Here is a 45,989-nt window from a genome sequence, read left to right as displayed (position 1 = left end):
CGTTTTTAGAAGCAGAACACATAGAAGCCTCCTGTCTTTAGGTGATACATATAGCTATATCCCTAAAACAGGAGGCTTCCCTTTTTCATCCCATTACAAAGTTCGGGATGACTCATGTTTATCATCCCCCTACCCCCCTCCAAAGGGGGACACTCTGTTCATGTAATTTTTAATAAATATTTACAGAAAAAAGTCCCCCTTTGAAGGTAGGGGGTAGGGGGATGACAATCATTGTCAGAATTTTTAACTGCAAAACATCGGCTGAGAATTATAACTCAGTGTCTACACAAATCTCATCAACTCCCTAATCCTTTTAAAACAAAATCTCTATATTAGTAACCATTACCACAACACCCGGAAGCAAACATGTACTTAAGCCTTTTCGATATCATTATTCTTTTCGGCGCGCTGCAGGGGCTTATACTTGGTTTGGTGCTGCTGTTCTCGAAACCTGAAGAACGCTTAGCCGGGAAAAAGAACTACCTGGCCCTGTTGGTGCTTATACTTGCCTACAACGGCCTGGAAACTTTCAGCTGGAGCTCCGACACAACCACGTTCAATTACTTTTTCAGCCTCTTCCCGAATGTGCTGATCTTTGCGCTGGGTCCATGCCTATACCTGTATATCAGGTCGTTCAGGCACCCCGAAGGCTTTGGCAAACGTACTTTCTTCAAGCATTTCGGGGTAGTGGGACTGCAGTTTGTGGTGCGCCTTTTTATACTTCTGGTAGCCATACTTAACCAGCGGGGTGCCGTGCTGGGCCTCTGGAGTGCCGACCTGGACATGTGGCACAACACCTTGTCGGACAACCTGGCTGTGGTTGTGTTTTGCTTTTACCTGCTGCTGGCCGGTCGCGAAATATGGCTGCACCACCAGAACCCCGAAGAGCAGGTGCCTGTGAAATGGCTGCGTATTTTATACTTTTTTACCCTGGTGTGGGGTTTAGCATGGGTAATAACCTCAGTGTATCCGGTTATTTTTAAAGCCAACCAAAGCAGCTACTACTACCCTATCGAGGTGCTACAGGTTTTGTTTATTTACTGGCTGGGCATAACTGGTTTTTACCGCATTAAAGTGGTGCAGGTAGAGGCTCAGAAAAAGTCCGGATCATACTTCGAAAGCATAGACGACCACCTGGTTACAAAATGTGAGCAGGCGCTAAAGCTGGCTATGGAAACCGACAGGCTATACTTAGACCCGGAACTTAGCGTCAACAAACTGGCCGAGCACATCAACGTTCATCCTAAAACTATTTCGGCTGTGCTTAACCAGCATCTGCAAAAAGGCTTCAGCGAGTATGTAAATGATTACAGAATAGCCGAAGTAAAGCGCCGCCTTGCCCGCCACGAAACCAGGAACATGACCATAGCCGGCATTGCCCTCGATTCAGGCTTTAACTCCATGGCCACTTTCCAGCGGGTTTTCAAGGCATCCGAGAACATGACACCCAAAGAGTACGTGGCACTGGTAACAGACAACAGCTCACAGAAGGCCTGATGGATTATACTTTTCTGCTCTGTAGTTGAAACCATAGTGCATCGGCATACTTTAATACCTAACTTGCAGCTTAAATTCACATTGCATCCACATGAAAGATTACAAGAAATACTACATCGTGCCGGCTTCTCCTGAGGAAGTATACGTTGCCCTGACCAACCCAAATACCATACAGTTGTGGTCTGGGGAAAAAGCAGTGATGACAACGGAGCCAGGCTCGGAGTTTGAGTTGTTTGAGGGCAGCATTGTTGGCAAGAACCTGGAGTTTGAGGAAGGCAAAAAGATCGTGCAGCAGTGGTATTTCGGCGATCAGGAAGAACCATCCATCGTTACTATTAAACTGCATCCGCATAAGTATGGCACCTCCGTAGAGCTTCGCCACAGCAACATCCCAGACGAGGCCTACGAGGATATTACTGAAGGTTGGGACGAGGCGTATTTTGGTTCTATTATAGATTTTTACGAAGACTAGGTTTTTAGTTATTCGTTGTTTGTTATTGGTTATTCGTATATCGTATTTGGAAATGTAGAGACGCAAAATATTGCGTCTTGTCAGCCACAGAGCGTTGATGTTCGTTATTCATTGTCGGTTATTCGTAGGGATGCAACAATCCTACCATTCAACAACCAACAACCAACAACCAACAATCAGCAATTAACAATCAGCACTCTCTCCTGTTCAGGTAGTCCAGTACCTCCCCTACTTTTGCCAGGTCGCCTAAGGCGCCATACTTACGAATGCGCTCCATCTCCCCGGCAATCAGTTCGGCGCGTGTGCCGTGCACCTTGCCCTGCGAGTGTGTTACCTCTTCGCACCACGATAGGTTTCTGCCAGGGTAACTGTATACTTTAAGCTCCGGATAATGCTCGTGCACAGCCGTTACTGCCGTCATGAAAGCGCGTGGCTGCTGAAAGGGGGAGGCTGCAACTATTATACTTTTGTAACCTACTTTTTTGGCATGCTTTACAGCATTTTGCGCCTCTACGCGAGTGTTTAAGCTGGTGGTGCCTGCGGCAACGGGCACTGGCTCAATTTCGGTGTCTGCAACGCCTAGCTTTTCAAGTTCTTTTCGCCATTCTTCAAAACCGGGGTAGCCGCTCATGGCATGTGTCTGCAGGAACATTACCTTTTTTACCACCTGGTTGCTCAGCAAGTATACAGCCGAGGCGAAAACAGATTGTTGGTTATCCTCAGTTTGCCCGAAAAGGAAAACAGCATCGACAGGTGTCGGTGGCAGCGTGTCGCAAAGTGTACGAATTATCAGTTCTTCAAGCATAGGCCATGTATACGGTAGCGTGGCGGGTAAGTGTTCGCCTGGAAAGTATGGGAACTCTAATCTGAAAAATAATAAATTGCAGAGACAAAACGCATACTTTACATCAGCATGAAAGCAGCCATACTTACCACTTTATTTATACTTTTTGGCATGACAGCATACAGCCAGCAAACCGAAGCCATACTTGCACCAGTAAAGCAACAATTAGAGGCCTATAACAGCCGCGACATTGAGAAGTTTTCCAGTGCCTTTAGCGAAGACGTGAAAGTATACCGGCAACCGGGAGTACTCACCTATCAGGGCCGCGATGAACTAAAGAAGCGCTACGGTGCCATGTTTGCCGCCACTCCCGACCTGCATTGCGAGATCGTGAACCGCATTGTGGCCGGCGAAGTGGTTATAGACCATGAGAAAGTGCAGCGCACCAAAGGCCAACCCCGTACCAATGCCATCGCCGTATACAGGATAAAGGACGGGCTTATCTCCGAGGTTACCTTTATACCCCCTGCCGGCAATTAGGCAGGTATAGTTAAATTGAGATAATTAAGCTTTACCTTTGCATTTATGGCAGAAACACAGAAAAACAATCCGCTACATGGCGTAACCCTACAGATGATGCTGGAGCATTTGGTGGAGTTTTACGGTTGGGAGCATCTAAGCCACAAGATCAATATCAACTGCTTTAAGAATAACCCAAGTATAAAATCCAGCCTTACCTTCCTGCGCAAAACGCCGTGGGCACGCGAGAAAGTTGAGCAGCTATACTTGTACTCACTCCGTTTCAGTTGATCTTGACCTTACCACGTTTATTTATCTCATTTTGCTTACCCCAATTTAACATAACATACCAACTGAAAGATTTTTTTCATTATTATAGTTATACCTTTCAGTGCCGTGCGCTAAACTGCCTTAACTTCAGGTTTATACTCCATCGGTTTCATATGCGACCTGGATCTTCTAAGCTGATTTGCCAGGCAGAACCTCTGACTCAGCAATAATCTAAGTTTGCACTTAGCCTCGTTGCTTACACTACTTCTTGATAACCTTACCGGATCCTGAAATGCTGCTGCTCACAGTCGGGTTTCCGGTATAATACACACTACCGCTGCCCGAAATTTGTACTGTAAGGGTGTTCTCAGCATTTACCTCAGCCACCCCGGAGCCTGACAGATTAACTGTAGCGTTTTTTGCCAGCAGCGAAAATGCCTGTGCCCTGCCTGAGCTCGATATATTTATACTATGCTGCTCTGCCTCGCCCTTCAACGTAATCTCGCCTGAGCCAATCACTCGTGTTATAACCTGTGATGCTTTCACCCCCATGTCTATTTTCCCTGATCCGTTGAGGGTAACAGGCAAGGCAGTAACTGTAAATGTATTCTGCGTTGATACTTTACTGGAGCCATTCATGTAAACTTCCTGCAAAGCAGGCATGGTAATAAATACCTCCACATCTTTGCTTCTTCTTATGCACTCCTTGTGCTCGATCTTCCAGGTATTGTTATTTACTGTGGTATTCAGTTGGCCCAGAATATTAGGTTCGCCTTTTACCTCTACTTGCTGCACCGGCCCTTGGGTCAGGTATACTTTAAAAGAGCCGTTTACTTCAATTTTGGAAAACGGATCGAGTTGTAAAGAACGGTTTTCTATTGCACCTTCTCCTTTAATACATGTCGAATCGCTGCAGCTGCCAAGCGCAATGGCTAATACCAATAAGATCAGGGCTAAGCGATAAGCCCTGTAATTGTACACATAATCTTTTTTCATAGTTGATAGAGTTGATCAGGAATAATAAAGAGAAGATACCTGAAACAACAGAATGGTTGCAGGCATGTATAAATTTATCGTAAACGCACACTGGGTGCGTGCCAGCTGTTGCTATCAGGAGTTAGCCCCCAATATAAGTATGGCTAAGCAATCGTAATTTTGCCGTTTTCCAGTTGTTTTATACTTCCCTGGTCCAGCAACTTCCGTAGCAGTTCCACTAAGCTTTCCTGTTGTTTTGGCTCAAACTCCTGCACTAGTTCTTTGGGTAGGTATGGCTTTACCTGCAGCAGTTTCAGCACCTTAACTTTCAGCTGAATTTGCTCCTGCCAATCCCGCTCTTTTTTGCGTTCGGCAAGGCAGTGGTCGCAAATACGGCAATCGGTATCACTTATCTCCCCGAAATACTCCAGCAATAGTTGCGTTCGGCAACGGTCAGTTGTTTCCACATAATGCGCCATCTCTTTTGCCTGCACCAGGGCACGGTCACGCAGGTGCTTTAGCTTTGCTGTGTCCAGTACCAGACTAGCCGCATCCTGTCTGGGCTTGGTGAAGACCAGTTGCGGTGCATCGTGCTGGGGCTCATAAACGACCAGCTTTAGCTTGTGCATGTACTCCAGCTTTTTGCGCAGTTCCTGCTCCGGCATATTCAGCTGCCTGGCAAGTCTGGGTTCCGATATCTTTACAAAATTGGCAAAGGCCTCGCCGCCATACGTCCGAAGTATGGCTTGTATGAGTTTGTCAAGGGCCGGGTTCGCCATCTGAAACTCGTAAAGGGCAACATTCTCCACGGCAAAGTATAAACGCGAGGGCATGTAGTAGCTTTCGTTCAGTTGTAAATAGCCTTCGCTTTCCAGGCGCTTAACCGTGTGATGCACCTGCAAGGCCTGCAGTTTATACTGCTTCGCAAAATCAGCCAGGTCAAAATCGAAACTGCTCATTAAACCGCTTCCTACGGCAAGTTGATAGTAATTGGCAAGGCACTGGTATACTTTCCGGATGAAATCCACGGGGGGGTGCGCATCTTCTACTTTTTGCAGTAATTCGCTGGTATCGTTGGGGCCATAAAGTATAGTGGCATAGGCATACTTTTCATCACGTCCGGCACGGCCTGCCTCCTGGTAGTAGGCCTCTAAACTCTCCGGCAGATCGAGGTGCACCACCAACCGTACATCTGGTTTGTCGATACCCATGCCGAAGGCGTTTGTCGCTACCATTACACGAACCTTATCTTCAATCCAGAGCTGCTGCACCTGGCTGCGTTCTTCAAACTTTAATCCGGCATGGTAGGCCGCAGCAGATATCCTGCGGCTTTTCAGAAACTTTGCCAGCTCAACTGTTTGCCTGCGACTGCGCACATACACAATGCTTTGCCCCTGCATGCGCTGCAGTATCTCCAGCAAACGACCTACTTTGTCTTCGGTATAGAGGCAGGAATAGGAAAGATTAGCCCGTGCAAAGCTCTTCTGGAAGACATGCTGCTTCGGAAAATTAAGTTTTTCCTGGATATCGGCTTTCACCACATCGGTGGCGGTGGCGGTAAGTGCGATAACCGGAACACCAGGCAGTGTATCTCTGAGTGCGGCAAGCTGCAAGTATGGAGGCCTGAAATCGTAGCCCCACTGCGAAATACAGTGTGCCTCATCCACGGCCAGCAGACTTACATTCATCTTTTTCACCCGCTCCTGAAACAGCTCGGTCAGCAGGCGCTCCGGCGACAAGTATAAAAACTTAACCCCACCATACACGCAGTTGTCCAGCGCAATGTCTATCTCGCGGCGGTTCATACCGGAGTAGATGGCCACGGCCGAAACGCCGCGTCGCTTCAATTGCTCCACCTGGTCCTTCATCAGGGCAATTAGCGGGGTAATTACCAGGCAAATACCATCCAGCGCCAGGGCAGGCACCTGAAAACAGATAGACTTTCCACCACCAGTCGGTAACAAGGCAAGTGTGTCCTGCCTGTCTAAAACCGAACGGATGATATCCTCCTGCAAAGGCCTGAACTGCTCATAGCCCCAGTAGGTTTTCAGGATGTGATGGATGTCTTGCAAGGTGTAGTGTGCTTTTACACAGCGAAGATAAAGTATAGCTTACAGAAGTCAGAATTATTTGAGTGCATGTTGAGGAAAATGGCTGGTATATTCTTTAACCTTTCCACATGAACCTAAGGTGAATAAGACCTATCATAAATTCGGGAACAATCGTCATCCCCCTACCCCTCCCGAATTCAATTGTTTACCTTAAAATTTACTAAACCTGTATCTTTTACAGCAGCCAAACAAAAAGCCTCCACCTTAAAAAGGCGGAGGCTTCAATCACTGGAAAAATTACATTGTTTACGCTGCTGCCGACTGACCGTCTTCACGTTCCTCGATCACCTTTTTCAGCTTATCGATGGCCTGCGAAGCACGTTCCTCGTCAAAGCGATTGATATTCAACAGCATCTTCGTTTTCTCCTGACGCGTAATGGTCGGGTTGTTCAGCAAGCGGATGATCTCCTCTTTTTGCTTTGCCGATGCATAGCGCACACTGTTGTTTTCCTCCTCAGTCTGCGCAGTTTCCTTAGCCGCTGATGAAGAAGATTTCATGGTAGCTTTCTTTTCGGTTGGCACAGCTGGCTTAGCAACTGGCTCGTTTCCACCATAGTCCATTTCTTCGGAAGGAGTTGGCTCATAACCTGCAGCGCGAATTACCCATGCCAGAATATTACGGTAAGCTTTACCTATAGCCCTTGTCTGGGCCATACTTGCAATGGCAAACTCCTGGTAGTACTTCTTGCCTTGCTCTTTGTTAGAGCAGATCGCAAAACCCGCACCTACCACCTGCTGGCTGCGCAGATCAAGCAGGTTAACCTTTGCCTGGTATTTGATCTCATCATCCGAGCTGATGTTGATCACGTGCTCTACCACTGGCAGAATACCCAAACGCGATCCGGCGTATTGCCATCCCTCCACGTTCACGTATTCTTTGCCTTGTATATTCTGGAACAAACGGTTCTCTTTAATAAACTTTGCCAGGTCAACAGCCAAATGAAGCGTCTCATCAGACTTGGCTATATCATAGCTCTCGATCTTTGCTTTCTTCTGCACCTTCGTCTCTTTAACTGGTTGATTCATATCTTATTAGCTTTCATGTTTTTGTACATCTATTAAACACAGCGGATGTATAAATAGTGCAAAAAAACAGAAAAAATAACCAATTTAAGTAATTGATTATCAGTTACTTATAAAATATTTTCAAACACTATGTTTTACACCTTTCCTGTGCGGCTTTAGCTAAAAATTGAGCAAAGGGTAAAGTATAGTTACGAAGAGAAAAAGAATGAGTTGAAGAGATGAGGAGTAAGAGAGTTTAGGAGTTAGAGAGTTTGGGAGTTGGAGAGTTGAGGGGTTAAAAAGTAAAGAGGACCTCGCAGCGTCCGAAGGTCCTGCGAGCGTCTTATTTGCAACAATGGTGAATGAGTAAATGAGTGGATGAGTGAATATTAACTCCTAAACTCTCCAACTCCTAAACTCACTAACTCTCATACTCATTTACTTCGTTCACGATCTGGCCGTCTTTCATTACCAGTGTTCTGTCGGCCATACTTGCCAGCTGTTCGTTGTGGGTTACGATCACGAAGGTCTGGTTAAACTCGTTGCGTAGCCTGAAGAAAATATCGTGCAGTTCCTGGGCGTTTTTGGAATCGAGGTTGCCGCTTGGTTCGTCGGCGAAGATGATCTTTGGGGAGTTTATAAGGGCTCTTGCTACCGCAGTACGTTGCTGCTCACCACCCGACATCTCGGATGGTTTGTGGTGCAGGCGGTGCGACAAGCCAAGCATGGTCAGGAGTTCCTCGGCCTGCTGCTTTACCTCCTTTTCGGAACGGCCGGCAAGAAAACCGGGCAGGCTGGCATTTTCTAGTGCAGTGAATTCGGGAAGCAGGTTGTGAAACTGAAAAATAAAACCAATATGCCTGTTACGGAAGCGAGCCATTTCAGCGGCATTCATTCGGGCAATGTTGCGGCCCTCAAATACCACCTCGCCTTCGTCGGCTACATCCAGTGTACCCAAAATGTGCAACAGCGTGCTTTTGCCAGCACCCGAGGCACCTACGATAGACACAATCTCACCTGTCCCTATTTCCAGATCAATCCCCTTCAAAACCTGAAGAGCGCCATACTTTTTGTGGATATTTGTTACCTGCAGCACTTTGTTATAGTTTGGTTAGCTCTGCGTCGCCGCTATTATTCTGCCAAATCTACAAAATTATTACTTAATCATACTTTACAACAGTACTTGGCTTTCTTGTGACTACGCCAGTAGCCAGCCTCATTCATTTGTTGTCAGCTCCTGCTGGTGGCCATGTTCAAGTACATCTTTCACGAATAACTCTTTTACCAGCACCATGAGTACGGCCAGTAACGGAGCCGCCAATAGCAAGCCAATTGCCCCATGCAGTATACCCAGCAACACCTGAAAGAACAACAAGAGCGCGGGAGGCAGGTCAACTGTCTTCTGAAAAATAAGCGGGGTGATCACATAGCTTTCTATCAGTTGTATACCCCCATATAGGAGCATCGCATAAAGCGCCATCTGCGGACTAACCGTTAAACCTACCATTGCTGCCGGAATGGCTGCGATCCAGGGGCCGATGTTAGGTATAAATGCGAACAGGAATGCGATGAGCGCAAGCGCAAGTGCGAGCGGCATACCTATTAAGCTATACCCGATAGCAGTGCTCACACCCACAATGGTCATCGCGATCAGCATGGCCATCAGCCATAACTTTAGCGTGTGGTAACATTTACCCAATACCTCTGTTACCCTGCTTCTGTGCCTTACCGGAAACAGCTTGGAGAACCCTATCGTGTAGAGGGAGGGGTTTGCAGCCAGGAAAATTGCTGTGATCAACACGATCAGAATATCGGCCAGCGCACTCAGGGTTTTACTGAAGATGGAGGAAATCCGGGAGAAGATGGAGTCCTGCCCAGCCATTGCCTCATTAAAACTGTCGGGCACTTTCTCTATCAGTTGCTGCCCAAATCCCAGCTTGTTGAGCCAGCCCTGTACTTTATCAATTGCCTCTGGCAAGGTAGTCTGCATTTCCTGTGACTGCTTGCTTATGGTTGGTGCCACCAGTACTACAGCCCCGATAAGTAACCCGAATACCAGGAAAATAGAAAGGAATAATGCCAATCCGTGTTTCAAGCCAAACTTTTTCTCAAACCACTCGGCTATACCGGCAAACAGCACCCCTATAAGAATACCCGCAAACACTAACAGGAAGAAATACCCATGCTTGCCCAACATATAGAAAGCGGATACCACCAGCAATACAATAAAAGCTGCCACTGCCACCCGTTTTGCAAAAGAATAAATACCTATCATACTCAATATAAATACCTGAATATACCTTCATACTTGTATTGTACAATTCTCGTTGCATAGGCGCAGCATCCCCCCACCCTATACCCATAGCTTTGCATCTGCTTAATATTTTAAAAAAGCTTTACTTGAATTTAAGGCGATAAAGGCGTACTTTCGTGCGTCCATAAAAACTGAAAGCATGAACATACACGAATATCAGGCTAAAGACATTTTAAAAAGCTACGGCGTACGCATACAAGAGGGCATCGTGGCCGAAACTCCAGATCAGGCGGTAAAAGCTGCCATGAAACTGACTGAAGAAACCGGTACTGGCTGGCATGTGATCAAAGCACAGATTCATGCAGGTGGCCGTGGTAAAGGCGGTGGAGTGAAACTGGCTAAAAGCCTGGAGCAAGTAAAAGAAATTGCAGACCAGATCTTAGGCATGACACTGGTAACGCACCAGACAGGCCCAGAGGGTAAGCTGGTACAGAAAGTACTTGTTGCCCAGGATGTATACTATCCAGGCGAGTCTGATCCGAAAGAGTTTTACCTGAGCATCCTGTTGGACCGTGCGAAGGGCCAAAACGTGATCATGGCATCTACTGAAGGTGGTATGGACATCGAGGAGGTGGCTGAGAAAACCCCTGAGAAGATCATCAAAGAGTGGATCGACCCGGCTGTTGGCCTGCGTCCTTTCCAGGCAAATAAAATTGCTTTCGCATTCGGCTTACAGGGCGAGGCTTTCAAGGAAATGGTGAAATTCATCACCAACCTTTACAAGGCTTATGTTGATACCGACTCTTCTATGTTCGAGATCAACCCTGTTCTGAAAACATCAGATAACAAAATATTGGCAGTAGACGCTAAGGTGGACCTGGACGACAACGCCCTGTTCCGTCATAAAGACCTGGCTGCCCTGCGTGATACTTCAGAGGAAGATCCGTTGGAGGTTGAGGCAAGCGCATCTAACCTGAACTATGTGAAGCTTGACGGTAACGTAGGCTGTATGGTAAACGGTGCTGGTCTGGCTATGGCTACTATGGATATCATCAAACTTTCTGGCGGCGAGCCTGCTAACTTCCTTGACGTAGGTGGTGGAGCAAACGCGCAGACAGTTGAGGCTGGTTTCCGTATTATCCTGAAAGACCCGAACGTGAAGGCTATCCTGATCAACATCTTCGGCGGTATCGTACGTTGCGACCGTGTTGCTAACGGTGTTGTGGAGGCTTACAAAAACATCGGCGACATCAAGGTTCCGATCATCGTACGTCTGCAGGGAACAAACGCCGAAGAAGGTGCCCGCATCATCGACGAGTCTGGCCTGAAAGTATACTCTGCAGTAGCCCTTAAAGAAGCTGCTGAGAAAGTAGAGCAAGTACTGGCTGAAGTAGGAGCTTAGTTTCCTAAGTATAAAAACAGAAAGGGCTGCCAGTTACGGCAGCCCTTTCTGTTTTTATACTTAGGAAGTTTGAGAGTTAATGAGTTTTGGAGTTGGAGAGGTAAATAACTCAATTTACGTGACTCTTATTTTAAAACTGGATTTACTCATCCCTAAGCCCTCCAAGGCTACTATTAATACACTATTTTACATTCACTGTTATTCCTGCATGCCGCGAGTTTTCAACTCGTGGTAGATAGATATCCTATACTTGTGTCCTAAGCGTAGCTCAAGAGGGGGAAATTATATATACGAGTAAAATTCCCCTCCTCTGGCCTGGCCAAAACGAGAGGTTTGAGCTAGCGAGCGCAGCTCTTTAGGGGTGTGTTGCACATATCAGTAATCAAACTGTTGTTGTATCCCGCAACTCGAGTTATTTACCTCTCCAACTCCAAAACGCCCAAACTCAAACCACTTCTAATTCTACTTCTACATTCCCCTGCACACCTACGGAGTAAGGACAGATCTGGTGCGCCTCATCCACCATCTGTTTAGCTTTATCCTTATCTAGTCCCTTCAGGTCAACGGTCAGTTTAACACCTAACCCATACTTTCCGCTTTCATGCCTGAGCAGATCTACGTGTGCTTTAACGGTTGATGAAGGGTCGAGGCGCTCGTGGTGTTTACCGGCCACTACCAACAAGGCACTTTGAAAACAGGCAGCATAGCCGGCAGCGAACAGCTGCTCTGGGTTCGACTTCCCTTTCTCCCCTCCTAAGCCTTCCGGTAAAGAGAGTGGCATATCCAATACACCATCCGAAGATGTTACATGACCACGGCGGCCTCCGGTGGCAGTTACCTCTGCCGTATACAATTTTTCCATAGTATGATCTGACACTTTTTATACTTTAATTTAGGTATAGTTAACAGAAACTACTATAATTATGTTTTGCATTTCAGCCCAACACAAGCATACCTTAATTTTACCAAGCTTTCCTATACTTTTTTTAATGGATTGTTTCCTTTTATCAGCATACTTTCTATTTTTGCACACATTCTGCACCCGTAGTTCAACTGGATAGAATATCGGATTTCGGCTCCGAGGGTTAGGGGTTCGAATCCTCTCGGGTGCACAAGTACAAAAGCCATACTTTGCAGTATGGCTTTTGTTTTTTCTCGCTGCATCACACTCTTATCCTACATTAAATTCGCAAGTAAAGCTATTCTTTAGGGAGTTCGATGTAAAAAATTGTTCCCTTATTCTCTTCGCTTTCGAACCAGATGCGGCCTTTATGCCACTCCACGATGGTTTTGATCAGAGACATGCCCAGACCGGTAGAGGGCTCACCGCGCAAGCCGGTTCTTCTGGCCTTCGTAAATTTATCGAAAAGCTGATGCTGCAGATGCTTCGGAATCCCTACCCCATCATCACGGATGCTGATCAACACCGTGTCCTCTTTCTCCTGTACATCCGTTGCAATATGGCCATTGTCGTGGGTAAACTTAATGGCATTCGATATCAGGTTATTTAACACCTGCATAAACTTACTCAGGTCTACTTTGGCAAAGATCTCATTGCTTGTGCAGGTAAGCGTAAAATTTTTGTCTATATGATCTTCTCCCTCCTTGTACTGTGCTATCAGCTCGCTGATCTTTTCAGCAATGTTCACGCGCCTTCTAACTAACTCAACTGCTGCCGATTCCAGAAACTCCTGTTGCACGAAATCTCTTATCATGCGTATGCTCCTGGCGCTACTCTCGTTAATAACCTTTATCACCTTCTCCACTTCATGATTCTTGTAACGCCTCGTGCTTTCCGACAGCTCTTCTGCCAAAGCCTGAATCAATGAAAGTGGGCCGGCCAGGTCATGTGAAAGTATCTCCAACACAGAGTTTTTTTTGGCAGCAAACTTCTCAAGGTTCCGGATATTTTCTTTGATAGAAGTAATATCATCCATGATACCTCCCACGTACTGCTTCCCATCATCATCTGCGAGTAAATGCGGTGTAAACAGTAGCCAGTGCACCGAGTTATCAGGGTGTATTATCCTGAACTCAATATCCTGCTTGGCTTCCCCTTCCACGAACTCATGGTATTCCTTTATAAGATATTCTTTATCCAGGGGATGAATGCTTTCAAAAAGGATAGCGGGAGTGCTGGTTATACTTACAGTGTCAAGTTTCCACACCTGCCCACACATGTCGTTCAAGAAAACAAACTGCTTGTTAGCTATATCCCATACAAAAACAACTTTATGAGATGCGCTGAAGAGTTTATGAAACAGTTCATATGGTGCTATAGCCTGCATGGTGGGGAAGTGTAGTCTGCATAGATTTACTCAAGAAATGCGCCTTATGTTGTGCAGATCGGCAAACCACACGAAATAGATTGATGCGTATACTACTTAATTATAGAGATTCACCCAAACAGGAGGTGTTTAGAGCCGAAGCAGGATGTTATTAGCCTGGATTTAGCCTCAGATATTTTGTATTTTGAATACAGTAATTAACTTTGGCGGTACAATTCGGGGTGTAGCGTAGCCTGGTATCGCGCCAGCATGGGGTGCTGGAGGTCGTGGGTTCGAATCCCGCCACTCCGACTGCAAACAGGTCCTGTTTTTAACAGGACTTTTTTTATTGCTGAAGCCTATTTGTATGTATACACTTGCTTGTTGGCCTTTTTCCGGCGCTTGTTAAGCCAGATCAAAATGCCACTTACCCAAAGTATGGCCGGCAACAAGCCAAGTATAAACCACAGCACCCTGGTAAGCATTCCCCCAACCTCACCAAAGTGGATCGGAAGAAACCAGTTGCGTGTAAGCTGGCTGCCTGCAGGCGCAGTTAAAGGCTCGTATACATACAGTGGCTGTGCCGTGTACTGGTCAAGGTATACTTGTGGGCGGTATTCAGGCCCGCCATCTATTTCGCTGGAATTGGTAAGAGAGAAGTATACAACCTCCAGGCTGTCTTTTGGCATTGTCAGGTTGCGCTTAACATACCCCTGCCGTTCGTACATCTCCATCTTTTCCAGCACCTGGTAAATTGATACAGGTGCCTTGCCAGTCTTGTAAACAGAGGTGAGTTCTTTAGGGTTGGGTGTATCTGCTTTTGTGCCTGTTATAGTATTGGCAACTACCTGCACCCGATCCGGGAAGGCAAAGTATAAACCAGTAACGGCAGCTAATAAAAGCGGCAGGCTAAAGTAGAACCCCAGCACATTGTGTATATCAAAATTGCGGCGCTTAAACGATGCTTCTTTTTTAAAGGTGAGGCCGGCTTTCAGCTTTTTCTTTTTGCGTGGCAGCCACAAGTATAAACCCGACGACAAAAGCACCAGCGCCAGAAGCAGACTACATATACCGGTTATGGTAGAGCCTATCTCTCCTAGTGTTAGTTGCCTGTGTATTTCCAGTACAGTATCAAGCGCACCGCGGCGCTTTTCCATCTCGCCAAGGTACAGCCCCGTATTTCCATCAAAAAACAGCCACTCCTTCTTCCCTTTCACCTTAAAGGCATAGTTATCCAGTTCGCGCAACGGAAACATCACATTTGTAATCGGTGCACCGAACTGTTTCTCAGCGAGCCTGATAACTTTTTCGGCCGGCTCCAGGGGCTGGTCAGGGGCTGAGCTGACATACAGGCTGCTGTACAAAAAGCGGGTAAGCTCCGGCTGAAAAGTATAAACAGACCCCGTAAGCCCCACCACAGCAAGCACAGCCCCTGTGCTAAGGCCTATCCATAAGTGTAGCCGGAGAATGAGTTTACGCATGTTGCTTAAGTTAAAACTTGTAAGAGAGGTTGCTATACTTGCGCACCGCTGAGTGACAAATGCCAGACGCCTTTATTTAGAATTATTCTACTTAACAGCAAATGTACTCAGCCTGCACCTATTTGCCATGAGCATTCTAAAATATTTGCGCCGCACCGCACATGTAAACCCTGCTTTGCATAAATCCTTTTCAGGCATTTAACTGTATCTAAAGTATGATTTGCCAGTTAAAACCTTGTTAAATTAAAGCAGAACATACACGATGAACACCTATAATTTAAACCCGGAGCACATGAGGGCGCCTGATAACCTGACCAGGGAGGAGATCCAGAAAAGCCTGGAAGAGTTGGACAGCAAGATAAAGACATTGCGAGGCCGTGTAAATGCCACTACCGCCGACTCAAACCACACTTACCATGAGCACATTGCCGCCCTGGAACGGAAGCGTGAACTGATCGCGGAAAAGCTGAACGATAAAGAGGACACCCAAATCAAATGGCAGCACCTTAAAAATGGCCTGGACGACCTGAAAAATGACATGAACCAGTACTTCAGCTAACAAAAAAAAACGCCGTTGGTCAGTCACCAACGGCGTTTTTCTATACTTTATACTTTATACTTTATACTTATCCCATCACAGGCTCACGGAAACCTACCCAGGTAAAGCGCTTGATCACAAACTCAGGGTTAGTGAAAGACGCATTGCCGGCAGGGTTACCGCCCGTTACGTGGAAATCAGAGAAGCCAGCGTTCTGGTTCACATAGATGCCCCCGGTCAGGTTAAAGGATACCGGCGTACCGGCCAGGCTCATCTCATCCATGATCTTCTCCTTCACTTCTTGGTCTGTGGTATAAGCTCCGCAGGAGATTGCACCATAGTTCATCGCCATTTCCTTAGCCAGTTCAATAGACTGGTCTGTGTCTTTAGTTTTGATGATCAGCACGATAGGGCCAAACAGTTCACGGCTAAAGCTTTCTTTTTCGGTAGCGTCCACTTCGTATACCACTGGTGTGCAGGTACGCGCATTGGCAAACATCGGGTTCTGGAAATCACAGGTGCTCAGCACTTCCTTACCTTTAATAGAGGCTGCATCCTTCACACGCTCTGTGGTGGCTGGGTTCTGAATGGCTCCTAAAATATGTGGTGCCGCCTTCGGATTGTTTACCAGGCCGGTAATTGCGTCTGTGATCTTCTGTACTACTTCATCAAATGGCACTGTTTCGCCGCCTGCTTTAATGCCACCTTCCGGTACATAGAAGTTCTGAGGCGCCGTACACATCTGGCCGGAGTATAAGCTTACCGAGAAGGCAAGATTCTGCGCCACTTTATCCAGGTCATCCACAGAGTCAAGTATGATGGAGTTAACACCTGTCTTCTCCGTGAACACAGTCTTACCTTTCAGGCTTTCAACATAGTTGCCAAACTCGGTACCACCGGTATAATCGATCAGTTTAACTTTCGGATTTTCGGCCAGATCTTTCGTGATCAGGCGGTCATCGGCGTCAACGGCAAGCTGGCAGATGTTCGGGTTAAGTCCGTTTTCCTGCAATACCTTCTGTACCTCGGCCACCACAATAGCAATAGGAAGAACCGCTTTCGGATGTGGCTTCACGATAACAGGGTTACCTGTAACAAGGCTGGCATACATGCCCGGCACGGTGTTCCAGGTCGGGAAGGTAGAGCAACCAATCACCAGCGCCACGCCTTTCGGTACGGCTTTCCACGTCTTGTTCAGTTTCAGGTTATACTTGCCCATAGGCTTCTCCCACTCCGTAGCCTCCGGAAAACGGGTCTGCTCCTCCAGGCCGGCTGCAACTGCCTCCAGCGCTCTGTCTGCGGCATGCGGGCCAGATGCCTGGAACGACATCATGTAAGCCTGACCTGTAGTGTGCATAGTGGCATAAGCGATCTCGAAGAAGCGGTCTTTCATGCGCTCCAGCGACTCCACAAGTATAGCCGCGCGGTCGGCTGGTTTTACCTTGCGCCACTGGTGGTACGCCTCTTCGGCTCTGCTTACCAGCGTCTCAGGCTCAAAGTATGGGTATTTGATATTAAGCGATTGCTGTTCGTAAGGTGACTCTTCCTGGCCAACCCACTGTGCCGGCTCTTGCTGCAGCAACTCATCAAACTTATTGTTCAGGTGCGATTTATACTTGTCGCGGCCTTCCTTGTCTGCGTTCTCTCCATAAACATCAGGGGAAGGGTTTTCAGGGTAATGTGCGTAAAATTTGCGTTCGTGTAATGCCTTTATAGCCGTATTTAAGGCGTCTTGGTGCTTGTTTAGCAGATCCAGTTTCATAGTTTAAATATTATATATAATTATTTTACTATATTTTTCGACTTTATTCTGGAAAGTTACGTAAAAATATTTAATGGTACGGTGGGCCGTGAGAATTTCATCTTTATCTTTGAACTTTAAATAGCCCAATTCTGCCAACGCGCGAGTCTATCTAAATTTTTACAAGAAACTCTAAAGCCCTTGATGAAATGTCTACAGATTGCCCGGTGCTGAGGCGGCTAACTACCGTTGCCTTATCATTCCTAATAATTGCCTCCATCAACTTTCAGGTAAGTGCGCAGCGGCAGCCAGTCGGCGCCGACACCAAGCCTTACACGTTGGTTTACAAACTTAAACAGCAACCTGAGGGTGTGCGTGTTTCGGATGCTCCCTTGCAGGAGGCCTTAAACAAAATAGGGGCTAAAAACACAAAACGGAAATTCCCGAACCTGCCTGAAAACGCCCAGGCACGCAGGGCTGCCGCGCCTGAGATCTCCAGGATCTATCAGCTTAATTATGCAAGTTCGGTTAGTTTCGAAAAAGCCCGCAACCTGCTGATGGCATCCGGCATGGTGGAATACGTGGAGCCGCTTTATGAGCGTGTCCCGTTCTCGCAGCCTAACGACCCGGCATCCGACTCCACTAAGACCACGCAGTTTTACCTGAAGCTGATAGGTGCTTACCAGGGCTGGGTCGTAGAAAAAGGCGACACCAACGTGGTTATCGGTATTCTGGACACTGGTTTCCGGTTATCGCACCAGGACCTGGCAAAAAATGTGAAGCGCAATTACCTGGACCCGATAGATGGCAAAGACAACGATGGCGACGGCTACATTGACAACTATGCCGGCTGGGACTTTGCCGATAACGACAACGATGTAAAAGACGACACCCGCTATGGCGGTCACGGCACCAACGTTGCCGGCGTGGCTACCGCAGCCACCAACAATGGCATCGGGATGGCAGGGGTTGGCTATAATATTAAGTTTATGCCGCTAAAGGTTTTCTCTTCCTTATCATCTGGTGGCTTTGGCGGATACGAGGCTATTATCTACGCAGCTAACAAAGGCTGTAGCGTTATTAACTTGTCGTGGGGCGGGGAAGGCTACTCGCAGTATGAGCAGGATATTATCAATTATGTAGTGCTTGAGAAGAACGTGGTAGTGATCGCATCCGGGGGAAACACAGCCGGCAACATCAATTTCTACCCTGCCTCTTATGATAATGTGATCTCTGTGGGTGGTACCGATGCCAACGACATCAAGTTCTCCTCTTACACCCACAGCTACAACATAGACATTGCGGCACCAAGCCGTAACATGTACACCACCTCCAACTCCAACGACGAAGCCTATGGCAGTGCGAACGGTACTTCCTTTGCGTCGCCTTTGGTAGCCGCCTGCGCAGCGCTTGTCCGTTCACGATACCCGCAACTGAATGCCAGGCAGGTAATGGAACTGTTGCGCGTAAGCACCGACGATATTTATACTATAAGCCAGAATCAGCCCTTTAACGAGATGCTGGGCAGGGGGCGCATCAACCTCAAAAAAGCGTTAAAACAACAAGGGCTAAAAGCTGTGCGTTGCACCAGCTTCGGGTTAATTGGAAAGTATGTCCCGTCGTCAGGTGGCACATCAAACATCAACGCCGAGTTCATCAACTTCCTGGCGCCTACCTCAAACCTGGAAATTACGTTATCGTCTCCGTCTCCTTACATTACCATCACTAAAAATAAGTTCAGCCCGGGTGCGCGCGGCACGATGGCCATGTTCAGCTCAGTTAATCAGCCAACTTTCAGTTTTAAGGTGGCCAATGATGCCCCTGCAAATTTGGTGGTGGCGTTCAGGCTTGGCTTTAAAGACGGTGCATACGAGGACTACCAGTACTTTACCATGAAGGTGAACCCTGACTTTATAACCCTTGATGTAAACAACCTGAAGGTAACGCTAAACAGCAAAGGCAACCTGGGCTACAATGGCTTTAAGTTTAACGAAGGCGACGGTGTAGTATACAAGGAAGGAAGCCCGATGCTGTTCGAGGGCGGCCTGATGGTGGCCACATCAAACACGAAGGTTTCAGATAACCTGCGCTCCAAGATGTGGGAAAACGATGGCGACTTTATTCCGACCAGCATCACGAAACGCCATCTCGATACACCGCTTGCCACACAGGAGATCCGGTATGTCATGCACGATAACCACAACACCCCAAATGAGCCAAATGTAGGTGTAGAGATAAAACAGATCGCTTATGGCTGGAACACGCCGGGGCACTCAGATTTCGTGGTACTGGAATACCATATCAAGAACACTACATCAGAAACGTTTGAAACCATGTATGCCGGCCTGTTTGCAGACTGGGATATAGGCGAGTATTACCTAAACGCAGCAAACTGGGATGCTCAGGCACAGTTAGGATATGTGCATCATGTAAACTATGGCTACCCTCTTGCAGGTATAAAGCTTCTTTCCAGCGCAGAACCCGGGTACTACGCCATAGACAATACAGGTGCGCCAGATGATAACCTGGTCATAGAGGACAACTTCACTTCAGAAGAAAAATTCAAGACGCTGTCGAATGGCATTGCACGCAAGACCGCCGGTAAAATTACAGGCAACAATGTTTCTCATGTGGTAAGTGCCACCCTTAAAAACATGGCTCCCGGCGAGACCAGGATCGTGGCTTTTGCGCTTGTGGCTGCCGACAACCTTCAGGACCTTAAAATGCACGCTATGTCGGCGCAGCAAAAGTATACCAGCTTTAGAACAAGCCAGCTGCCGATGGCAAAAACTGATACCACTTGTGTTGGGGGAAGTATAACCTGGAAGCCGGAAGGCGGCAATAAATTCAGGTTTTACGCAGACCAACAGAAAGTAAACTTACTGGGTAGCGGCCCCGATTATACTTTGGCAAACCTACAACAGCAAACCACTATATACGCAGCCGGAGCCGACTCTCTGTTTGAAAGCACCGCTGTTTCTGGAACGTTCTCTTTTCCTAAAACACCCGTTGCCGATTTTGAAGTAGTGGGTGAGATCTTTGTTGGCCAGGAAATAAAGTTTGTGAACAAGAGTATAAACGCCTCCGAATGGCGCTGGAAGTTCGACACCATCCAGCCTTTCACTGACAAAGACCTGCTTTATACTTTTGATAAGCCAGGAACCTACAACATAACCCTTACAGTTGCAGACAGATTTAATTGCAATGAGGTTTCTGTAACAAAAACCCTGGAAGTAAAGGCTGCTAACCCAACAGCTCTGCCAGACACATTTGCGAAACAACTACAAGTATACCCGAACCCAACCACCGGACAACTGCATTTAAAACTGGAAGGGCAAGCAAGCATGTATAAACTGCCCGAAGTAATGGTGACGGACATGCTTGGTAAAACATTTGCCATACCAGTGACAGGCAGCAGTGGCGTAGTAGTTTCGGACCTGTCTGGGTTGGCTGCTGGCGTGTACCTGGCCCGCATCAGCTACGACGGCATGAGCACGGTAAAACGCGTTGTGGTGATGAAACCTTAAGCAGGTAAGTCGGCAAGATTTATACTTTACTATTGAAATCTGCCTGACTAAATACTGTATGTTCTTTACAGGCTCAGAAACAAAAATGCCTCTCTGAAATCAGAGAGGCATTTTACATTTATACTTTCAGAAATTAGGCGTTAGCGGCCTGCTTTTGCTGCTGACGGATCAGGTTTAGGGCAGAACCGGCTCTGAACCAGGCAATCTGACCTTCGTTATAAGTATGGTTTACCGTGAAGCTGTCCTGGCTGCCGTCTTTGTGCGTTAACACAACTTTAAGCGGCTGGCCTGGCGTGAAGTTCTCCAGACCCAGGATGTCGATCGTGTCGTTCTCCTCGATTAGGTCGTAATCAGCTTTGTTGGCAAACGTAAGGGCTAGCATACCCTGCTTCTTCAGGTTAGTTTCGTGGATACGCGCGAAAGATTTCACGATAACCGCACGAACACCTAAGTGGCGTGGCTCCATGGCCGCGTGCTCACGAGAAGAACCTTCACCGTAGTTTTCGTCGCCTACTACTACTGTTCCGATACCCTGTGCTTTGTAATTACGTGCTGTAGCTGGTACAGTGTCGTAACCACGCGTCATGTCGTTATATACTTTGTTAGCCTCACCGTTGAAAGCGTTAATGGCACCGATCAACATGTTGTTAGAGATGTTATCAAGGTGACCACGGTATTTCAACCACGGACCAGCCATTGAGATGTGGTCGGTAGTACACTTACCCTGCGCTTTGATAAGAAGCCTCAGGCCTTTCAGGTCTGTGCCTTCCCATGGCTTAAAGCCTTCCAGCAATTGTAGTCGGTCAGAGTTTGGATCAACTACAACCTGTACATTGCTACCGTCCTCTGCAGGAGCCACATAACCGGCATCCTCTACTGCAAAGCCGTTAACTGGCAACTCTATGCCTTTCGGCTCGTCAAGTTTCACCTGCTGGCCGTCTTTGTTTGTAAGCGTGTCTGTAAGTGGGTTGAATGTAAGGTCACCGGCGATAGCAAATGCTGTTACGATCTCTGGAGAAGCCACGAACGCGTGTGTGTTCGGGTTACCATCGTTACGCTTTGCAAAGTTACGGTTGAACGAAGTGATGATAGAGTTTCTGCGCGTTGGATCGTCAGTGTGACGTGCCCACTGGCCGATGCACGGACCGCAGGCGTTTGCCAATACAACACCACCCATCTGCGCAAAAGTATCTAACAAGCCATCGCGGGCAGTTGTATAGCGTACCAACTCAGAACCAGGTGTGATCGTAAATTCAGCCTTAGCCTCTAAGTTCTTAGATACAGCCTGCTCAGCGATTGACGCAGAGCGTGTGATATCTTCATAAGATGAGTTAGTACAAGAACCGATCAAACCTACCTCTAGTTTCGCCGGCCAGTTGTGCTCTTTAACAACAGCAGCGAACTGAGAAATTGGCCATGCCGCATCCGGAGTGAATGGACCGTTTACGTGTGGCTCTAGTGTAGAAAGGTCGATCTCGATCAGTTGGTCATAGAAAGAAGCCGGGTCAGCGTATACTTCGTCATCGGCACGCAGCAGGTGAGCTACTTCGTCGGCCATCTGTACTACTTCCTCACGCTTGGTAGCGTTAAGATATTTACGCATACTGTTGTCGTACGCGAACACAGATGTAGTTGCACCGATCTCAGCACCCATGTTACAAATAGTGCCTTTACCTGTACAAGACATAGACTCTGCCCCATCACCGAAATACTCCACGATAGCACCTGTACCTCCTTTTACAGTAAGTATACCAGCCACTTTTAGGATAACGTCTTTTGGAGAAGTCCAGCCACTCATTTTGCCTGTCAGCTTCACACCGATCACTTTCGGGAATTTAAGCTCCCACGGCATGCCTGCCATTACGTCTACGGCATCAGCACCACCAACACCGATCGCGATCATACCCAAACCACCAGCGTTAGGTGTGTGTGAGTCTGTACCGATCATCATACCACCCGGGAATGCGTAGTTCTCAAGAACTACCTGGTGGATGATACCTGCACCTGGCTTCCAGAAACCGATGCCATACTTGTTGGATACAGAAGCAAGAAAGTCATAAACCTCCTTGTTCTCGTTGTATGCGTCCTGCAAGTCAGCGTCTGCGCCAACGCGCGCCTGAATCAGGTGGTCGCAATGCACAGTAGAAGGAACTGCTGCCTGCGCCTTACCAGCCTGCATGAACTGAAGCAAGGCCATCTGTGCCGTCGCATCCTGCATAGCTACCCTGTCCGGAGCGAAATCTACGTAAGATTGACCACGCTCATGTGCTCCTGTAGCCGGACCTTCGTAAAGGTGAGAATACAGGATCTTTTCTGTCAGGGTAAGCGGTCTGCCAACCTTTGTACGGGCAGCAGATATGCGCTCTTCCATGCCGGCATAAACTGCCTTGATCATTTCTAAATCAAATGCCATAGTTTTGCTATTCTTAACGTTTTTAACTCTTCTTATTGAAGTTTACAAATGTACAAATCAATGGGTTTCTGAACAACATTCGTCAGGATGAATATACCATGAGTCTAATCTTGGGCTTTGTATTTGGTAATTGTAGCTTTTGCCTGCCTAATCTCCTAACTTTGTTGCATGAACAGATACCTATCTAATACCCCTGCCAGGCTGATTTTGTTTTTGGCGTTGGCATTAACGCAGGTTATAACCTCCTGTACTTCATCCACATCCACAGACAACACCTTGAAAGCCGGCACTTGGCGTGTAGCCCTGCAACGTGCCGATGGTAAGGAGATCCCGTTTATAATGGAGGCTGAGGAAAAAGACGGAAAAACAGTTTTATACCTGGTAAACGATGAAGAACGCATTTTAGTAGACGATATTAAGCAGGAAGGCGACTCGCTTAAAATAAGATTACACATTTTTGATGCTGACCTGATCGCAAAACCTGAAGGCGATAAAATGGCTGGCCGCTTTGTGCGCAACGACCTCGACTATCGTTATTATTTACCTTTTACAGCTGAGCTAGGCAATACAAACCGATTTAAAGCAAACCCTGCCCCTGCTACGTTTAATTTCGATGGCAAGTGGCAAGTAGTGTTTACCGACAAAGATGGCAAAAGCTACGATGCTATTGGCGTGTTTAAGCAGGATGGCAACAAGGCATCGGGCACTTTCCTGACCGAGACCGGCGATTACCGTTACCTGGAGGGCCAAGTGGAAGGCAAAGAACTAAAGCTATCGACTTTCGACGGCAACCATGCATACCTGTTCACGGCCACCCCGGAAGGTGACAGCACCCTGAAAGGCAACTTCTACTCCGGCATGGACTACATCGAAACCTGGACAGCCAGGCGCAACCCGAATGCCCAACTTGCCAGCGCCGATACTTTAACCTACCTGAAGCCAGGCTACGAAACACTGAGCTTCACGTTCCCTAACCTGGAGGGCAAGCTTGTTTCACTGTCAGATCCAAAGTATAAAAACAAGGTAGTGCTGGTGCAACTACTAGGCTCCTGGTGCCCTAACTGTATGGACGAAACTAAATTCCTGGCCCCATACTATGACAAAAACAAAGACCGCGGCCTGGAAATCATTGGTTTAGGCTTCGAGCGCAGTCCTGAATTTGAGCAAGCCGCTACCCGCCTGAAGAAGATGAAAGAGCGTATGAATGTGAACTACGACCTGCTGGTTGCAGCCACCTCAGACAAAGAAGCGGCAGCCAAAGCACTTCCGGCGCTTAATCACGTACTCTCATTCCCGACCACCATCTTCATTGGCCGCGACGGCAAAGTACGCAAAATACACACAGGCTTCTCTGGCCCCGGCACCGGCAAGTACTACGAAGAATGGGTTGCTGATTTTAACAAGACAATGGAGCAGCTGCTGGCGGAGTAGTCTGATTGTTGATTGTTAATTGCTGATTGTTGATCGGCTGAAGTATAAAAGAAAGGCTGCTACTGTTGAAGTAGCGGCCTTTTTTGTTTTTTGGCTATACCGAGTCCAACCACCCCTAACCCCTCAGAGCTACGCTCGCAATCTTCGAACCCTCGTTCTCGATTGTCCAAGGAGGGGAATTTTACCTCACCCCAGCCCTCTCCTGAAAACAAGAGAGGGGGCTTGGCTCTTACTGCTTCAACCGCCATCACAACAGCAGTTGTGTTCTCCTTTGTCATCTTGTAAAGATCTTGGTGTAAGGGAGGTTAAGCAACAGCTACGGAGTTTATACATAAGCTAGAGTAACAGCAGAGTTCCCCGCCTTAGACAAGTCTACGATCCCGGACTTGTTTCGGGAGAGGGGTTAGGGGTGGTTGGATTACAATGGCTTCCGCAACCGCACCAACCTGAACGTACCACCCAAAGCCGCCGGCTCATTCAATTCTACTCTCAGGGAAGTATGGCTTACGATAACCCCTATGCTGCGGTTGATATCCGAAAAAAGTGTGCGGGTAATTTGGTTTAAGAAACGGCGTAATAGCGAAGGTTTTTGCCCATCAGGAATAAACTTATCGAACACCATGACCGTGCCGCCTGGCTTTAATACCCGCTCTACCTCTTTGATACAGGCTACCGGATCCGGAATAACGGCAAGTATAAGGTGAAGTATAACCGCGTCGAAGCTCTTGCTTGCAAAGGTGAGTTGCTGCCCATTCATCACCTGCGCATTAACGGGTATCTGCAGCTGCTCTGCCCTCTCCTTTAGTTTGGTGATCATGCCCGGCGTGATGTCAATGGCAGTCAGGTTAGAGTAGCCTTGCAAGTATGGCAGATCCAAACCGGTGCCGGCACCAAGTATAAGTATATCATCGTCGGGGTTGGCAGCTAAAAGTTTTACAGAACGCTTTCTATACTTCCGGAAAATGCGGTCTGCAATGAGGTCGTAGATGGGCAGGTATAAAGTATAACGAAAGCGGTTCCAGGTGTTGGTGTTCAGGCTCATTTCATAGTTTTATTTTGCACGCACAAAACTATTTATACTTCCTGTTTACACCGTTACACAATTATAGTTGAGTGTTGCAGAATTCCGGACCGGTGATTTTTGTGATTGACCACAGATTAATGGGGATTAGACCACAGATTAATGGGGATTTTAGGGATTTAACTGATTTTCTCTAACCAGTTTGGATTTTAATAGACCTTGTAGCCAACGTTAAAAGCCATGCAATATCTTCAGTTCCTGCGAGTATATGGGTAAGGAATAGCTATTGCTTCGTGGCAAGCAAGACGCTTACAGATTTTGCAAACGCTGTGAGGTCTGTCGCTTTCTGATGCTGGGTGTTAATCCCTAAACTAGATATGTGAAAAAATCCCACTAATCCCAGAAATCCCCATTAACCTGTGGTCAATCACAATTAATCACCGGTCTATTTTTCCCGCTCTATGGTATAAGCGATCAGGTGCTCCAGCGATTTACGTGATGGGGAATCGGGGAAGGTGTGAAGTATGGCCAGGGCTTCAGCGTGGTAGCGGTTCATGACCTCAATGGTGTACTCAATACCACCCGACTGTTTAACGAAGTCGATAACCTGCTGCACGCGCTTGTTGTCGCCGTTGTTGTTTTTAACGTTGTAGATAACACGGCGCTTCGTAAACCAGTCTGCTTCGCGCAGGGCGTGTATCAGCGGCAGGGTCATCTTTTTCTCTTTGATGTCGATGCCCACAGGCTTGCCGATCTCTGCGGTACCGTAGTCGAACAGGTCGTCTTTTATCTGGAATGCGATGCCAACCTTCTCGCCAAACAGGCGTGCCTTCTCGATATCCTCTGTGCTGGCACCAGCCGAGGCGGCACCCACCGCACAGCAAGACGCAATAAGCGAGGCCGTTTTCTGGCGGATAATATCGAAGTATACTTCCTCGGTTATGTCCAGGCGACGGGCTTTTTCTATTTGCAGCAACTCTCCTTCACTCATCTCCTTCACCGCATTCGACACGATCTTGAGCAGTTCGTAATCGTCGTTTTGCAGCGAAAGCAGCAGGCCTTTAGATAGCAGGTAATCACCTACTAAAACGGCTATCTTGTTTTTCCAAAGGGCGTTAACGGAGAAAAAACCACGGCGGTAATTCGCATCGTCCACCACGTCGTCGTGCACCAGTGTGGCTGTGTGCAGCAACTCAATAAGTGCGGCACCACGGTAAGTTGGCTCACTAATGGTTTCGTGGAAGAGCTTGGCTGTGAAGAACACGAACATCGGGCGCATCTGCTTGCCTTTGCGCTTCACTATGTAGCTCATAATCCGATCAAGAAGCAAAACCTTCGTCTTCATCGAGGCTCTGAACTTCTTTTCGAAAAGCTCTATCTCGGGCGCAATGGGCGCTTGTATTTCCTTTAGGCCGATACTCATGTGTTAAGTATGCAATATTACTGCCTGCAAGGGTGGTTTCCAAACAGTGCCGGCAAAACAAAGTATAATTGTTAAATTGCTGCCATGCTTTAAATCAGGCTTCATACTTGGCAATGCTCTAAAATCTGTCTAAGCAAGAATTGAATACCTTAACTTAAACCAACTTTAGCTTATAATACCGTGGCTCTTAACCCGCATTTGATCAATTTAAAGCATTTGCATGTTATCTGAATGAAGACACTAAGCTAACAGTATAGCGACACAACTATATAGTGAGTGTTTGAGTACATATAAATATGCAAACACACACTCAACAGAACCTAAAACAACTCAACACCATGAAAGTTGATTTTGTAGTATATCCCGAACACGGACGCCCTTTTACAGCCGACGCTACCTTTAAAGAAGACGGAACACACAAGCCTGTCGTGATCTTCACCCACGGTTTTAAAGGCTTTAAAGATTGGGGCCACTGGAACCAACTGGCCCGCTACTTCGAAGAGCACGGCTTTGTTTTCATTAAATTCAATTTCTCCTACAACGGCACCAGTGTAGAGAATTACACCGACCTGCACGACATGGAGGCCTTTGGCCAGAACAACTTCAGCCTGGAGCTTGACGACATGCAGGCCCTTATTGACCTGCTGCACGACCCACAAGGGCCGCTTAACCAGAAAGAACTCGACCTGAACAGGATTTATATGATGGGCCATAGTCGTGGTGGCGGGGCAGTTATACTTAAGGCTGCCGAAGAACCGCGCATAAAAGCCGTAGCTACCTGGGCCGCCGTTAACCGCTTCGACAATAAGTGGGAAGAACTGCACATGGAAGACTGGAAACGGGAAGGTGTGCAATGGGTACAAAACTTCCGGACAGGCCAGCAAATGCCGCTGTACTACCAGATCGTGGAGGATTTCCAGAAAAACCGCCATCGCCTTGACATCCCGAAAGTGATCCTGAACATGCACCAGCCGCTTTTGCTGCTACATGGCGAGGAAGACGAAACCTTGCCAATTGAAATGGCTCACGACCTGAAAAACTGGAAACAGGATGCCCACTTGGTATTGCTACCGCAAGCTGACCACTCTTTTGGCGGCATGCACCCATACGAGGAGGAAGACCTGCCACCAGCCTCTAAAGCGGCAGCCGATCTAACCATTGAGTTCTTCAGGAAGCATGCATAAAGTATACTTACTGCTTGGCGGCAACCTGGGTAACCGCACTTTATACTTACAACAGGCCCGCGAAAGTATAAATCAGCGGGTGGGAAGTATAAACCGTGTTTCTAAAGTATACGAAACAGCCGCCTGGGGCAAAATCGACCAGCCTACGTTTCTGAACCAGGTGCTAGAAGTGGAAACGGACCTTAGCCCTGAAGATGTGCTGCAAAGTATAAATGCCATTGAGCAGGAACTAGGCAGAATAAGGCAAGGACATTGGGGGGCTCGTGTTATTGACATCGACATCCTTTTTTACGATGACCTGGTGCAGCAAACGCAACGCCTGACAATTCCGCACCCACAGCTGCACCTACGGCGCTTTACCTTAATGCCTTTAGCAGAACTTGCACCCAACTTGGTGCACCCGGCACTGGACCATAGTGTAAAACAATTGTTGGAGAGTTGTCCGGATACTTTGGAAGTGAAAGTATATAAAGAAGCCACTCTTTAGGGAATGGCTTTATACTTTATTGCGCTTTTACAAATGCATCACTTTCTGGCTTAAAGCAATCTGCGTTGAGGTACATGCTAAGATAGCCTGATCCACGCTTCCACTCACCTGTACTTTTATCCCTGGTCACATAAGTATGAACTGGTGAAACAGCTATAGGTACAGACAAAAATCTGCTGCTTTCTTTTTGCTTCACGCTTTCCAGCCACTGTACTGTTATAGCTACTTTATCATGCCCTTCAAGCCGAATACTATATTCTTTAAGATCAACTTTTACCCATCCCGGATTCTTACCTTTAACCTCGAAAACTATATTTTCCTGAAGCAGGCTTTTACCAGGCAAACCGTTTACCACCTCATATACATTTACCCTGAACTTAACTGAGGTAAAATCACTCCAGCCCATATAAACATTGAAATCATTGAGGAAGCAGGTTTGATTTAATTTTATGATATTCCCTACTTCTCGCCCAAGCCTGTCATGGGCAGCGGTATCCTGCATCGAATAGAAATTGTAATGGGTAAAGTACTCCCGATCATTCTTGCCCAGCACTTTCTTTTTAAGCTTATTTGCAAGCACTTTCACTTCTTCAATTTCAACCACCTGTGGCTTAAGGTAAATTTGAAGGCTTTCATTTTCTACATTTCCGATCTGAAGTTCCGTACTCTCATACCCAACACAGGAAAAAATAAGCTTATCATTGGCATTTAGCTGATCTTGCTTAACAGGCAATACAAACTCTCCGGAGCTATTGGCTACAGTACCGATAGATTTACCTAAAACGCCGATACTGGCATAAGGTATTGTGCTTTGAGTAGTGGCATCAACTATTTTCCCTGAGATTTTCACTGATTGAGAAAAAGCTTGTGAGGCTGCAAGTACTAGGGTCAATATTAAGGCCCAAGTTAATTTGTGTGGCATAGTTTGTTTTCAGTTTAGTTAACAATGAATTGAGAACCTCAAACAATGAAATAATATTGTGTTAGCACTATATCATTTCATTCAAGCACATAACCCGGTGCCTCCTCAAGTCAATCCAAAAAATTGGTGCTAAGGCAAACCTTACAGGGCGTTAATCAGTAGAAATAAGCAGGTTAGATAATTGGAATAGCCCACCTGCTCCCAATGGTGGGCTATTTTGTTTATAAGCTGGCCAAAATAATCTGAGATTTTCTAAAGCCAGGAAGACAACTGAAACCGGCCAGATATAAAAGACTCAAGAAAAAAGATGGGACAATAACAAAAAAGCCCCTCTAGTGTACCTAGAGGGGCTTTTCAGTGATCCCGTTTGGATTCGAACCAAAGACCTACTGCTTAGAAGGCAGTTGCTCTATCCAGCTGAGCTACGAGACCAGCGTTTTTCAGGAGAGCTTTGCTCTACCCTTAAACAAAAAATTTCGGAATTGCTTCCGAAATTTTTTAGTCGGGGTGGCAGGATTCGAACCTACGACCTCCACATCCCAAATGTGGCGCGATACCGGGCTACGCTACACCCCGAACTGTGCTTTCAACTCCGGAAGCGCTTGCGGCGCTGTTATTGTTGATTGCGGTGCAAAAGTAAGCGAAGATTTTAAATTGTCAAAACTTTTTTAAAATTTATTTCGCTTGCGGAGAAGGGGGGATTCGAACCCCCGGTACCGTTACCAGTACGGCAGTTTAGCAAACTGCTGGTTTAAGCCACTCACCCACCTCTCCGGGACTCTTTCTGCTAAAGAGATTGCAAACATACAACATTACCTTTAACAGCGCAATAGCTAAGCCCAACTTTTAGTAGCGAAAACTGCAAATAAAACACCTCAGCAAGTATAACTAATTGATAATATTCAGCTTGCCAAAGCAGATTTTTTCTAAATTTTTTTTGAAATTTTATCCCGGCGCCACTCAAAGTATAGTTTAACTCCTATGCAATGGTCACAGGAACCGACCGTTACCAGTAAAAATGCTTTTAATGGCCAGCTTTTAGTATATTTGTCTTTGGGGATTAACAAGAAAAGTAAACAAAACCCGCACCCTGCTATTTTCGCATGACCTGGTACCAGACCATCACTATACTTGAGATTTTGTTCGGCTCAATCTTTTTTGTGCTGTACATCGGGTATCTGCTTCGTGTGCGAAAAGTGGCGGCTTTTTTTAACCAGCGCCCACACGTGGTCTGGTTCAAGTTTTTCCTGCGGCACCTGTACGTATCGCTTATTATAATTGCCATACTTGGGCCCTCGTTCGGGGCCATGAAAAAAGAGATTAAGACTATTGGCAAAGACCTTTATATAGCCATAGATCTGTCGCAGTCTATGAACGCGACGGATGTGCAGCCTTCGCGCCTCGAAAAAGCCAAACACGAGATACAGCGCCTGATCACAAGGTTTAACTCAGATAAGATCGGACTGATCGTTTTCTCTGACGCAGCTTACCTGCACAGTCCCCTCACCTACGACCAGAATGCACTGCAGCTGTACACCCAAACACTGCGCACCAACCTCCTGCCCCATTCCGGTACAGATTATGCGCCGGTCCTGCAACTCACACTGGATAAATTCGCCTCAAATACTTCGGCGGAAACAGATGCGCAGAAAGCAAAAGTACTGGTGCTGATAAGTGATGGCGAGGACTTCGGTGAGAATGTAGAGCAGTTGGCCGAGCAGCTGAATGACGAAAACGTTCGGGTTTATACTTTAGGCGTGGGCACACTTGAGGGCGGCAAAATTCCATCGGGCCGTGGCTTTAAACGCGACAAAAAAGGCCGTACCGTAACCACTACGCTCAACCCGGCTCCGCTCACAAAATTAGCTGAGCTTACAGGTGGCCAGTACTTTGAGGTAAACAACCGCGTTAGCGAGGTTAGCAGACTAATAAACGCCATTAACAACATTGAAGGAGAGTTGCGCGAGAGTAAGACCATCGATGTAACGGCCAACAAGTATATTTACCCCCTGGCGCTGGCACTGCTCCTGATCTTAATTGATGTCTTGATACCGGTAAGAGTTGTGAGAGTATGAGAGCCATCTTCTTTATCATATTGCTTATAGGTATACCTGGTAGTGGGCTCCGTACCATTTCTCAGGTGAACGAGTATGCGGCAAAAGCAGCACAGGCCTATCAGGACAAAGATTACCAGGAGGCCATCATCACTTACGAATACTTGCTTGATAAATTAGAAACTGACGACGACCAGATCAGGTTGAACCTCGCCCATGCTTATTATAAAGCCGGCAGACTGAAAGAGGCGCTTCAGCAATACAGGTTATTGGCCGACAACCCTGCCTCGCATATGCGCTCGGTGGTACACCTGCAATTAGGCAACATCCATACAAAGCAGAAAAAGTATAAACAGGCATTGTTACTATATAAACAGGCCCTTGTAGCGAGACCCGAGAACGAGGCTGCCCGCTATAATTACGAACTCCTGAAGAAGTACCTGGAACTACACCCTGAAAAAGCCGAATTGCCGGAGCAGGAATTACCTGAGCCGGAGCAGCCACAGGAAGACAGCACGGCAATGCCAGGCCCTACTCAGGAAGAGCCGCAGCCCAAAACAAAACCGGACCCTGAAGGCGAACGGGAAGAAGAAACTGAACAGCCACAGCCTGATGAAAAGGGACAGCAGGGAGCTACGGGCACTTCGGAAAAGCAAAACCCGCAGCCCCCGCAAAAACAGGACAAAGAGCAAGCAGCAGGCAACCAACCCGGCGACACAAAAGGCACAAACCCGGACAACACATTTGACCCTAACCAGCAGGAGCGTGTAAACGGTACTGAAAACATTACAGAGGCCGACATACGTGCTCAGACACAGCGCATGCGCCTGCAAAATGCTAACATTAGCCCGGAACGTGCCAGGATGCTGCTGGATGCCATGCGCAATGCCGAGATGCAATACATACAACAGCTCCCTAAAAAGACCTCTAAAAAACCAGACAGGTCTAAGCCGGACTGGTAGCCCCTTGAAGCAGAGTCGTTTCATTCTATTTTTTGCTGGCGCGGATCTGTGAACCTTGACTATTTATACCGTTAAATTTGCAATACAACTGGGCCAGTCTTAGATCCCGGGCGCAGTCCCGGGGCGGCCTAGCTAAAGCCAATCACGAACGAGGACGCTCGCGCTATTACTTTAAGATTTTCCAGAATGAAATAATGCTGCCGTTTGTAATATGAAGCTCTTTAGGGTTTTGGCTAAAATAAATCGAACCCGCCATTGTTGGTGTTTTTCACCAACAATTTAAGGCACTGGCTATTATACTTGCTGGTGATAACACGCAGCAAGGGCAGGCACTATGGATTTTAATAAACTCAAAACAGGCTTTATGCCTAAAAACTTCTGCAGGATATACTTGCATAAAACAAACCGATTGGTTTATTTTGCAACATCCACATATGGAAACACTAACTCCAAAAGCAGAACGTACCCGTCAGCTGATCATCGAGAAATCGGCGCACCTTTTTAATTTAAAGGGGTATGCAGGCACGTCCATTCAGGATGTGATGGCGGCGACCGGGTTAACTAAAGGCGGTATCTACGGTCACTTTGAGAGCAAAGAGGAGATTGCCGTAGCCGCTTTTGAATTTGCCAGCCAGCACATTATCAGGCTGCTTTCAGACAAGATAGCGGGCCATACTTCTGCTACTGCAAAGCTTAAGGCCCTTATGGCTTTTTACAAGACCTATCTCTTCACGCCACCAATTTCCGGGGGGTGCCCTATACTTAATACTTCTGTTGAGGCCGATGACACCAATCCGCAGTTGCGCGCAGCTGTGGTTAAAGTGCTGAACAAAATGCACAAGGCCGTTAGCAATATTGTAAAGCAGGGCATAGAGCAACAGGAATTTAAGGGCACGGCAGATGCCGGTCAGTTTGCAGTACTGTTTGTAAGCATGATAGAGGGCGGCATTATGGTATCGAAAGCATACGGCGACGCAAAGCACCTTAACATAGTTTTGCAGCACCTGGAGCAATACATTGAACGAGAATTAGAACTTTAAAATTTTTTATCACAAAAAAGACCGAACGGTTTATTTAATTTAAAACTATGAACACTGAACAAGCATTGCCTAAGCACCTGGAAAGCGAAGTACTGATCCGTTTTGAAGACTGCGATCCTTTTGGGCACCTTAACAATGGCCGCTACATAGACTACTTCCTGAATGCACGCGAGGACCAGCTTCGTGAACAGTATGGCTTGGATATCTACGGGCATATAAAACAGACAGGAAATGCCTGGGTGGTGGCATCGAACCAGATCGCTTACCTGCGCGAAGTTAAGTTTATGGAGTGGGTAAAGATCAGGACCTGCCTTATGCACTACGACAACTCTAATTTATACACAGAGTACCAGATGCTGGATAAGGACACAGAGGCGGTGCTGGCTGTGATCTGGTCTAAACTAACCTACGTTAACATACGGAAAGGGCAGCGCACAGAGCACAGCCCCGAATTGCTGGACCTGTTTGAGAGAACGGCCACCGGAGGCAAAGGCAGACCGGCTCAGTACTTTGAGGAACGTGTAAAGGAACTGCGCAGCACACCAGCGCTTGCTTAACAACGTGATAACATCATACGGCCTGATAAGCTCATTTCACTCAGCAACTTGTGCTCATGCATAATTTCCTGCCAAACAGCAACTTTTGCAAGACATACAGCAGCCCCCTGATTTTCCGAATTTAACTACCTGTGGCTAAATTTGTAAGATCACAATAAAGGAAAATTCATAGAAATGCTGCCCATGAAGACTGAGTTAAAGAACGTGCTTGAGGTGCTATCCCTGGCCGAGAAGCTGAAGTATGAATTAAGGCATAGCTGGCTTTCAAATGGCCGGCAAGAGAGCGTGGCGGAACATACCTGGCGTATGTCGCTGATGGTGGTGCTGTTGGAGCCATACCTTGACAAAGACCTGGACACGGCGCGCACACTCAAAATGGTGATCGTGCATGACCTGGTTGAGGCCGAAGCCGGTGACATACCAGTATTCGACGTAACCACCGACCTGGCCAGAGAAATGAAGCAGGCGAAAGAGAGGAAAGCCATTGAAAACCTACGCGACACACTGGGCTTAGGCCTGGGGCAGCACGTGTATGAGCTGTGGCACGAGTTTGAGGAGAAGAAGACTTATGAGGCCAAGGTAGCCAATGCTCTGGATAAACTGGAAGTGCAGATTCAGCATAACCACGCCGATATATCAACCTGGCTGGAAGTGGAACAGGAGCTTTCCTTCCTGATGGGCACCCACACCGAGTTTGACTCTTGCCTTTCAGCATTGAAAGAACTCATTGAAGAATTGGCGGTTCAGAAAATGGAAAAGGCCGGCATTGATGTGGCGAAGGTCCGTGAACGTGTTGCCTCAAAGTATAATCCTTCTTTCTAATCGATTGTGCTAAACAAGAAATATCTCCCTTAAACACTATACTTCTATACCTTGTGCCCTTTATCGGGTACAGGATTTCAAATCAAAGCACGAAATACTTTTTTCCTGTTTTTTACATAAAAGCCTGCGCTCCGGATAGTGCAGGCTTTTTACTTATAGCTGTATGTCCGGCATGTGGGTTACCTCAAGCACAAAGCCATTCGGGTCTCGGAAGTCTACGGTATAATAGCTGTTGTCGTACTGCGGCATGTGCTGTGGCCCTCTTATAATGTCAGCGTTTATACTTCTGAGCCACTCCCCTACTGTATCCACCACCTCCCGGCTAGTGGCATGGAAACAAATGTGGCGAACGCCTAAACTATCGTGCAGGGCCACCGGCATTTCCTTGAAGTATATCTCATGGGTGCCGCAGCTAAAAGAGGTTCGGTTCAGTTCTTTCCAGCCAATCAACGGGAAGAGCCTGCTGTAAAAAGCAACAGACTCGTCCAGGTCCTTTACCCAGAACTCGAGGTGGGCAATTCCAATTCCGTGTTTGTAAGTCATCAATTTAAGGTTTGCCTGGCTAATCTACGGCCTTCGATATTAAATCTGAAATTACTTCGGGTATTTAAAAGCTTTGGCTATACTTGCCAAGAGCAAATTTGAATTAAAAAATGGAGTTGGAGCAGCATTACCGCGCACTGGAACATTTGTTCCAAAGCGCCAATATTCAGAAAACCATAGGTGGCAGCAGCATTGTGGTTAGCCATGGCCGTGCTGAGATCACATTGCCTGTTGAGCCGGCATACTTTCATGGGGCAAATGCCATGCACGGGTCTTTATACTTTAAGCTGCTGGATGATGCGGCTTACTTTGCAGTGGCCTCTGTGGTAAGGGATGTGTTCATTGTAACTTCTTCATTTCAACTTAACCTGGTAAGGCCAGTAACGGGAGGTCTGCTAAAGGCTGTGGGCACACTCAGGTCGCAGGGTAAAAACCTGTATGTAGCAGAGGCAGCCATTTACAATGAAAAAGGGCGGGAAGTAGCCTTCGGCACCGGTCAGTTTATGCGCACCAATCAGCTTTTGTCCAGTCTGCCAGACTATAAATTAAAGGACATTTAGAGGCTGTTTGCATTAAACCGGTTTTTTCGTTCACTTATAATTACCTGGTACTGTCCACCTATTTCAGGGCATTCACCCGCTTATTCATCGTGCCAGCCCAGCTGGGGAGTTGTATATCGTAAGTAGTTCAAATCAAAAAAAATAAAACTCATGAAAAATTACTTCCGAAGTACAACACTATTTGCCACAGCCTGTGCTCTTTTGCTTTTTTCTGCCTGCGAGTCTGAGAATGTTTCACCGGATGCGGCCTTAAACGTTCAGGATCAGCAGAACGCACATCGATCTAAATCTTATAACCTGAATAAAACCTACACTGCTGACATTATGGCTCTGAATGGGTCTGGGGTGATGGGCACAGCAACGTTAACGCTGGAAGGCGACAAGCTGACGGTGCAACTTATGGCAAGTGGCCTGGAAGCCGGGAAACTACACCCGCAACATATCCATGGCTTTATGGATAAAAACAAAAATGCCGTTTGCCCGCCTATGTCGGCTGATACGGATGGTGACGGCCTGGTAGAGTTAGGCGAAGGCTTGCCATTTTATGGCCCTGTACTGTTGTCATTAGAGCCTTTCCCTACTGCTCCTGATGGCACTATAAATTATACCAGAACATTTGATGTTACTGCGGCTATGCTGCCATTACAGAACAACGTGATCGTGTTGCATGGCATGACCGTAAATGGTGAGTATGTAGCTACCTTGCCTGTTGCATGCGGCGCCATTAAACCGAGTAACAACGGTAAATAAGCTATTTGTTTAGTGAGAAAAGGCAGCCGCACAGACGATGCGACTGCCTTTTTTGTTTGCTTTAGCCTACTGCACAAACGGTGTTAGCGGCACTTTATAAATACTGAAAACCATCTTATTCACCTCCGGACCCGCTTCATGTATGCGCGAGGTGGTAAAGTATAGATTATCCTGGTAAATGGTAAACGTATCGGCCCAGCGTATCTTATCGTCCTGAATCAGCTGTTTTATCTCACCGGCAGGTGTTCTGTAAACGATCGCGTTGTTCTCCAGATCAGCCATGTACAGGTTGCCGCGCTTGTCGAAGATCATGCCGTCGGGGGCTGGTGTCTTGCCCAGGTTCTCCACTTTTTGCCCCAGGGCCTCGCTGCTAAGGCTGCTATTGTTTAAAGCAGAAACAGGCACCCTGTACAAAGTATAACCAGTCAGGGCATGAAAGTATAAATTGCCTTCATTCGTATTCAGGGCAATACCATCGGAGTGTATCTGTGGTTGCTGTCCGTTTTGCAGCCATTTCTTCCCGTTTATTTTAAGCGTAATGTTCTCGGCCTTGGTAGACGGATGTTGGTCCAGCACCCTTCTGGCTTTGCCACTGGCCAGGTCAAGTATAACAATGGCGCCAAGTCCAGAGTCGGTTATGTATACTTTTTTGTTTTTGTCGTCGATGCGGAGGTCGTTGAGGTAGGATTGCTCCGGGGCTATACTTTTATCAAACTCCCATTTATTCTTCAGGTTGTTGGTAGCCAGGTCAAACTCAAGCAATCTGGCATTTCCCTTCACCCCCTGAAACATGGGGTTTGCCGGGTCAAGCACAAACAATGAGCCGTTGTGTGCCAGCACCGATTGTACGCATGTGAATTGGTTGGGCTTTGGCTCTCCTGTCCATTGGTTCCAGTCCGGGTTGGGGTAAAGCCTGAAGGTACCATCGTTCAGGACCTCCACGACCGAGAAAGCCACTCCATCGCGCCACCTTGGAAAATTTGCGAACATGCGTCCGTCCTCGCTTATAGTTACCCCAGTTACCTGGGCACCCTTAAACGAAAACACCCGCCTGATGGAATCCAGGGGAACGATCTCCCCAAGCTCCTCATCCGGAATAAAATCCGCAGGCTCTTTTTCAGGTATATAGGAAGTGCAGGATGCTACAAGTATGGCCAGCAACAGCAGGGGCAGAAAGAATCGCTTCATAAGGGTAAAACCAGTATATAGTGTTTTATGCATACTTATACTCACTTATGCCCCAGAGAGTTGTACTAATAAAAAAAGGAGCAGACAAAACGCCTGCTCCTTCTTCAACTTTATACTTATTTCTTAAGCTTTATTCAGTGGCTTCACCGGCAACTTCCGGCTTTGGTTCTACAAGCTCAAAGCCATACTCTTTGCCTTTTACCACCGATGGCACACCCTCTTTCATCCAAACTGGCATTGGGGCACCTTTCAGGTAGTGGTCGAAGAACTGCGACATACGCACCGAAAGGTCTTTGCGGTTTTTGCGCTGCACCAGGTTGTGGTCTTCGCCGTTGTACACCAGCATCCATGCAGGTCTGTTAAGGCGGCGCAGGGCCATAAAGTACTCAATGCCCTGGTACCAAGGCACGGCACCGTCCTGGTCGTTGTGCATAATCAAAAGCGGCGTTCTAACACGATCAGCATAGAACAATGGAGAGTTCTCGATAAACTGCATTGGTCTTTCCCAAAGCGTACCCCCGATACGGCTTTGTGTGCGCTCATACTGGAACTGGCGGCTCAGGCCCGTACCCCAACGGATACCGCCGTAGGCACTTGTCATGTTAGAAACTGGTGCACCGGCCATGGCAGCCTTAAACATATTGGTTTTAGTTACCATATAGGCGATCTGGTAACCACCCCAGCTCTGACCCTGTAAGGCCATGTTCTTATCATCAACAAAGCCCTGCGCTACCAGACTCTGAACACCCGGTATGATGCAGTCCATGGCACTCTCGCCTGGGTAGCCCTCTTTGTAAATAATGTCCGGCACAAACACCAGGTAATCGTTGCTTACAAAATATGAGATGTTGATGGTAGAGGCGCTAGGAGCCGGTGTGCGGTAGGTATGCAGTCCATCAGAAGAGCGCTCGTAGAAGTATACCAGCATCGGGTATTTCTTCTTAGGGTCGAAGTTCTCTGGCTTAAACAGTAATCCTTCCAGCGGCTCACCATCCGTAGATTTCCAGTTTACAAGCTCCACACTACCCCACAGGTAATCCTTCATTTGCGGGTTGGCATCGCTAAGCTTCTCTACTTTCGCAAAGCTGGCATCCGAAGTATAAATGTCGTTGTACTCTCTGAAAGAACCTTTGCGGAAAGTTAATCGGTCAGCGTTTTTTGCCTTATTCAATCCAGTATAGGTATTGTCAGAGCTGATCAGTTTTTCAGGGGCAACCTGCTTGCTGATGTGCTCTCTGTAATATCCGTCTGCTTTTGTAGCATAATTAAAGCCGCTCACATAAATGGCAGCGTTCAATGGTATAAACTTCTCTTCACGGTCCAGTTGCTCGTAGCGCAGGCGCAGGTTGTTTTTGCGGCCAAAAGCATCTGTCAGGTTTTCAGGGGCTCTTTTCCCGCTTGGGTCCAGTTTCCAGATGTCGTGCTTGTCGTACACCAGCATATAGCTATCATTCTCCACCCAGGCACCAAAACCATAGGCATCCGGTAACGAAGGAACATCGTTCGTCTCGTCGTAGAACGGCAGTCCGATGCGCTTGGTCAGGTTCAGGTTTGCACCACCTTTGCTGCTCATGGCATGCCAGCTGCTATCAATTGGCTCGTACCAGTAAACATAATTGCCCTGTGGCGACAAACGCGGGTAACCGCGTGTTTCAGAAAGCACCTGCTTGCGTGTACCCTTCTTTAAATCGATCAAGTAAGCGTCTTTGCGGGTTGGAGTGTCGTACCCAATGGTCAGTTTATACTTCTCGTCGCTCACGCCCAGGGCCACATCGCCTTCGCCTTTTGCATCCAGGTATACATCCGGAATTTCCAGTGTAGCCAGCTGCTGCATCTGCTTGCCCTTCAGGTCATACATTGCCAGGAAAGAACGCTTCATGTCACGTTCTTTGTTCTTTAACTGCATCGGCTGGATAAGTGGATCTTTGTAAGACCAGATATCCAGGCTCACCTTTTCCTCTTCAAGCTTGGTGGTGTCTTTCTCGTAGCGGGTAGGGCGCGGGAACGTACCAAAGAACAGGCGTTTGCCGTCTTCAGAGAAATTCAGGCGGCCATGCTCGCTTACCATCCATGCTTTCGGTATGCCTTTGCCCAGCGTGTCGGCCAGCAAAGCAGCTTTGTTGTCTTTTTTGTTCCAGTGGTATAATCCAAAGTAGCGGATCTCAGCACCCAATGAGTCCTGGGTGGCTACGTAGGCCAACTGCTCACCAGCTTTATCGGCACTGATGCCTTTATAGGAAACCTTGCCCGTATCGACAGGCATTGTTTTCAGGTCGGCTATGCTAAAGGCATATACACCGGCTTTATGCAGCGAGTCAAGTTCATCCTTCACGAAGTATAGCATGTTGCCCTTCTCCGAGAAAATGTAATCTGTAACTCGTGTAAAACGGTGCTCCTGCCCCGACTGCAGGTTGCGCAGCACAAGCTCAGTGCCGCTGTACTTTTTATTTTGCTTCAGTGGCTTGGAGGCAGGCTTTTTAGGCTCCTCCTTTTTCTCGCCTTCAGCTTTTGCCTCTGTGGCAGGCTTGGCCCCTTTTTTCTCTGGTAACGGTTTTTCGAGGTGATAAGCTAACCAGCCACTACCCTCTTTTGGCAGTTTATAGGATTTCACCCGTGGCATTTTCACCACACTCATGTCCTCCAGCTTTACAATAGCCAGTGAGTCTTTAGGCAGGTCGTCGGGCTTCTTTTTCTTCAGCTTCAGTTCGCGCACCTTCTGGTACTCGGGCTTTATCTCAAAAATAGCGTAACGGCTGTCGTTCGTAAACTCTGCCCTGCCCCCACGGCTATATTGTTTCGAGGCGTTGCTGATGTAATTTCTGATGATCAGTTCGCCATCGCCTTCCTGCGGGTTTACATTGTACAGTACATACTGGCCGTTGTTGGAGATCTTCTCTCCCTGCACACTTTTCCAGCTGTCGTACACATCGTGCGTGAGTGGTTTTTTGGCAGTTTGCTGCTGTGCCTGGGCCTGCATAAGGCCTGTACCGCATAATGCCGCCAACAATAAAAGTTTTCTCATTGCGGGTGAAATTGGTGTTAGTAGTAGTTTAGTTGTGTTTATAAAGATAGCAATACTTAGCGAAACCTGGCTATCACGAGCATAGACTGTTTGAATGGCCAATGGTTTAATATGGTTGTTGGTTGTTGGTTTTTGGGGTTTGTAGAGACGCGATATCGTTGTTGGTTGTTGGTTGTTAGTTATTGGGGTCTGTAGAGACGCAATATTTTGCGTCTTGTTGGCTACAACGCAGAAGATTTCGTTATTGGTTGTTCGTTAATCGTTATTTGAATGTAGAGACGCAACATTTTGCGTCTTGGCTGCTACAACGTTGAGACGCTCACAGGTCTGTAAGACGCTGTGAGGTCTTTTGACTGATCCTTTCCTTGAACATACTGTGTTTGGGAGCTTTGCAGAAATGATTTGTGTAGGACAGACCGATGAAAGCCGATTTTATACTTTGTGCTTTATTACCGGTCCGCAAATAAGACGCTATGTATTGTGTCTTATCATCCAACATTGAATAACGAAACCCACTGCCTCATAGCCAACAAGACGCAAAATATTGCGTCTCTACCAATCCCAACAACAAATAACCACTAACCAACAACTAAACCTACTGTCCTGTAGCCAACAAGACTCAAAATGTTGCGTCTCTACAGACCCCAATAACCAACAACTAACAACGATATCGCGTCTCTACAATCGAACTACGATAAACGAATAACCAATAACGAACAACCATCTACGCCCCTTGCACTTAGCTAACGAACGTTTGGTTTTAAGCGTTAAACGTGGTAATTTCACACAATCAAAATTAACCCGAATCAATATCATGAAAGTAAAAGAAGTATATATCATTTCGGCGGTTCGTACGCCAATAGGTAGCTTTGGCGGTGCTTTGGCCAGCCTTAGCGCCACACAGTTAGGTGCAGCCGCTATTAAAGGTGCTCTTGAGAAAGCAGGCGTAGACAAGAAGCATGTGCAGGAAGTGATCATGGGTAACGTGATCTCTGCAAATCTTGGTCAGGCTCCTGCACGTCAGGCGTCTATGTTTGCAGGCCTTGGCCCTGAGGTAGAGTGTACTACTGTAAACAAAGTATGCGCATCTGGCTCTAAGGCGGTTATGTTTGCGGCGCAGGCTATCATGCTGGGTCATAAAGACGTGATCGTGGCTGGTGGTATGGAAAGCATGAGCAACGTGCCTTTCTACCTGGACAAAGCACGTTTTGGTGCAAAACTTGGCCATGGCCAGATGATCGACGGTTTGCTGAAGGATGGCCTGTGGGATGTTTACAACGACTTCCATATGGGTAACGCAGCCGAGAACACAGCCAAAGAAATGCAGATCACACGCGAGATGCAGGACGAGTATGCTATTGGCTCATATAAAAAAGTGGCTGCCGCTGCTGAGGCCGGCATGCTAAACGATGAGATCGTTCCAGTAGAGATCCCGCAGCGTGGCAAAGACCCGATCGTAGTAACCGAAGACGAAGAGTATAAGAAAGTAAACTTCGAGAAGATACCAGGCCTGCGCCCTGTGTTTGCTAAAGAAGGAACAGTAACTGCTGCCAACGCCTCTACCCTGAACGATGGCGCTGCTGCCCTTGTACTGATGAGCAAAGAGAAAGCAGAGGAGCTTGGCGTAAAACCAATCGCTAAGATCCGTGGCTTTGCCGATGCCGAGCAGGACCCGATCTGGTTCACAACTACGCCATCGCTTGCTATTCCGAAAGCGTTAAAGAATGCTGGTGTTGAGGCATCTGAGGTTGACTTCTACGAAATAAACGAAGCCTTCTCTGTAGTATCAATTGCTAACAACCAGAAACTTGGCCTGGAAGGTGGCAATGTAAACGTGTTTGGTGGTGCTGTATCGCTTGGTCACCCGCTGGGAGCCTCTGGTGCACGTATCCTTGTAACGCTTTGCAATGTGCTTAACAAGAAAGACGGCAAGATCGGCGTAACCGGCATCTGCAACGGTGGTGGCGGTGCTTCATCTATCGTTATCGAGAAAGTATAAATTTGGAGTTCTGAGTCTCGAATTCTGAGTTCTGAGTTTAAGTGCCGGTGTCTGAGGATGCCGGCATTTTTTTTACCCCACCCTTGCCCTCCCCTAAAAACAGGGGAGGGTATTTTATTAAGCGATTAACACACCACTAGCCCCTCTCAAGAGGGGAATTTCGCAGTACCGGGTCAAACCACCCCTTTATCCCCTCCTTGTCCAAGGCGGGGAATCTCTGCTATTACTGATTTATACTTTGTTACCAGTTGTAACAGCCGCTAGCCAAGAAGTGTCCATCCCAGCCTTTGGGTTGAGCGCCTTGTGAGATCCGGTGCCACGTTAGTGGCAGCGCGCAAGCGCAGGAGGGAACACAGCGCGATGCCCGAAGGCGAGGCCTCGCGGCCTTGAGCGCACCAAAGTCAAAGATGAAACAATAGGCAAGTAGAACTGAGGATAGGAGTACCTAGATAGAAAGACAGAGATGACTAAGAGAGGACAGCAGCTAGAAAGAACAGCAACACTAACTCAAAAACACCCTACCACATACAAAACCCCACCCCAAAACCGTTATCAAAACGCAAGCACAAACTCCAATTGGAATCCATACTTGAACATAAATGTTACAAACCACAAGTATAGTTTTATCTTGCAATCGCATAATCAGCACTATCCATCGTAACCATGTATAAAATTCTTTCCATGCTGGTGGCCCTGGCCTTTGCACAAAGTTTAGCCAGCGCCCAGACGAAAGTCATCAAATATCATCCGCAGGATGAAAGCGCCGTGAAGGAGGTATACAGCATCCTTCTGCCTGACTCTGCCATAGTAGGCTATTACAACCGCTATTATTTAAGCGGCGAGAAAGAGGCTACCGTTAAGTTTGTGCAGGGCAAAAAGGACAGCGTTTATACCGAGTATTACCCCAATGGTCAGGTAAAGCTGTTGGTCAATTACCAGAACGGTGTGATGCAGGGGCCTTTTAAAGCCTTCCATCCAAACGGCAAGCTGCTACAGGAAGGCGCTTACGAAAACGATCAGCAGCAAGGTGCTTTTAAGACCTACTCCACCGACGGCACTATCAAAAAAGAAACTGAGTTTGTAAAAGGATTTCCGGAGGGGGTGGTGCGCGAGTACTATGCTGATGGCAAGCTAAAGTCGGAGATCAGGTATAAAAACAGCAAGCAGAACGGCCCGGCCAAAACCTATTACCCTAATGGCCAGCTCGAAACCGACGCTACGTATGCGGGCGGCATGCTGGAAGGCTCTTACAAAACATACTTCGACAACGGGCAGCTACAGCATGAGGTAAGCAACCAGGCGGGACAAAAGAACGGGAGTTTTAAAAGCTATTTCCGTAGCGGGCAACTAAGCACCGAAGGCGGCTTTCTGGCTGGCAAAATGCATGGCCTGGCGAAAGCCTTCTACGAATCAGGGAAACCACGCAGCGTTATACCTTACAAGAACGGCGCTATAAACGGCACTGCCCAATATTTTTATGAAGACGGCACGCTTAAAGAAGAAATTACTGGCAGCAACAACGGGACCGACGTAAAAACGCTGACCTACTACCCTTCTGGCAACCTGCAATCCGAGCAGATCATCAAAGACAAGAAAAAGCACGGCAACTGGAAGAAGTATTTCGATAAGCCGGGCAAGCCAGTACAGGTTTCGGAGAACTATAAAAACGATAAGCGCGAGGGCGAGAAACTGGTATACCACGAAAATGGTGTGGTAAAGGAAAAGTATGTGTATGAGAACGACAAAATACTTGGCCTTAGCTTTGAGTACTACCCTAGCGGTAAGCTAAAATCGGAGACGAACCACAAAGACGGCCTGCGGTTTGGCCCTTACAAGCAGTACTATGAGGATGGCAAAACGGAAGTACTCGGACAGTTTAGGAATAACCGCGAAACCGGCACCTGGAAGTACCACACGCCTGAAGGGAAAGTAACCAGAACCAGACTTTACCGCAACGGTGAAATGCTTGAGGAGAAACTGAAATAAGCTTATACTTGAATTATAGAAGAGCACCCAGGAATGGGTGCTCTTTTTATTTCTGGCGGGTATTAGGTTGTAAGTATAAATTGTACCACCTGCATGCAGTATTTGCTTATACTTCTGTTATATTAGCTCATCAGTTAATGGCCAATGGAGGAAAGTATAAACAATTTTAAACTTTTGATATTTGAGTTTACAGAAAGCAAAACGTCCTTCGTACATAGTGCCAATAACCGTATGTTTATGCTTTTCCACTAGTTAGCCACAATTTAAATTATAGAATTTCAAGCAGTAAATGAAAAAGGTTTTATTAGCAATACCGATAGTTCTGATATTAGCTTGGGTTCTCTATATAAATCTTCCATTTAATATTACGCGGTCAGCTGACATTGAATTCGGGAACAAACTTGTTAGCAGAATTGAAGAATACCGAAAGAAGAACAAAAAGCTACCTGAAACAGGTGATTCGGAAACTCTTGAAAAGCTTGGATTCAAAATAGAACTGTTAGGGACTAAACCTGCCTTTGAGAAAATCAACGAGTACGAATATGAACTCATATACCTTGAAGGATTTGACGGACCTTATCTGCTTTACAATTCCAAAGCAGATGAATGGAAGGTCGCTTTCCCAACAATTCCTGATAGACTGAAAGAAAAATAAAACAGAGGCTAATCGAGTAGACGGCCCCGCCAGTGTTAACTGACGGGGTGCGCCTCTCACACCACCGTACGTACGGGTCGCGTATACGGCGGTTCGTCAAGGATAGCACAGCCGCTCTTTACACCAG

At 47.2% G+C, this 45,989-nt stretch carries 37 protein-coding genes and 5 tRNA genes; 22 read left to right on the top strand and 20 right to left on the bottom strand.

Going from position 1 to position 45,989, the window contains the following annotated elements:
- Positions 1 to 366 precede the first annotated feature (366 nt).
- Both AC4BAP_RS19060 and AC4BAP_RS19055 read left to right on the top strand, forming a co-directional pair.
- The gene (locus AC4BAP_RS19060; RefSeq protein WP_490584275.1) at positions 367 to 1,497 is read left to right on the top strand and encodes a helix-turn-helix transcriptional regulator; all 1,131 of its coding nucleotides are present in this window, start codon (positions 367 to 369) and stop codon (positions 1,495 to 1,497) included.
- A 91-nt stretch (positions 1,498 to 1,588) separates the two neighbouring features.
- Complete coding sequence (locus AC4BAP_RS19055) at positions 1,589 to 1,969, top strand: SRPBCC domain-containing protein (RefSeq protein ID WP_490584274.1); 381 nt, start codon at positions 1,589 to 1,591, stop codon at positions 1,967 to 1,969.
- A gap of 190 nt (positions 1,970 to 2,159) precedes the next feature.
- On the opposite strand, the gene AC4BAP_RS19050 is transcribed toward AC4BAP_RS19055, so the two are convergent.
- Complete coding sequence (locus tag AC4BAP_RS19050) at positions 2,160 to 2,774, bottom strand: YdcF family protein (RefSeq protein WP_490584273.1); 615 nt, start codon at positions 2,772 to 2,774, stop codon at positions 2,160 to 2,162.
- Between the two features lie 108 nt (positions 2,775 to 2,882).
- On the opposite strand from AC4BAP_RS19050, the gene AC4BAP_RS19045 reads away from it, so the two are divergent.
- Entirely contained in the window at positions 2,883 to 3,293 is a 411-nt protein-coding gene (locus AC4BAP_RS19045) for a nuclear transport factor 2 family protein (protein ID WP_490584272.1), read from the top strand.
- Positions 3,294 to 3,338: 45 nt separating this feature from the next.
- Positions 3,339 to 3,563, top strand: a complete 225-nt coding sequence (locus AC4BAP_RS19040) for a VF530 family protein (protein ID WP_490584271.1) — start codon at positions 3,339 to 3,341, stop codon at positions 3,561 to 3,563.
- Positions 3,564 to 3,803: 240 nt separating this feature from the next.
- On the opposite strand, the gene AC4BAP_RS19035 is transcribed toward AC4BAP_RS19040, so the two are convergent.
- From AC4BAP_RS19035 to AC4BAP_RS19015, 5 genes are all read right to left on the bottom strand, one after another.
- Positions 3,804 to 4,538 (bottom strand): head GIN domain-containing protein, encoded by a 735-nt coding sequence (locus AC4BAP_RS19035; RefSeq protein ID WP_490584270.1) that lies wholly within the window; start codon positions 4,536 to 4,538, stop codon positions 3,804 to 3,806.
- Between the two features lie 143 nt (positions 4,539 to 4,681).
- On the bottom strand, positions 4,682 to 6,589 hold the full coding sequence (locus AC4BAP_RS19030; protein WP_490584269.1) for a RecQ family ATP-dependent DNA helicase: 1,908 nt from the start codon (positions 6,587 to 6,589) through the stop codon (positions 4,682 to 4,684).
- A gap of 285 nt (positions 6,590 to 6,874) precedes the next feature.
- Positions 6,875 to 7,654 (bottom strand): hypothetical protein, encoded by a 780-nt coding sequence (locus tag AC4BAP_RS19025; RefSeq protein WP_490584268.1) that lies wholly within the window; start codon positions 7,652 to 7,654, stop codon positions 6,875 to 6,877.
- Between the two features lie 400 nt (positions 7,655 to 8,054).
- On the bottom strand, positions 8,055 to 8,729 hold the full coding sequence (locus AC4BAP_RS19020) for an ABC transporter ATP-binding protein (RefSeq protein ID WP_490584267.1): 675 nt from the start codon (positions 8,727 to 8,729) through the stop codon (positions 8,055 to 8,057).
- A 120-nt stretch (positions 8,730 to 8,849) separates the two neighbouring features.
- A complete protein-coding gene (locus AC4BAP_RS19015; RefSeq protein WP_490584266.1) occupies positions 8,850 to 9,908 on the bottom strand; it encodes an AI-2E family transporter in 1,059 nt (352 codons plus the stop codon).
- A gap of 178 nt (positions 9,909 to 10,086) precedes the next feature.
- Here AC4BAP_RS19015 and sucC point away from each other — a divergent pair, with 178 nt between their 5' ends.
- Positions 10,087 to 11,289 carry an ADP-forming succinate--CoA ligase subunit beta gene (sucC, locus tag AC4BAP_RS19010; RefSeq protein WP_490584265.1) on the top strand — a complete coding sequence of 401 codons (1,203 nt, stop codon included), beginning with the start codon at positions 10,087 to 10,089 and terminating at the stop codon, positions 11,287 to 11,289.
- Positions 11,290 to 11,734: 445 nt separating this feature from the next.
- On the opposite strand, the gene AC4BAP_RS19005 is transcribed toward sucC, so the two are convergent.
- Positions 11,735 to 12,151, bottom strand: a complete 417-nt coding sequence (locus AC4BAP_RS19005) for an organic hydroperoxide resistance protein (protein ID WP_490584264.1) — start codon at positions 12,149 to 12,151, stop codon at positions 11,735 to 11,737.
- A 176-nt stretch (positions 12,152 to 12,327) separates the two neighbouring features.
- Here AC4BAP_RS19005 and AC4BAP_RS19000 point away from each other — a divergent pair.
- A tRNA-Arg gene (locus AC4BAP_RS19000) sits at positions 12,328 to 12,401 on the top strand.
- Between the two features lie 87 nt (positions 12,402 to 12,488).
- On the opposite strand, the gene AC4BAP_RS18995 is transcribed toward AC4BAP_RS19000, so the two are convergent.
- Positions 12,489 to 13,577: a PAS domain-containing sensor histidine kinase gene (locus AC4BAP_RS18995; protein WP_490584263.1), complete on the bottom strand. Its 1,089-nt coding sequence runs from the start codon at positions 13,575 to 13,577 to the stop codon at positions 12,489 to 12,491.
- Between the two features lie 217 nt (positions 13,578 to 13,794).
- Between AC4BAP_RS18995 and AC4BAP_RS18990 the strand changes: the two genes are divergently transcribed.
- Positions 13,795 to 13,868, top strand: a tRNA-Pro gene (locus AC4BAP_RS18990).
- Positions 13,869 to 13,915: 47 nt separating this feature from the next.
- Here the strand turns inward: AC4BAP_RS18990 and AC4BAP_RS18985 are convergent.
- Positions 13,916 to 15,037, bottom strand: coding sequence for a PepSY-associated TM helix domain-containing protein (locus AC4BAP_RS18985; protein ID WP_490584262.1), 1,122 nt, complete (start codon positions 15,035 to 15,037; stop codon positions 13,916 to 13,918).
- A gap of 262 nt (positions 15,038 to 15,299) precedes the next feature.
- Between AC4BAP_RS18985 and AC4BAP_RS18980 the strand changes: the two genes are divergently transcribed.
- On the top strand, positions 15,300 to 15,596 hold the full coding sequence (locus AC4BAP_RS18980) for a sll1863 family stress response protein (protein WP_490584261.1): 297 nt from the start codon (positions 15,300 to 15,302) through the stop codon (positions 15,594 to 15,596).
- Positions 15,597 to 15,663: 67 nt separating this feature from the next.
- On the opposite strand, the gene paaN is transcribed toward AC4BAP_RS18980, so the two are convergent.
- Entirely contained in the window at positions 15,664 to 17,337 is a 1,674-nt protein-coding gene (gene paaN, locus AC4BAP_RS18975) for a phenylacetic acid degradation protein PaaN (RefSeq protein WP_490584260.1), read from the bottom strand.
- Between the two features lie 188 nt (positions 17,338 to 17,525).
- Between paaN and AC4BAP_RS18970 the strand changes: the two genes are divergently transcribed.
- A complete protein-coding gene (locus tag AC4BAP_RS18970; RefSeq protein ID WP_490584259.1) occupies positions 17,526 to 20,843 on the top strand; it encodes a S8 family serine peptidase in 3,318 nt (1,105 codons plus the stop codon).
- A gap of 133 nt (positions 20,844 to 20,976) precedes the next feature.
- Here AC4BAP_RS18970 and AC4BAP_RS18965 read toward each other — a convergent pair whose 3' ends face one another.
- Positions 20,977 to 23,256 (bottom strand): aconitate hydratase, encoded by a 2,280-nt coding sequence (locus AC4BAP_RS18965; RefSeq protein ID WP_490584258.1) that lies wholly within the window; start codon positions 23,254 to 23,256, stop codon positions 20,977 to 20,979.
- A gap of 168 nt (positions 23,257 to 23,424) precedes the next feature.
- Here AC4BAP_RS18965 and AC4BAP_RS18960 point away from each other — a divergent pair, with 168 nt between their 5' ends.
- The gene (locus AC4BAP_RS18960) at positions 23,425 to 24,687 is read left to right on the top strand and encodes a peroxiredoxin family protein (RefSeq protein ID WP_490584257.1); all 1,263 of its coding nucleotides are present in this window, start codon (positions 23,425 to 23,427) and stop codon (positions 24,685 to 24,687) included.
- A gap of 418 nt (positions 24,688 to 25,105) precedes the next feature.
- Here AC4BAP_RS18960 and AC4BAP_RS18955 read toward each other — a convergent pair whose 3' ends face one another.
- The gene (locus AC4BAP_RS18955; RefSeq protein ID WP_490584256.1) at positions 25,106 to 25,729 is read right to left on the bottom strand and encodes a class I SAM-dependent methyltransferase; all 624 of its coding nucleotides are present in this window, start codon (positions 25,727 to 25,729) and stop codon (positions 25,106 to 25,108) included.
- A 424-nt stretch (positions 25,730 to 26,153) separates the two neighbouring features.
- Entirely contained in the window at positions 26,154 to 27,131 is a 978-nt protein-coding gene (locus tag AC4BAP_RS18950) for a polyprenyl synthetase family protein (RefSeq protein ID WP_490584255.1), read from the bottom strand.
- A gap of 296 nt (positions 27,132 to 27,427) precedes the next feature.
- Between AC4BAP_RS18950 and AC4BAP_RS18945 the strand changes: the two genes are divergently transcribed.
- Together AC4BAP_RS18945 and folK are read left to right on the top strand one after the other, a co-directional pair.
- Positions 27,428 to 28,315, top strand: coding sequence for an alpha/beta hydrolase family protein (locus tag AC4BAP_RS18945; RefSeq protein ID WP_490584254.1), 888 nt, complete (start codon positions 27,428 to 27,430; stop codon positions 28,313 to 28,315).
- The gene (gene folK, locus AC4BAP_RS18940; protein WP_490584253.1) at positions 28,308 to 28,802 is read left to right on the top strand and encodes a 2-amino-4-hydroxy-6-hydroxymethyldihydropteridine diphosphokinase; all 495 of its coding nucleotides are present in this window, start codon (positions 28,308 to 28,310) and stop codon (positions 28,800 to 28,802) included. Before AC4BAP_RS18945 ends, folK begins: the two co-directional genes overlap by 8 nt.
- Positions 28,803 to 28,818: 16 nt before the next feature.
- Here folK and AC4BAP_RS18935 read toward each other — a convergent pair whose 3' ends face one another.
- From AC4BAP_RS18935 to AC4BAP_RS18920, 4 genes are all read right to left on the bottom strand, one after another.
- Positions 28,819 to 29,724 (bottom strand): carboxypeptidase-like regulatory domain-containing protein, encoded by a 906-nt coding sequence (locus AC4BAP_RS18935; RefSeq protein ID WP_490584252.1) that lies wholly within the window; start codon positions 29,722 to 29,724, stop codon positions 28,819 to 28,821.
- A 358-nt stretch (positions 29,725 to 30,082) separates the two neighbouring features.
- A tRNA-Arg gene (locus tag AC4BAP_RS18930) sits at positions 30,083 to 30,156 on the bottom strand.
- Positions 30,157 to 30,226: 70 nt separating this feature from the next.
- Positions 30,227 to 30,300: transfer RNA gene (locus AC4BAP_RS18925), tRNA-Pro, on the bottom strand.
- A 111-nt stretch (positions 30,301 to 30,411) separates the two neighbouring features.
- Positions 30,412 to 30,498: transfer RNA gene (locus tag AC4BAP_RS18920), tRNA-Ser, on the bottom strand.
- Positions 30,499 to 30,827: 329 nt separating this feature from the next.
- Here AC4BAP_RS18920 and AC4BAP_RS18915 point away from each other — a divergent pair.
- From AC4BAP_RS18915 to AC4BAP_RS18895, 5 genes are all read left to right on the top strand, one after another.
- Positions 30,828 to 31,799, top strand: a complete 972-nt coding sequence (locus tag AC4BAP_RS18915) for a VWA domain-containing protein (protein WP_490584251.1) — start codon at positions 30,828 to 30,830, stop codon at positions 31,797 to 31,799.
- On the top strand, positions 31,796 to 32,740 hold the full coding sequence (locus tag AC4BAP_RS18910) for a tetratricopeptide repeat protein (RefSeq protein WP_490584250.1): 945 nt from the start codon (positions 31,796 to 31,798) through the stop codon (positions 32,738 to 32,740). Before AC4BAP_RS18915 ends, AC4BAP_RS18910 begins: the two co-directional genes overlap by 4 nt.
- 434 nt (positions 32,741 to 33,174) lie before the next feature.
- Positions 33,175 to 33,780: a TetR/AcrR family transcriptional regulator gene (locus AC4BAP_RS18905; RefSeq protein ID WP_490584249.1), complete on the top strand. Its 606-nt coding sequence runs from the start codon at positions 33,175 to 33,177 to the stop codon at positions 33,778 to 33,780.
- A 47-nt stretch (positions 33,781 to 33,827) separates the two neighbouring features.
- Positions 33,828 to 34,337, top strand: a complete 510-nt coding sequence (locus AC4BAP_RS18900; protein WP_490584248.1) for an acyl-CoA thioesterase — start codon at positions 33,828 to 33,830, stop codon at positions 34,335 to 34,337.
- A gap of 183 nt (positions 34,338 to 34,520) precedes the next feature.
- Positions 34,521 to 35,159, top strand: a complete 639-nt coding sequence (locus AC4BAP_RS18895) for an HD domain-containing protein (protein ID WP_490584247.1) — start codon at positions 34,521 to 34,523, stop codon at positions 35,157 to 35,159.
- A gap of 153 nt (positions 35,160 to 35,312) precedes the next feature.
- Here the strand turns inward: AC4BAP_RS18895 and AC4BAP_RS18890 are convergent, their stop codons facing one another.
- Positions 35,313 to 35,702 (bottom strand): VOC family protein, encoded by a 390-nt coding sequence (locus tag AC4BAP_RS18890; protein WP_490584246.1) that lies wholly within the window; start codon positions 35,700 to 35,702, stop codon positions 35,313 to 35,315.
- A gap of 110 nt (positions 35,703 to 35,812) precedes the next feature.
- Between AC4BAP_RS18890 and AC4BAP_RS18885 the strand changes: the two genes are divergently transcribed.
- The gene (locus AC4BAP_RS18885; protein WP_490584245.1) at positions 35,813 to 36,262 is read left to right on the top strand and encodes a PaaI family thioesterase; all 450 of its coding nucleotides are present in this window, start codon (positions 35,813 to 35,815) and stop codon (positions 36,260 to 36,262) included.
- 150 nt (positions 36,263 to 36,412) lie between these two features.
- Entirely contained in the window at positions 36,413 to 37,012 is a 600-nt protein-coding gene (locus tag AC4BAP_RS18880) for a hypothetical protein (RefSeq protein WP_490584244.1), read from the top strand.
- 66 nt (positions 37,013 to 37,078) lie between these two features.
- Here AC4BAP_RS18880 and AC4BAP_RS18875 read toward each other — a convergent pair whose 3' ends face one another.
- Together AC4BAP_RS18875 and AC4BAP_RS18870 are read right to left on the bottom strand one after the other, a co-directional pair.
- Complete coding sequence (locus tag AC4BAP_RS18875) at positions 37,079 to 38,200, bottom strand: SMP-30/gluconolactonase/LRE family protein (RefSeq protein ID WP_490584243.1); 1,122 nt, start codon at positions 38,198 to 38,200, stop codon at positions 37,079 to 37,081.
- A gap of 130 nt (positions 38,201 to 38,330) precedes the next feature.
- Positions 38,331 to 41,222, bottom strand: coding sequence for an alpha/beta hydrolase family protein (locus AC4BAP_RS18870; protein WP_490584242.1), 2,892 nt, complete (start codon positions 41,220 to 41,222; stop codon positions 38,331 to 38,333).
- Positions 41,223 to 42,036: 814 nt separating this feature from the next.
- Between AC4BAP_RS18870 and AC4BAP_RS18865 the strand changes: the two genes are divergently transcribed.
- From AC4BAP_RS18865 to AC4BAP_RS18855, 3 genes are all read left to right on the top strand, one after another.
- Positions 42,037 to 43,221, top strand: coding sequence for an acetyl-CoA C-acyltransferase (locus tag AC4BAP_RS18865; RefSeq protein ID WP_490584241.1), 1,185 nt, complete (start codon positions 42,037 to 42,039; stop codon positions 43,219 to 43,221).
- A gap of 663 nt (positions 43,222 to 43,884) precedes the next feature.
- A complete protein-coding gene (locus AC4BAP_RS18860) occupies positions 43,885 to 45,207 on the top strand; it encodes a toxin-antitoxin system YwqK family antitoxin (RefSeq protein ID WP_490584240.1) in 1,323 nt (440 codons plus the stop codon).
- Between the two features lie 289 nt (positions 45,208 to 45,496).
- Entirely contained in the window at positions 45,497 to 45,862 is a 366-nt protein-coding gene (locus AC4BAP_RS18855; protein ID WP_490584239.1) for a hypothetical protein, read from the top strand.
- The last annotated feature ends 127 nt before the right edge of the window (positions 45,863 to 45,989 follow it).

The sequence above is a fragment of the Pontibacter sp. GD7 genome (genome assembly GCF_058216375.1).
The sequence above is the reverse complement of the archived record's forward strand: the minus strand, read 5'-3'. Positions and strand labels throughout refer to the sequence as shown.

Excerpts from the sequence above, each read along its gene's own strand:
- AC4BAP_RS19060 (WP_490584275.1), top strand. The coding sequence starts at position 367 with ATGTACTTAAGCCTTTTCGATATCATTATTCTTTTCGGCGCGCTGCAG.
- AC4BAP_RS18965 (WP_490584258.1), bottom strand. The coding sequence starts at position 23,256 with ATGGCATTTGATTTAGAAATGATCAAGGCAGTTTATGCCGGCATGGAA.
- AC4BAP_RS19050 (WP_490584273.1), bottom strand. The coding sequence starts at position 2,774 with ATGCTTGAAGAACTGATAATTCGTACACTTTGCGACACGCTGCCACCG.
- AC4BAP_RS18855 (WP_490584239.1), top strand. The coding sequence starts at position 45,497 with ATGAAAAAGGTTTTATTAGCAATACCGATAGTTCTGATATTAGCTTGG.
- AC4BAP_RS18950 (WP_490584255.1), bottom strand. The coding sequence starts at position 27,131 with ATGAGTATCGGCCTAAAGGAAATACAAGCGCCCATTGCGCCCGAGATA.
- AC4BAP_RS18915 (WP_490584251.1), top strand. The coding sequence starts at position 30,828 with ATGACCTGGTACCAGACCATCACTATACTTGAGATTTTGTTCGGCTCA.
- AC4BAP_RS18910 (WP_490584250.1), top strand. The coding sequence starts at position 31,796 with ATGAGAGCCATCTTCTTTATCATATTGCTTATAGGTATACCTGGTAGT.
- AC4BAP_RS18860 (WP_490584240.1), top strand. The coding sequence starts at position 43,885 with ATGTATAAAATTCTTTCCATGCTGGTGGCCCTGGCCTTTGCACAAAGT.
- AC4BAP_RS18880 (WP_490584244.1), top strand. The coding sequence starts at position 36,413 with ATGAAAAATTACTTCCGAAGTACAACACTATTTGCCACAGCCTGTGCT.
- AC4BAP_RS19045 (WP_490584272.1), top strand. The coding sequence starts at position 2,883 with ATGAAAGCAGCCATACTTACCACTTTATTTATACTTTTTGGCATGACA.
- AC4BAP_RS19035 (WP_490584270.1), bottom strand. The coding sequence starts at position 4,538 with ATGAAAAAAGATTATGTGTACAATTACAGGGCTTATCGCTTAGCCCTG.
- AC4BAP_RS19040 (WP_490584271.1), top strand. The coding sequence starts at position 3,339 with ATGGCAGAAACACAGAAAAACAATCCGCTACATGGCGTAACCCTACAG.
- AC4BAP_RS18875 (WP_490584243.1), bottom strand. The coding sequence starts at position 38,200 with ATGAAGCGATTCTTTCTGCCCCTGCTGTTGCTGGCCATACTTGTAGCA.
- AC4BAP_RS18895 (WP_490584247.1), top strand. The coding sequence starts at position 34,521 with ATGAAGACTGAGTTAAAGAACGTGCTTGAGGTGCTATCCCTGGCCGAG.
- AC4BAP_RS18870 (WP_490584242.1), bottom strand. The coding sequence starts at position 41,222 with ATGAGAAAACTTTTATTGTTGGCGGCATTATGCGGTACAGGCCTTATG.
- sucC (WP_490584265.1), top strand. The coding sequence starts at position 10,087 with ATGAACATACACGAATATCAGGCTAAAGACATTTTAAAAAGCTACGGC.
- AC4BAP_RS18970 (WP_490584259.1), top strand. The coding sequence starts at position 17,526 with ATGTCTACAGATTGCCCGGTGCTGAGGCGGCTAACTACCGTTGCCTTA.
- AC4BAP_RS19005 (WP_490584264.1), bottom strand. The coding sequence starts at position 12,151 with ATGGAAAAATTGTATACGGCAGAGGTAACTGCCACCGGAGGCCGCCGT.
- AC4BAP_RS19015 (WP_490584266.1), bottom strand. The coding sequence starts at position 9,908 with ATGATAGGTATTTATTCTTTTGCAAAACGGGTGGCAGTGGCAGCTTTT.
- AC4BAP_RS19055 (WP_490584274.1), top strand. The coding sequence starts at position 1,589 with ATGAAAGATTACAAGAAATACTACATCGTGCCGGCTTCTCCTGAGGAA.
- AC4BAP_RS18955 (WP_490584256.1), bottom strand. The coding sequence starts at position 25,729 with ATGAGCCTGAACACCAACACCTGGAACCGCTTTCGTTATACTTTATAC.
- AC4BAP_RS18980 (WP_490584261.1), top strand. The coding sequence starts at position 15,300 with ATGAACACCTATAATTTAAACCCGGAGCACATGAGGGCGCCTGATAAC.
- paaN (WP_490584260.1), bottom strand. The coding sequence starts at position 17,337 with ATGAAACTGGATCTGCTAAACAAGCACCAAGACGCCTTAAATACGGCT.
- AC4BAP_RS18885 (WP_490584245.1), top strand. The coding sequence starts at position 35,813 with ATGGAGTTGGAGCAGCATTACCGCGCACTGGAACATTTGTTCCAAAGC.
- AC4BAP_RS18865 (WP_490584241.1), top strand. The coding sequence starts at position 42,037 with ATGAAAGTAAAAGAAGTATATATCATTTCGGCGGTTCGTACGCCAATA.
- AC4BAP_RS18960 (WP_490584257.1), top strand. The coding sequence starts at position 23,425 with ATGAACAGATACCTATCTAATACCCCTGCCAGGCTGATTTTGTTTTTG.
- AC4BAP_RS18890 (WP_490584246.1), bottom strand. The coding sequence starts at position 35,702 with ATGACTTACAAACACGGAATTGGAATTGCCCACCTCGAGTTCTGGGTA.
- AC4BAP_RS18905 (WP_490584249.1), top strand. The coding sequence starts at position 33,175 with ATGGAAACACTAACTCCAAAAGCAGAACGTACCCGTCAGCTGATCATC.
- folK (WP_490584253.1), top strand. The coding sequence starts at position 28,308 with ATGCATAAAGTATACTTACTGCTTGGCGGCAACCTGGGTAACCGCACT.
- AC4BAP_RS19025 (WP_490584268.1), bottom strand. The coding sequence starts at position 7,654 with ATGAATCAACCAGTTAAAGAGACGAAGGTGCAGAAGAAAGCAAAGATC.
- AC4BAP_RS18935 (WP_490584252.1), bottom strand. The coding sequence starts at position 29,724 with ATGCCACACAAATTAACTTGGGCCTTAATATTGACCCTAGTACTTGCA.
- AC4BAP_RS18995 (WP_490584263.1), bottom strand. The coding sequence starts at position 13,577 with ATGCAGGCTATAGCACCATATGAACTGTTTCATAAACTCTTCAGCGCA.
- AC4BAP_RS18945 (WP_490584254.1), top strand. The coding sequence starts at position 27,428 with ATGCAAACACACACTCAACAGAACCTAAAACAACTCAACACCATGAAA.
- AC4BAP_RS18985 (WP_490584262.1), bottom strand. The coding sequence starts at position 15,037 with ATGCGTAAACTCATTCTCCGGCTACACTTATGGATAGGCCTTAGCACA.
- AC4BAP_RS18900 (WP_490584248.1), top strand. The coding sequence starts at position 33,828 with ATGAACACTGAACAAGCATTGCCTAAGCACCTGGAAAGCGAAGTACTG.